The organism is Alloacidobacterium sp., from assembly GCF_035631355.1.
Classification (GTDB): domain Bacteria; phylum Acidobacteriota; class Terriglobia; order Terriglobales; family Acidobacteriaceae; genus Alloacidobacterium.
On record NZ_DASQIX010000048.1, the window covers coordinates 57672 to 114352 of the forward strand.

54 protein-coding genes (2 of these 54 cut by a window edge) are annotated in these 56681 nt (G+C 56.7%); 28 read left to right on the plus strand and 26 right to left on the minus strand.

Annotation, left to right across the window (positions count from 1 at the left end; translation table 11 throughout):
- The 4 genes from VEV40_RS08510 to VEV40_RS08525 all read right to left on the minus strand — a co-directional run.
- Positions 1-812 carry the 5' portion of a GH39 family glycosyl hydrolase gene (locus VEV40_RS08510; RefSeq protein ID WP_324831594.1) on the minus strand. The gene continues 664 nt to the left of window position 1, outside the view, so only the first 812 of its 1476 coding nucleotides appear in the window; it begins with the start codon at positions 810-812; its stop codon lies off the left edge, out of view.
- A 523-nt stretch (positions 813-1335) separates the two neighbouring features.
- The gene (gene pgsA / locus VEV40_RS08515) at positions 1336-1986 is read right to left on the minus strand and encodes a CDP-diacylglycerol--glycerol-3-phosphate 3-phosphatidyltransferase (protein WP_324831595.1); all 651 of its coding nucleotides are present in this window, start codon (positions 1984-1986) and stop codon (positions 1336-1338) included.
- Between the two features lie 92 nt (positions 1987-2078).
- Positions 2079-2831 (minus strand): hypothetical protein, encoded by a 753-nt coding sequence (locus VEV40_RS08520; RefSeq protein WP_324831596.1) that lies wholly within the window; start codon positions 2829-2831, stop codon positions 2079-2081.
- 125 nt (positions 2832-2956) lie between these two features.
- Positions 2957-4222, minus strand: coding sequence for a Glu/Leu/Phe/Val dehydrogenase (locus tag VEV40_RS08525; protein WP_324831597.1), 1266 nt, complete (start codon positions 4220-4222; stop codon positions 2957-2959).
- Positions 4223-4469: 247 nt separating this feature from the next.
- Between VEV40_RS08525 and trpE the strand changes: the two genes are divergently transcribed.
- The 5 genes from trpE to VEV40_RS08550 all read left to right on the plus strand — a co-directional run bounded on the left by trpE (position 4470) and on the right by VEV40_RS08550 (position 9612).
- Positions 4470-5963, plus strand: coding sequence for an anthranilate synthase component I (gene trpE, locus VEV40_RS08530; protein WP_324831599.1), 1494 nt, complete (start codon positions 4470-4472; stop codon positions 5961-5963).
- A 105-nt stretch (positions 5964-6068) separates the two neighbouring features.
- The gene (locus VEV40_RS08535; protein ID WP_324831600.1) at positions 6069-6425 is read left to right on the plus strand and encodes an energy transducer TonB; all 357 of its coding nucleotides are present in this window, start codon (positions 6069-6071) and stop codon (positions 6423-6425) included.
- Between the two features lie 35 nt (positions 6426-6460).
- The gene (locus tag VEV40_RS08540; protein WP_324831602.1) at positions 6461-8188 is read left to right on the plus strand and encodes a HAMP domain-containing methyl-accepting chemotaxis protein; all 1728 of its coding nucleotides are present in this window, start codon (positions 6461-6463) and stop codon (positions 8186-8188) included.
- Positions 8189-8332: 144 nt separating this feature from the next.
- Positions 8333-8971: a DUF4440 domain-containing protein gene (locus VEV40_RS08545; RefSeq protein WP_324831604.1), complete on the plus strand. Its 639-nt coding sequence runs from the start codon at positions 8333-8335 to the stop codon at positions 8969-8971.
- 35 nt (positions 8972-9006) lie between these two features.
- Entirely contained in the window at positions 9007-9612 is a 606-nt protein-coding gene (locus VEV40_RS08550) for an HD domain-containing protein (RefSeq protein ID WP_324831605.1), read from the plus strand.
- On the opposite strand, the gene secA is transcribed toward VEV40_RS08550, so the two are convergent.
- From secA to VEV40_RS08580, 6 genes are all read right to left on the minus strand, one after another.
- The gene (gene secA / locus VEV40_RS08555; protein ID WP_324831606.1) at positions 9609-12587 is read right to left on the minus strand and encodes a preprotein translocase subunit SecA; all 2979 of its coding nucleotides are present in this window, start codon (positions 12585-12587) and stop codon (positions 9609-9611) included. The two genes, VEV40_RS08550 and secA, sit on opposite strands and share 4 nt — an antisense overlap.
- Positions 12588-12963: 376 nt before the next feature.
- Complete coding sequence (locus tag VEV40_RS08560; protein WP_324831607.1) at positions 12964-13377, minus strand: PIN domain-containing protein; 414 nt, start codon at positions 13375-13377, stop codon at positions 12964-12966.
- The gene (locus tag VEV40_RS08565) at positions 13367-13597 is read right to left on the minus strand and encodes an AbrB/MazE/SpoVT family DNA-binding domain-containing protein (RefSeq protein WP_324831608.1); all 231 of its coding nucleotides are present in this window, start codon (positions 13595-13597) and stop codon (positions 13367-13369) included. Before VEV40_RS08565 ends, VEV40_RS08560 begins: the two co-directional genes overlap by 11 nt.
- Positions 13598-13662: 65 nt before the next feature.
- Complete coding sequence (locus tag VEV40_RS08570) at positions 13663-14592, minus strand: tyrosine recombinase XerC (protein WP_324831609.1); 930 nt, start codon at positions 14590-14592, stop codon at positions 13663-13665.
- Complete coding sequence (locus VEV40_RS08575; RefSeq protein ID WP_324831610.1) at positions 14589-15059, minus strand: DoxX family protein; 471 nt, start codon at positions 15057-15059, stop codon at positions 14589-14591. The genes VEV40_RS08570 and VEV40_RS08575 overlap by 4 nt, the downstream gene beginning before the upstream one ends.
- A complete protein-coding gene (locus tag VEV40_RS08580) occupies positions 15056-15976 on the minus strand; it encodes a tyrosine recombinase (RefSeq protein WP_324831612.1) in 921 nt (306 codons plus the stop codon). The genes VEV40_RS08575 and VEV40_RS08580 overlap by 4 nt, the downstream gene beginning before the upstream one ends.
- A 133-nt stretch (positions 15977-16109) precedes the next feature.
- Between VEV40_RS08580 and VEV40_RS08585 the strand changes: the two genes are divergently transcribed.
- The 3 genes from VEV40_RS08585 (at position 16110) to VEV40_RS08595 (ending at position 18234) form a co-directional block, all read left to right on the plus strand.
- Positions 16110-16847: an HAD family hydrolase gene (locus VEV40_RS08585; protein ID WP_324831613.1), complete on the plus strand. Its 738-nt coding sequence runs from the start codon at positions 16110-16112 to the stop codon at positions 16845-16847.
- Between the two features lie 116 nt (positions 16848-16963).
- The gene (locus VEV40_RS08590; RefSeq protein WP_324831614.1) at positions 16964-17785 is read left to right on the plus strand and encodes an ABC transporter substrate-binding protein; all 822 of its coding nucleotides are present in this window, start codon (positions 16964-16966) and stop codon (positions 17783-17785) included.
- Positions 17786-17787: 2 nt separating this feature from the next.
- Positions 17788-18234, plus strand: a complete 447-nt coding sequence (locus VEV40_RS08595; RefSeq protein WP_324831616.1) for a (deoxy)nucleoside triphosphate pyrophosphohydrolase — start codon at positions 17788-17790, stop codon at positions 18232-18234.
- On the opposite strand, the gene VEV40_RS08600 is transcribed toward VEV40_RS08595, so the two are convergent.
- From VEV40_RS08600 to VEV40_RS08610, 3 genes are all read right to left on the minus strand, one after another.
- The gene (locus VEV40_RS08600; protein ID WP_324831618.1) at positions 18231-18416 is read right to left on the minus strand and encodes a GGDEF domain-containing protein; all 186 of its coding nucleotides are present in this window, start codon (positions 18414-18416) and stop codon (positions 18231-18233) included. The two genes, VEV40_RS08595 and VEV40_RS08600, sit on opposite strands and share 4 nt — an antisense overlap.
- Positions 18413-18556: a hypothetical protein gene (locus VEV40_RS08605; RefSeq protein WP_324831619.1), complete on the minus strand. Its 144-nt coding sequence runs from the start codon at positions 18554-18556 to the stop codon at positions 18413-18415. Before VEV40_RS08605 ends, VEV40_RS08600 begins: the two co-directional genes overlap by 4 nt.
- 148 nt (positions 18557-18704) lie before the next feature.
- Positions 18705-19553 carry a hypothetical protein gene (locus VEV40_RS08610; RefSeq protein WP_324831621.1) on the minus strand — a complete coding sequence of 283 codons (849 nt, stop codon included), beginning with the start codon at positions 19551-19553 and terminating at the stop codon, positions 18705-18707.
- A gap of 162 nt (positions 19554-19715) precedes the next feature.
- On the opposite strand from VEV40_RS08610, the gene VEV40_RS08615 reads away from it, so the two are divergent.
- Positions 19716-21233 carry a sialate O-acetylesterase gene (locus VEV40_RS08615; protein WP_324831622.1) on the plus strand — a complete coding sequence of 506 codons (1518 nt, stop codon included), beginning with the start codon at positions 19716-19718 and terminating at the stop codon, positions 21231-21233.
- A gap of 91 nt (positions 21234-21324) precedes the next feature.
- Here VEV40_RS08615 and VEV40_RS08620 read toward each other — a convergent pair whose 3' ends face one another.
- Complete coding sequence (locus VEV40_RS08620; protein ID WP_324831624.1) at positions 21325-21630, minus strand: Rieske (2Fe-2S) protein; 306 nt, start codon at positions 21628-21630, stop codon at positions 21325-21327.
- Between the two features lie 42 nt (positions 21631-21672).
- Here VEV40_RS08620 and VEV40_RS08625 point away from each other — a divergent pair, with 42 nt between their 5' ends.
- The 3 genes from VEV40_RS08625 to VEV40_RS08635 all read left to right on the plus strand — a co-directional run bounded on the left by VEV40_RS08625 (position 21673) and on the right by VEV40_RS08635 (position 23366).
- Complete coding sequence (locus VEV40_RS08625) at positions 21673-21903, plus strand: hypothetical protein (protein ID WP_324831626.1); 231 nt, start codon at positions 21673-21675, stop codon at positions 21901-21903.
- 98 nt (positions 21904-22001) lie between these two features.
- Positions 22002-22907, plus strand: a complete 906-nt coding sequence (locus tag VEV40_RS08630) for an alpha/beta hydrolase (RefSeq protein WP_324831628.1) — start codon at positions 22002-22004, stop codon at positions 22905-22907.
- A 39-nt stretch (positions 22908-22946) separates the two neighbouring features.
- Positions 22947-23366, plus strand: coding sequence for a DoxX family protein (locus tag VEV40_RS08635; protein WP_324831629.1), 420 nt, complete (start codon positions 22947-22949; stop codon positions 23364-23366).
- Between the two features lie 13 nt (positions 23367-23379).
- Here the strand turns inward: VEV40_RS08635 and VEV40_RS08640 are convergent, their stop codons facing one another.
- Positions 23380-24639 (minus strand): DUF1501 domain-containing protein, encoded by a 1260-nt coding sequence (locus tag VEV40_RS08640; RefSeq protein WP_324831631.1) that lies wholly within the window; start codon positions 24637-24639, stop codon positions 23380-23382.
- Positions 24640-24781: 142 nt separating this feature from the next.
- Here VEV40_RS08640 and VEV40_RS08645 point away from each other — a divergent pair, with 142 nt between their 5' ends.
- Positions 24782-24994 (plus strand): DUF3185 domain-containing protein, encoded by a 213-nt coding sequence (locus VEV40_RS08645; protein ID WP_324831632.1) that lies wholly within the window; start codon positions 24782-24784, stop codon positions 24992-24994.
- A 228-nt stretch (positions 24995-25222) separates the two neighbouring features.
- Here the strand turns inward: VEV40_RS08645 and VEV40_RS08650 are convergent, their stop codons facing one another.
- Entirely contained in the window at positions 25223-25645 is a 423-nt protein-coding gene (locus VEV40_RS08650) for a hypothetical protein (protein WP_324831633.1), read from the minus strand.
- Between the two features lie 280 nt (positions 25646-25925).
- Between VEV40_RS08650 and VEV40_RS08655 the strand changes: the two genes are divergently transcribed.
- Positions 25926-27665, plus strand: coding sequence for a winged helix-turn-helix domain-containing protein (locus VEV40_RS08655; protein WP_324831634.1), 1740 nt, complete (start codon positions 25926-25928; stop codon positions 27663-27665).
- 21 nt (positions 27666-27686) lie between these two features.
- Here the strand turns inward: VEV40_RS08655 and VEV40_RS08660 are convergent, their stop codons facing one another.
- Positions 27687-29861, minus strand: coding sequence for a dehydrogenase E1 component subunit alpha/beta (locus VEV40_RS08660; protein ID WP_324831635.1), 2175 nt, complete (start codon positions 29859-29861; stop codon positions 27687-27689).
- A 438-nt stretch (positions 29862-30299) separates the two neighbouring features.
- On the opposite strand from VEV40_RS08660, the gene VEV40_RS08665 reads away from it, so the two are divergent.
- Positions 30300-32564, plus strand: coding sequence for a sodium-translocating pyrophosphatase (locus VEV40_RS08665; protein WP_324831636.1), 2265 nt, complete (start codon positions 30300-30302; stop codon positions 32562-32564).
- A gap of 90 nt (positions 32565-32654) precedes the next feature.
- Positions 32655-33842 (plus strand): PP2C family protein-serine/threonine phosphatase, encoded by a 1188-nt coding sequence (locus tag VEV40_RS08670; protein WP_324831638.1) that lies wholly within the window; start codon positions 32655-32657, stop codon positions 33840-33842.
- A 7-nt stretch (positions 33843-33849) separates the two neighbouring features.
- Here VEV40_RS08670 and VEV40_RS08675 read toward each other — a convergent pair whose 3' ends face one another.
- Together VEV40_RS08675 and VEV40_RS08680 are read right to left on the minus strand one after the other, a co-directional pair.
- Positions 33850-34410 carry an HdeD family acid-resistance protein gene (locus VEV40_RS08675; RefSeq protein WP_324831640.1) on the minus strand — a complete coding sequence of 187 codons (561 nt, stop codon included), beginning with the start codon at positions 34408-34410 and terminating at the stop codon, positions 33850-33852.
- A gap of 141 nt (positions 34411-34551) precedes the next feature.
- A complete protein-coding gene (locus VEV40_RS08680) occupies positions 34552-34947 on the minus strand; it encodes a hypothetical protein (protein WP_324831642.1) in 396 nt (131 codons plus the stop codon).
- Positions 34948-34971: 24 nt separating this feature from the next.
- On the opposite strand from VEV40_RS08680, the gene VEV40_RS08685 reads away from it, so the two are divergent.
- Complete coding sequence (locus tag VEV40_RS08685) at positions 34972-35970, plus strand: mechanosensitive ion channel family protein (protein WP_324831644.1); 999 nt, start codon at positions 34972-34974, stop codon at positions 35968-35970.
- 74 nt (positions 35971-36044) lie between these two features.
- Here the strand turns inward: VEV40_RS08685 and VEV40_RS08690 are convergent, their stop codons facing one another.
- Positions 36045-38156, minus strand: coding sequence for a thioredoxin domain-containing protein (locus VEV40_RS08690; protein ID WP_324831646.1), 2112 nt, complete (start codon positions 38154-38156; stop codon positions 36045-36047).
- Positions 38157-38236: 80 nt separating this feature from the next.
- The gene (locus VEV40_RS08695) at positions 38237-39256 is read right to left on the minus strand and encodes a M20/M25/M40 family metallo-hydrolase (protein WP_324831648.1); all 1020 of its coding nucleotides are present in this window, start codon (positions 39254-39256) and stop codon (positions 38237-38239) included.
- 60 nt (positions 39257-39316) lie between these two features.
- Here VEV40_RS08695 and VEV40_RS08700 point away from each other — a divergent pair, with 60 nt between their 5' ends.
- A complete protein-coding gene (locus tag VEV40_RS08700; protein ID WP_324831650.1) occupies positions 39317-39994 on the plus strand; it encodes an alpha/beta hydrolase in 678 nt (225 codons plus the stop codon).
- Positions 39991-41376 (plus strand): glycerate kinase type-2 family protein, encoded by a 1386-nt coding sequence (locus tag VEV40_RS08705; RefSeq protein ID WP_324831652.1) that lies wholly within the window; start codon positions 39991-39993, stop codon positions 41374-41376. Before VEV40_RS08700 ends, VEV40_RS08705 begins: the two co-directional genes overlap by 4 nt.
- Positions 41377-41533: 157 nt before the next feature.
- Here VEV40_RS08705 and VEV40_RS08710 read toward each other — a convergent pair whose 3' ends face one another.
- Positions 41534-42454: an alpha/beta hydrolase gene (locus VEV40_RS08710; RefSeq protein ID WP_324831654.1), complete on the minus strand. Its 921-nt coding sequence runs from the start codon at positions 42452-42454 to the stop codon at positions 41534-41536.
- A 447-nt stretch (positions 42455-42901) separates the two neighbouring features.
- Here VEV40_RS08710 and VEV40_RS08715 point away from each other — a divergent pair, with 447 nt between their 5' ends.
- From VEV40_RS08715 to VEV40_RS08730, 4 genes are all read left to right on the plus strand, one after another.
- Positions 42902-45676, plus strand: coding sequence for an ATP-binding protein (locus VEV40_RS08715; RefSeq protein ID WP_324831656.1), 2775 nt, complete (start codon positions 42902-42904; stop codon positions 45674-45676).
- A complete protein-coding gene (locus VEV40_RS08720) occupies positions 45669-47105 on the plus strand; it encodes a sigma-54 dependent transcriptional regulator (RefSeq protein ID WP_324831658.1) in 1437 nt (478 codons plus the stop codon). Before VEV40_RS08715 ends, VEV40_RS08720 begins: the two co-directional genes overlap by 8 nt.
- Positions 47106-47351: 246 nt before the next feature.
- The gene (locus VEV40_RS08725; RefSeq protein WP_324831659.1) at positions 47352-48134 is read left to right on the plus strand and encodes an ABC transporter permease; all 783 of its coding nucleotides are present in this window, start codon (positions 47352-47354) and stop codon (positions 48132-48134) included.
- Positions 48135-48141: 7 nt separating this feature from the next.
- Positions 48142-48975, plus strand: a complete 834-nt coding sequence (locus VEV40_RS08730) for an ABC transporter ATP-binding protein (protein ID WP_324831660.1) — start codon at positions 48142-48144, stop codon at positions 48973-48975.
- A 17-nt stretch (positions 48976-48992) separates the two neighbouring features.
- On the opposite strand, the gene VEV40_RS08735 is transcribed toward VEV40_RS08730, so the two are convergent.
- Positions 48993-49619, minus strand: a complete 627-nt coding sequence (locus VEV40_RS08735) for a TetR/AcrR family transcriptional regulator (RefSeq protein ID WP_324831661.1) — start codon at positions 49617-49619, stop codon at positions 48993-48995.
- A gap of 82 nt (positions 49620-49701) precedes the next feature.
- On the opposite strand from VEV40_RS08735, the gene VEV40_RS08740 reads away from it, so the two are divergent.
- The 3 genes from VEV40_RS08740 to VEV40_RS08750 all read left to right on the plus strand — a co-directional run bounded on the left by VEV40_RS08740 (position 49702) and on the right by VEV40_RS08750 (position 52367).
- Positions 49702-50394: a DUF2306 domain-containing protein gene (locus tag VEV40_RS08740; protein ID WP_324831663.1), complete on the plus strand. Its 693-nt coding sequence runs from the start codon at positions 49702-49704 to the stop codon at positions 50392-50394.
- Positions 50391-51107: a hypothetical protein gene (locus VEV40_RS08745; RefSeq protein ID WP_324831664.1), complete on the plus strand. Its 717-nt coding sequence runs from the start codon at positions 50391-50393 to the stop codon at positions 51105-51107. The genes VEV40_RS08740 and VEV40_RS08745 overlap by 4 nt, the downstream gene beginning before the upstream one ends.
- Before the next feature lie 81 nt (positions 51108-51188).
- A complete protein-coding gene (locus VEV40_RS08750) occupies positions 51189-52367 on the plus strand; it encodes an acyl-CoA dehydrogenase family protein (RefSeq protein ID WP_324831666.1) in 1179 nt (392 codons plus the stop codon).
- A gap of 84 nt (positions 52368-52451) precedes the next feature.
- Here VEV40_RS08750 and VEV40_RS08755 read toward each other — a convergent pair whose 3' ends face one another.
- Positions 52452-53315 carry a pirin family protein gene (locus VEV40_RS08755; protein ID WP_324831667.1) on the minus strand — a complete coding sequence of 288 codons (864 nt, stop codon included), beginning with the start codon at positions 53313-53315 and terminating at the stop codon, positions 52452-52454.
- Positions 53316-53328: 13 nt separating this feature from the next.
- Positions 53329-53832 (minus strand): MarR family winged helix-turn-helix transcriptional regulator, encoded by a 504-nt coding sequence (locus tag VEV40_RS08760; protein WP_324831668.1) that lies wholly within the window; start codon positions 53830-53832, stop codon positions 53329-53331.
- A 139-nt stretch (positions 53833-53971) separates the two neighbouring features.
- On the opposite strand from VEV40_RS08760, the gene opgC reads away from it, so the two are divergent.
- Positions 53972-55177, plus strand: a complete 1206-nt coding sequence (gene opgC, locus VEV40_RS08765) for an OpgC domain-containing protein (RefSeq protein ID WP_324831670.1) — start codon at positions 53972-53974, stop codon at positions 55175-55177.
- 27 nt (positions 55178-55204) lie between these two features.
- On the opposite strand, the gene mqnE is transcribed toward opgC, so the two are convergent.
- The gene (gene mqnE / locus VEV40_RS08770; RefSeq protein WP_324831672.1) at positions 55205-56356 is read right to left on the minus strand and encodes an aminofutalosine synthase MqnE; all 1152 of its coding nucleotides are present in this window, start codon (positions 56354-56356) and stop codon (positions 55205-55207) included.
- Positions 56357-56502: 146 nt separating this feature from the next.
- Here mqnE and VEV40_RS08775 point away from each other — a divergent pair, with 146 nt between their 5' ends.
- On the plus strand, positions 56503-56681 hold the 5' end (the start) of the coding sequence (locus VEV40_RS08775) for a VOC family protein (RefSeq protein ID WP_324831673.1). It continues 253 nt past the right edge of the window; the window shows 179 of its 432 coding nt (coding positions 1-179); its start codon is at positions 56503-56505; the stop codon falls past the right edge of the window.

Genomic DNA, 56681 nt, shown 5'->3' on the forward strand with positions numbered 1-56681 from the left:
ACATCGCGATAATAGTAAGACAGGCCACCGGTCGGGTCTTGTGTCTTTGAATAAAGCTGGTCCCACGTCATGTTCGGCAGATCAGGTGACCCGCTGATATAGAGATGAAAGCTTACAAAGTCAACATATGGCGCGGTACCGCTGTTACTCAGGAATGCAGGAAGCCACGTACTGTCGTGCGGCCCCGGTGACGCGAGAGTCGGGCCGCCGACCTTTACTGGAGCCGCCTGTTTCAAGGCGGGTGCGGCAGCCGCATATATCTTCAAATAATTGTTCAATGGATCTGAATCGCAGAACGAATTGCTGGCGTCGGGTTCGTTCCAGATCTCGAAACCCGCCTCTTTGCCGCCAGTCTGAGAGTGAATGTGAGCTGCCACGGAGGCCGCGCGTCGTGCCCATTCGTTGACGTCTGACGGCATCGCGCACGAACTTGTGCCGAGGTCTGACGGCGTGCCCTGGATCACGACCAGCGGCGACAGACCATTGAGGGTCGCGCGTTGTAATTGCGCGTCTAGTGCCGAATAGTCGACCGTCGTCGTCGATGTTGGGTACAGGCTATTGACCTGCACAAAGATACGGTTTCCAAGCATGTTGATCGAGGTAATCAGGCCGATTCCATTCGAGTCCGACAACGTAGTGCCAACTCCACCAGAACCGAATAACAACGGAGAGACAACGGCCCCGCCGGCGCGGTTCTTAAAGTCAACCTTCACAGGTGTCGGCCGTGGGTGTGCAATCAGCCAGCCAATGACAACTAACACCAGAACGACGAGAGTCACGAGCCCGAACAAGCGTGCGAATTTCGAAGTCAAGTTCATTTCCTACTCCCTCTCTGCCAACACGTAGGTTGTCGCGAAGCAGTTGTGATGACTAGCCGGACCACTTTAGTGAGTGGCTGACTAACTGTAATTTGTTGAAACTTCGATGTCGCAGAAATCGGGGACAGTAGGTTCCAAAACCCTTTAATGAGGCAGGCGAACGCGAGAGTCTTCTAGGGACTTGCGGGCAAATATATGCTGCAACAACCATATCTGCTGGCAAATGCAAGCCTCGCGTTCTTTATATCTGCGGATATAGATACCACAAATCTTGCCTTCTATACTCAAAAAAATCCATAACCTGGAATAACTATTAAGTAATGCTATTTATTTACTGTTTCAAGCCTGCGGCTATAACTGAGACCTTCATGGTCACTGTATAGGGGAAATAAGTAAATTTATGTTAGTTAGAGGAAATTGAGAACAAACCGCTCTGCGCATAATCGGGCCCCTCGGCAAGTGAGCGGATTTTCAATTTGATCGAGGGTGGTAACTGGATCCAGAAGCCAGCCAGAATTTAGACCGGAATGTTCTTCTTCTTCCGACTGAGAACAAAATCATTGTCCCGTTTCCGCCGGCTTACCGTAGCGCGATCGATCTTCCGCCAGAAGGCCCAGAAGTAATCCACGGCGGAGATGGTGGAAACCACGACCATGAAATAGACGGCCGTCACAGCGATGGAACGCACAGGCATGATGAACCAGCCAAGGTGCCAGGCATCCCAGCGATGCGCCAGAATCACTGCCACTACTGACACAATCTGGATTACGGTCTTCAATTTGCCGATATCGCTGGCCTCAATGGTGAACCCCTCGGTACTGGCAATGCTGCGCAGACCGGTTACCAGGAACTCGCGACCAATTACCAGCACCGCGATCCACGGCTTCACGATGTCAGGACAGTACTGGACCAAACAGATGAATGCAGCCGTGATCAGCAGCTTGTCGGCCAGCGGATCGAGCAGCATGCCAATCGTCGTGATCTGCCCACGACGTCGCGCCAGGTAGCCATCTACACCATCGGAAATTGAAACGAGAATAAAGAAAATCGAAGTGAACAGCTCCTGTTCGCCATGCGGGCCACGCAGAGGGAAGTACGGTGACAGCATCCAGATGAGCAATGGAACGCTGAAGATGCGGCACATCGTAATGGAGTTGGGAAGATTCACGGCGCCACGGGCTGGCGAGGCAGACCCTACTTAGTCATTATGCACCACTGCAAGCTGCACAAGCGAGGCTGGTGCTGATGATCAAACCGGGTTTATGGCTCCGGAGTCTCATCTACCACGCGGTAATGCTCTGGAACTGTAAAGAGCGATTCATCCGGTGGCGCACGATTCACATTCTTCACGGCGACAATCTGCTCGCCTGTGCGGGGATCGTCGTGCTGGATGATCAGATATACGTACAAGTCCGGTGAATACCAGTATTGGTCAACAATCTCGACCGGCTTTCCTGTGCCGCTGGCTATTGCCGGCACCGTCCAGACCTTCTTTGTGCCACGCAGCACAGTGTTTCCGATCGTCTGCTCGCCCAGATCCTGTTGAGATGTCAACACGGCGCCTGCATGCGGGCCAAGAATCGGGATCCTTGCCGTAATTGGTTGTGGCTGCGGCAACACGCTCTGCCGCGCCAGGTGGTCGAAGGGATTAAGGAATGTGCTGGTGCGGGTTGCCGGATCATAGATATGAGCTGACAACAGAATCGGCTCGCCCTTAAAAGCCGATGATACCAGCTGCCTGCGCTCGTTGTAGATGCGTCCGGCGGCATCGCGCGCGATGTGGTTTGTAGTAGTGCGGATGTTGAACGAACCGTCTTCGAGCTTCTGCTTGGAAACAAGCTCAACTGTAGCCGAGAACGGCGCGTTTGGGACTGGCGTGACAAATACTCCTGGAACGCGGACGGAAACGCCGCGGTAATCTGGTGGCATCTGGGCTGTCTGGCCATAGGTGCTGAGATTAATCAAAGCGCCGAGCCAAAACAAGAACACGATGTGCAAACCACTATGTCGCATAAGTTTCGCCCTCTTGCATTTGGGAGCATACCTCAGAACCAGGCTTGAGATTGTCATTTATTGCGTAGGAATAATCGGAAAATGAGGGCCGATCAAAATCCGTCCTCATCGAAACTCGAAAATGTCTACGCGTAAATCCCGCGCTGTTTAATCGTGAATGCAACACGATCGATCGCAAGCATGTATGCGGCGATGCGGTTGTGTACGCCATGCGCCTCAGCATAGCGAAGCACGTCATCAAAGCTCTCAGCCAGAATGTGCTCCAGTTGCTCGTTGACGAGCGCTTCTTTCCAGAAATAGCCCTGACGGTCCTGCACCCACTCGAAATACGAAGCAGTTACGCCGCCGGCATTGGCCAGAATATCCGGAACGACAAAGACCTTCTTGTCAGAAAGAATCTCATCCGCCACGGCGGTCGTTGGACCGTTGGCGCCTTCACAGATGATGCGGGCCTTAATGCGGTCTGCGTTGCGGCTCGTGATGACATTTTCAGTTGCCGCGGGAATCAGGATTTCGCACTCGGTCGTCAGCAGATCGAGTGAATCAGCGGCTTCTGCGCCCTTAAAACCAAGTACTGTGCCGTTGCGCTGGCGGTGTTCCAGCAGCGAACAAATGTCAATGCCGTTAGCATTGAACAGCCCACCATCATATTCGGCGATGCCGATGATTTTGTAACCTTTCTCCCTCAGCAGGTTAGCCGCATTTGAACCGACGTTGCCAAAGCCCTGAACGACCACACGGCAGCCTTCCACGGGCATTTGTAAATACCTCAGAGCCTCATCGCACATTACGCTGATGCCGCGTCCGGTTGCTTCGCGGCGGCCGCGCGATCCGCCGATATTCACAGGCTTGCCTGTCACTACACTGGTCACGGTCTGGCGCTGGTGCATGGAATAGGTGTCCATGATCCAGGCCATCGTCTGCTCGTTCGTGTTCATGTCCGGTGCCGGAACATCCTTCTCTGGACCAATGAATTCGATAATCTCTGCTGTATAGCGCCGCGTCATGCGCTCCAGCTCACCGTTCGACATCTTCTTCGGATTGCAAATCACCCCGCCCTTCGCGCCACCGAATGGGATATTGACCACGGCGCATTTCCAGGTCATCCAACTTGCCAGGGCGCGCACCTCGTCCAAGGTCACATCGGGCGAATATCGGATGCCCCCTTTGCCCGGTCCGCGCGCCTGTGAGTGCAGCACACGGAAGCCGGTAAACATCTCGATCCGGCCATCATCCATAGTTACGGGAAAATGAACGATTATTTCGCGCGAGGGGTGCCGCAGCACGCGCCAGAGTCCTTCATCCAGATTCAGCTTGCGCGCCGCAAAATCAAATCGAGCAGCTTGCGCTTCCCAGGGATTGATTTCCTGCTCGAGTGTAATGGTAGCCATACGAAATTCTTCTCTCCTTATGCAGATGCTCGCCTGCGATTCTCCGCCGCCAGTATTGCGACGCCATCAACACGTTCAGAAACCCGCGCGAAATCCGCCTCTGTTTGCCTGCAAATGCGCTCAAAGATTCGCATCCGGCCAAACTCACCGAGTATAGGCCCATCAAAAAAGCACCGCAAGATCCCGGGTAAGCGGAGTCAGGTATCTAACTGGATTCCAAAAGCCTGCGGTACGATAACCAAAGGCTATGCCGTCACACGAAGCAACACTCCCGAGCCGCGCAGAATTTCTGAAGCTCGCCCGCACGCATACGCTGGTGCCGCTCTACCGCGCGCTTACCGCCGATCTTGAGACCCCCGTCACCGCTTTTTTGCGCCTCGCCGCCGATGAATCTGAGGCTTTTCTCCTCGAATCGGTCGAGCAGGGCGAAAAGATCGGCCGCTACACCTTCATCGGCATTCGTCCTTTTCGCAAGATTGTTTCGCGCGGCAGAAACATTGAGATCACGGAAAACGGCAAGACCCGCCGCGTAGAAGGCGATGTTTTCGACCTCTGCAAAGGACTCCTCAGCAGCCACAAGCCTGCGCACATCCCCGGTCTGCCGCCTTTTACCGCTGGAGCAGTCGGCTTCTTTGCCTATGACGTCGTTCGTCAGATCGAGCGCCTGCCGGCGACCGCGAAAGACGATCTCGGTCTGCCCGACGCCTGCCTCATGTTCTTCCATGAAGTGCTGGCCTTCGACCATATCCGTAAAGAAATGCTGTTGATTGTGACCGCCGACGTCACGCAGCAGAAGCCAGAGCGCGCCTATACCAATACGCTCAAGCGACTCGACAAGTTAGAGAAGCGTCTCGGAGCTCCGCTGCCGAAGGTGAAGCAGAAGAGGGTCGGCGGTAAACTCAAGCTTGAGTCCCGGACGCGTAAGAAAGATTTTCTCAAAACGGTTGAGACTGCGAAGGAATACATCGCCGCCGGCGACGTTTTCCAGGTGGTGATTTCGCAGCGCTTCGACGTAGAACCTGGCGTTGATCCTTTCTCTGTCTACCGCGCGCTGCGCATCGTCAACCCATCCCCTTATCTTTACTTCCTGCGCCTCAGTTTGAAAAGGGAAGGCGACACGCATATCGCCGGGTCGTCTCCAGAATTGCTGGTTCGTGTCCATCGGGACCGCATTCAGTACCGCCCCATCGCCGGAACCCGCCCCCGTGGCGCAAGCGAAGAAGATGACCGCCGTATCGCTGATGAAATGCTGCACGATGAAAAGGAGCGTGCCGAACACGTCATGCTCGTCGATCTCGGACGCAATGATGTGGGCCGCGTCAGCGAATACGGCTCTGTTGAAGTGAAGGAATTGATGACCGTCGAGCGCTACTCACATGTCATGCACATCGTCAGCGGCATCGAAGCAAAGCTACGTCCGGAACTTCACGCCGTTGATGCCTTCCGCGCCTGCTTCCCTGCCGGAACCCTGAGTGGCGCGCCCAAAGTCCGCGCGATGGAAATCATCGAAGAACTGGAGCCTACGCGACGCGGCATTTATGGCGGCAGCGTACTCTATGCCGACTACTCCGGCAATCTTGACTCCTGCATCGCCATCCGCACACTGCTCCAGGAAGGGAAAAAAGGACATATCCAGGCCGGCGCCGGCATTGTGGCCGACTCCATTCCTGAGAACGAATTTGAGGAATCCATCAACAAAGCCCGCGCCGTAGTACGCGCCATTGAACGCGCCCGAGGCTAAGTCACTCAATAGAGCTACACGAGGTAGAAGATTCAAGCTCTTCCCTATTTTTGCCGATAAGCCTCTCAAACAGCGGTGTCACCGCATTCCACCTGAGAGGTCTTCATGAATATTGCAAAATTTCGCCAATCAGTCTTGGCCGCCGGTTTTCACCACACGGCCATGCTTCTTCTGGCTGCGGTTGCCTGCCTGCTGCTTGCCCTGCCCGCACACGCGGTTGAACGGCGCGTTGAGAAACGTGTTCCGCCGGTCTACCCGGAGATTGCCAGGCGCATGCGCATTTCCGGTGTGGTGCACATTGAAGCTACAGTCGCCCCGGACGGCAGCGTAACGGCAGCGAAAGCCACGACCGGCAACAAGATGCTCAGTCCTGCGGCGGAAGACGCAGTGAAACGCTGGAAGTTCGTACCGGCTGACAGCCAGTCCACGGTTGGCATCGACGTCAACTTTGAAGCGAACTAATATTGCCGGGAAAATCCCCTAAGGACGATACAGCCATGTCATTCACGCAGTCGCGCCTGACCAACAAGCTACGTCTCAGCACTGTAGTGCTGGTGTTGAGCATTCTGCTCGGCTCGTTTGCCGCATATCTCAAAATGCGCGAGGCGAGCCAGCTTTCCGAGAGCGTCGCCGCGGACCAGATCCCAGTGCTTTCGGCAGTGCGCGATTTGCGCGTTGCCCTGCTCGATTCGTCGAATGCGCTCAAGGCATACATGCTCTTCGGCGTAGACCCGACTATGGCCGCCCGCTACCACGACATGCTGGAGAAGAGCAGGGACGATTCCAACCTGGCCATTTCACAGATACAAAACAAACGTCAGGTGATTGACAACATGGCGGGCGCGGCGCAGGTGGAGGCCATGCTGAACGAGTACCACGCCTTTGAGCAGGGGCAACAGCGCGTCGAAGCCATGGCCATTGGGCAGGGCAGCGATGCGACCAGCAAGGCCTATGACCTCCTGCAGGGCGAGGTTGCCGACCATGAAGCCGCATGCCGTAAGGCCGAGGCGGCAGTGGTGGGAGCGGTCATGCAGGCTGCAAACTCCAGCCTGCTTGAGACCGTGCGCTCCATGCGCCTGCAGGCCATTTATCTCTGGCTGGCCATTGTCTTCGGCGGCGTGGTCGGTTCCGTCCTCGCTGAACTTTCCATTCGCCGCGTTGTGCGGTCTGTGGTCTTTGTGGCTGACCGCGCGCAGCACATCGCTGAAGGCGACCTGATGGGCGAGTCGCTGCACATTGACTCAAATGACGAAGTCGGCGGCCTGGCCACATCCATCAATCGCATGCAGGACAATTTACGCGAAATGATCCGCACGATGATGGAAATCGCCAACACGGTGAACGGCGATTCGGCGAAGCTGGCCAACTCCTCTGCTGAAAGCTTCCGGCGGACCAAAGAGCAGAGCCTGCAGACCCAGCAGGCTGCTTCGGCCATGCAGGAGATGTCGATCAGCATTGCCGAAGTTTCCCGCCACGCGCAGAATGCCGCGGAAAACGCCAAGGAAGCTTCAAAGACCGCGAAGCAGGGAGGCGCAACTGTCGAGCAGATGCTTATGAGCATGCAGACCATCGCCGACTCGGTCCGCAATACGGCGACAACAGTTCAGCGCCTGGGCAAAGAGTCCGAGCAGATTATCCGCATCGTCAATGTCATCGAAGAAATCGCCCAGAAAACCAACTTGCTGGCCCTGAATGCCGCCATTGAAGCAGCGCGCGCAGGCGAGCAGGGACGCGGCTTTGCCGTAGTCGCTGGTGAGGTCCGCCGCCTGGCCGAAAGCACACGCAATGCCACCAGCGAAATCGCGCAGATGATCGAAGGTATCCGCGCCCATACCCTGTCCGCAGTTGAAGCCATGGAGAGCGGAACCGCTACCGTCAATGAAGGCGTCGAAACCACGACCCGCGCTGGAGAGGCGCTGCAACGCATCATTCACATGGCTGACCAGGTTGATGGCATGATCGCGCAGATCGCAGCCGCCGCGATGCAGCAGTCTGAAGCTGCGCGTCAATCAAGCGCTAATGTAGACATCATCAACCGCCTGGGCGAAGAGAATGCCGCCGCTATCCCTGAGAGCAATGCCATCGTTAACTCCGTGCAGACCGGCGCGCGCCGCCTGCAGGAGCACATCGCGAACTTCCGCCTGGAGGAAACCCGCGCCAGTGTCCCCAAGAGCTACTCACCACAGGGGCTTTCCGTTCAGCCCGCGCATGCATACGGCGACTGAAGATTCCACACATTCCACTGAAAAGCAGGACAAACCTGTCCTGCTTTTCTTATTTTATTCAGCATGTATAGTCTGGCTCTCCTACTCACTGTCCTCGTTGTCCCTTCTTTCACCGGACAAGCTTCGCAACAAACCGTTGCGCAAATGCTGCGTGCCAAAGACCAGGCGCTACTTGACGCCATCGCACCCGGCAACGTGAAAGTTTGGGATGATGCCCTAGCACCAGATGCTGTCTACGTCGATGAAAACGGCGCCATACTGGATCGTGCTACATTCCTCAAGCAACTTACTTCTTTGCCCGCTGGAGCATCGGGAACAATTGCCATTGCTTCATATCAGGCTGTGCAGCACGGTGATGTCGCCACTGTTATCCACACCGACAATGAAACGGAGAACTACCACGGGCAGATGCTCAAGGCACGCTATCTGACCACGGAGACATGGCAAAAATACGGCAGCGACTGGAAGCTGCGGCAGGTACATGTTTATGCCATTCTGCAAGACCCGCCTGCCATCCTGCTCAACGCTAAAGAACTGGATGAGTATGTTGGAACCTACACTGCGGGCGATTTAAAACAAACTGTGCGCCGTGATGGCGACCACCTTGTGAGCACGCGCGTTGGCAGGCCGGATGTTGTATGGAGTGCTGAAGTGAGGGACGTGTTCTTTATTTCGGGACAGCCGCGCATTCGAAAAATCTTTCAGCGCGATGCAACTGGAAAAATCATCGGCTTCGTCGATCGCCGCGAGAGCTGGGATCTTGTGTGGAAGAAGGCCCGCTGACCTGATTACGGCTGTCTGCTACTCTGAATCCGGCTATGCCCGCTAATTTTCGCAGCGCGCTGCAGCAATTTATCCGCGAAGAAGCCAAACCTATAGAAAAATACGGCCACCAGCCGCGTCTCTATGCGCTGACAAAGAGCATTGGCAAAGGCATGCAGTATGACGACGATGTTGTTTTTGCCGCAGCCTGGTTGCACGATCCCGGCGTCTTTGGCGGTCATCGGCCGGAAGATCCGGCAGCGCTGACATGCTGGGATCACGTGCACTATGCCTGTGAGCGCGTTCCCGGCATTCTCTCAGAAACGCAGTTCCCTGCTGAGAAGATTCCAACAGTGCTCGCCGTAATCTGCGAGCATCAGCCGCACGATGAGCCAACCAGCATCGAGGCCACGATCCTGCGCGACGCCGACATTCTCGAACAACTGGGCGCAATTGGCATCCTGCGTACTGTCTGCAAAATTCGACGCGACACGCGCTATGCAACGTTTACAGATGCGGTGCAGGCGCTACGAAAAAGTCTCGACACGCTGCCGGGCAAAATTCGACTGGAAAGCACAAAGCGCCTGGCGGAGCCGAAAATCATTGCGCTCAGAAATTTTCTGGATGCAGTCGAATCGGAATCCGCAGGCGCTCTGTTTTAAGCCTCATTCGCTCCGTGGCACTTCTTGTACTTCTTGCCCGAGCCGCATGGGCAAGGATCGTTGCGACCCACCTTGTCGCCAGTCCTGCGCTGCGCCGGAGCTTCGGCACTGCCGCTGCCGGCCATGCGCGCGTGTTCAAGCTCGCGTTTCTTCTTGCGCTGAAACTCGCGCTCGATCTCGTCAATTGTCGTCGAAGGCTGACGGGTGGGAACCGATGGAAGTTCATGCCCAGCGGGAGGATGATGGCCATTACCATCGGCTGAAGCTACCGGAGGCGCCGCTGGAACCGCGGGCCGCGGACGTGATGGAACCTGTATTGGCTGCCCATCCGGGCCGACTATCTGCATCAGGAAGAGGAAGCGCACCGTATCTTCCTGGAAGCGCTCCATCATGCCCTCGAACATGTCGAAGGACTCCTTCTTATAGGCCACCAGCGGGTCCTGCTGACCGTAGCCGCGCAGTCCAATACCTTCCTTCAGGTGGTCCATATTGAGCAGATGGTCTTTCCACAACCCGTCAAGCACGCTGAGCATGATCATGCGTTCGTGAAGACGCATGGCCTTGTCGCTTACGATCTGCTCTTTGGCTTCGTAGCGGTCTTTCATCCGTTCAAAGAGTGTCTCGCCAAGTTCGTGCCGTGTCATCTCGGCAATGTTGATGCCTTCGGCATCCACATCCAGCCCAAACTGCGAGACGAGCTTTTCTTTCAGGGGCTTCAGTTCCCACTGGTCGGGATGCAGCTTCTCCGGCGTGTGCTCATCGAGCAGGTTGCTCAAAATGTTGGCGACGTAGTCCTCGATGATTAGTTCTTTCTGATCGAGCCCTTCCAGCAACTGGTGCCGTAGTCCGTAAACGGCCTCGCGCTGCTTGTTCATTACGTCGTCGTATTCAAGCAGGTGCTTTCGGGCCTCAAAATTCTGCGATTCAACGGCCTTCTGCGCAGCCTCAATGCGCTTGGAGATCATACGCGACTCAATCGGCACGCCTTCTTCCATGCCGAGTTTTTGCAGCAGCGTCCCCACCCACTCCTTGGCGAAGATACGCATCAGGTCATCTTCAAGCGACAGGTAGAAGCGCGATGCGCCGGGGTCGCCCTGGCGTCCCGCGCGTCCGCGAAGCTGGTTGTCGATGCGCCGCGACTCGTGCCGTTCCGTGCCGATGATGTGCAGGCCGCCGGCGGCAATCACCGCCTCATGCTCATCGGCCGACTTCGCCACATACGCGGCGTAAGTGTTGTCCCAGGTTTCCTGTGTGGTCTCGAATTCCTGCCCTTGATAGTAGAAGCGCAGCATTCCCGGCGCAGCCATCGGATTCAGCTTGCCTTCGGCGACGCTGATGGCGCGCGCCGCGCCCTTCTTCACCAGGTCCTGCTTGGCGACAAATTCCGAGTTACCGCCGAGGAGAATGTCTGTGCCGCGGCCCGCCATGTTGGTCGCAATCGTGACCATGCCCAGTCGGCCGGCCTGCGCCACAATTTCAGCTTCGCGCTCGTGGAACTTCGCGTTCAAGACGACGTGCTTCACGCCCTTGCGCTGCAGGATTTGCGACAGCAGCTCCGACTTCTCAATCGATGTGGTGCCAACCAGCGCAGGCTGCCCTTGCTCGTGCAGTTTGGCAATCTCATCCGCCACGGCAAAATATTTTTCCTTGGCCGTGCGGAAGACCACGTCGGGATTTTCTTTGCGCAGCAGCGGTTTGTTCGTGGGAATGACGACAATGTCGAGTTTGTAGATGTTGTCGAATTCCGCTGCTTCTGTCTCCGCCGTGCCGGTCATGCCGGCGAGCTTAGTGTAGAGCCGGAAATAATTCTGGAAGGTAATCGTCGCGAGCGTCTGGTCCTCGCGGCGGATATTCACGCCTTCCTTTGCTTCCACGGCCTGATGCAGGCCGTCGGACCAGCGGCGCCCCGGCATCAGGCGGCCGGTGAACTCATCGACGATGATGACCTCGCCGTCCTTCACCACATATTGCACGTCGCGCTTGTAAAGCGAATGCGCCTTGATGGCGACTTCGACATGGTGCTTCAGGTCCCAGTTTTCCGGGTCGGCGATGTTGCCGATGCCGAGCAGCTTCTCGATCTTTTCCCAGCCCTCATCGGTCACACTAATGGTCTTATGCTTTTCATCGACCGTATAGTCGCCAGTAAGGATTTTTGCCTTGTCCGGGCCTTGTTCAATCTCCTCGCCCTGCTCCAGCCCGGGAATAATGCGGTTCACGCGGGCATACTTGTCAGTCGTTTGGTCAGTCGGGCCGGAAATAATGAGCGGGGTGCGCGCTTCATCGATCAGGATCGAGTCCACTTCGTCAACGATGGAGAAGTAGTGGCCGCGCTGCACGCAATCGGCCAGCTCAAATTTCATGTTGTCGCGAAGGTAGTCGAAGCCGAACTCGTTGTTCGTTCCGTAGGTGATGTCGGCGCCGTAGGCTTCGCGGCGCTGGTTGTCGTCCAGATCATGTACGATTACGCCGACTTTCAGGCCGAGGAATTCGTAAATCTTGCCCATCCATTCGGCGTCGCGCTTGGCCAGATAATCGTTGACAGTAACGACGTGAACGCCGTGTCCGGCAAGCGCGTTCAGATAGCATGGCAACGTGGCAACCAGAGTCTTGCCTTCGCCGGTCTTCATTTCGGAAATCTTGCCTTGGTGCAGGACCATGCCGCCGATCAGCTGCACGTCAAAGTGGCGCATGTTTAGAATGCGACGTCCCGCCTCGCGAACGACCGCGAATGCCTCAGGCAGGACCTCATCAAGTGCCTGCTTTTCGGCAGCCTTGCGTTCCTCGGCGTCATCAATGCCTTCAAGCGCCGCGGCAACACGCGCTTTAAACTCCTGCGTCTTGGCGCGAAGCTCGTCGTCCGACAGCCGCTGCACATCCGGCTCCATATCGCTAATCGTCTGGACGACAGGCAGCAGTCGCTTCACCGCCCGCTCATTACTGGTGCCAAAAACCTTGGTAAATGCACTACCGATCAAAGCACATTCCTCGATGCAACCAATCCGGTTGGTTGTCAACTATTATTTTAACTGGAGGATTGCTTAAGCGATTACCCTTTTGTTTCAGGTCTGCCGCCTTGGAGGATTCTCGGAGATTTTTGAGATCTCGTGAGTTTTGACTTTAGTTTTAGTTCGAACTCTCCAGAGCGTTTTAAGCCCCTGTTTGACTTGACCGCCGCAAAATATCTGCGTGCCAGAGTCGATGTAACACAAGCCCTCATTGCATGGTAACCAGTATACTGTCTTGTAACTTTTTCTTTGCAATGAGGGCAAATATAGCTTACAAATTTTGGCTTCATTAAGATCTTTCACAACTCTCGGACAGCGATGCTAGCGTGGGTTTTTGCACGATGTCTCAATATACAGGATGAGTAAATGGATTCCTGATGGTCAGCCCGCCGATCTTCTGGCCATCCTGCATATCCTCGGAGTAGAGCGTATCGCACTTTGCTTCGACAGCAGCAGCAAGGATCAATGCGTCATAAATCTGATATCCGTACTTCGCTGCAATCGCAAGCGCAGCCTGATGTGTCCGAATAGTCAGCGGTGTTGGCTTCCCACATAAGGAGCGAATAGCGTCAAGCCCTTCCGTGATCTGTTTCCACTGCATTTTCAGTTTTCGCCGCGCTACCGCCACAAATTCATTCAGAACCTGAACGCTGATGAAACCGCCACGAATCAAAAGCTTCTCTGCAATTTCAGCGCGCCGATCCCCTTCAGAAATCGCATAGATCAGGACTGTGGTATCGAAAAACGGCCTATCGCTCATGCGCAGCCGCCCGTTCGAAAACAAAGCCGGCGGGTAATGGACGACGAAGCTTCCGCAGGCGTCCGGCAGCTTCCTCCCTGTTGCTGTCCCTGCTTATCGCGAATTTACGCCGGCCGGCAATACGCACCTCAATCTGGTCGCCTTCCTTCAGCTTCAATGTTTCGACCACCGCGGCAGGCAAACGTATTGCCAGGCTGTTTCCCCACTTCGATACCTGCATGCCTACTACTCCTTGATATACAATATATTTGTATATCAAAGGATTGCCAATTATCTAATGCGAGTTCACTTCGCCCGCGGATGCGTCCGGTCATAAACCTCAGCAACCTGCCCGAGCGTCAGCTGCGTGTATCGTTGCGTAGTTGATAGCCGCTCGTGGCCGAGCAGTTCCTGAATCGCGCGCAGGTCCGCGCCTTCTTCCAGCATGTGAGTACCAAAGGCATGGCGCAGCGTGTGCGGATGCACCTCAGCAGGCAGTCCGTTTGCAATCGCCAGCGCCTTTACAATACGGCCCACGCTGCGCGTAGTCAGGCGTCCGTCCCCGCGCAGCTTCACATTCAGCAGCAGCGCATCTGACTGTCTCCCGACTACATGCAGTCGCACTTCGCGCTGCGGCAGATACGCGCGCAGAGCCTGCGCCGCCGCATCGCCGAGCGGAACATAACGTTCCTTCCGCCCCTTGCCGCGCACCAGAATCGCTTCGTTCGCCCAGTGAATGTCCTTGAGATCAATTCCTACAAGTTCCGCATTGCGAATGCCGCATCCGTACAGCAACTCAAAGATGAGACGGTCTCGCTCCGGCCATGCAGCGACGTCTTCCGATACGGCTTCGACGGCGCGGTTCATCTGCTCGATCGTCGGTACGCGCGGCAGATGCTTGGGCAGCTTCGGAGTAGCGACCAGCGCAGCCGGACTCTGCTCCACAAATCCCGCGCGCGCCAGCCACTTGAACCACGAGCGGATCGCCGCCAGCGACCGCGCCGCTGATGCCTTCGACAGTCCCTTCTGATAAAGCGTGCCCAGATAGGCGCGAATGTGCTGGTGTTCGATTCGCCTAATTTCGACTCCCGCACCGAACACCGCTGCCAGGTACGCCGTAAAATCGCGCAGTTCGCGCTCGTACGCGCGCAGAGTATGTGGAGATGACCCGCGCTCATTCCGCAATGTGGATAGAAAGCGGTCAACAAGCTGAGCGATCTCAGGCCTCGTGGTCACTCTCGCCTCTTACGGAACAGCACATCAAGCGTCCATTTGTCAATTGCAGTGCATGCCAGCAAGAAGGCCGCCGCCGAATAGACAAACACTCCATAGTTCAGTGGCACATGTACTCCCAGCACAAAGGTCATCGACAGGGCAAAGATCAAAGTCAGCAACCCCGCGACAAGGCCGGCAGCCCGCGTGCAAATGCCGATGGTCAACGCAATTCCCACGACCGTTTCAGCGAGAGTCGCAGCCCAACCGAGTACCGGAACCAATGACGCCGGGCTCCACGGATTGAGCTTCGCGGTATATGAGAGGAAATTATGAAAATTGCCCCACGCAACTGAGGGCGTTCCTGCAGGTCCCCAGACTCCAAGGCGGTCCGCAACTGCGGAAAGAAACCCGGCGCCGAGTGACAACCGCAGGAAGAACGACGCCAAGTCCGTCCACATAGCCTTGGACGAGGTTCCTGCGCTCATCATCCCTCCTGCTCTGTGCGTCTGGCTCTCGGATGGTGCATCCGGTGCACCGCCTTCAGCCTTCCCAGCGCAAGATGCGTATAAATCTGCGTCGTCGCAATGTCGGCGTGTCCAAGGAAAGTCTGCACGGTTCGTAGATCGGCGCCGCGTTCCACCATATGCGTGGCGCAACTGTGCCGCAGCTTATGCGGACTGGCATGACTGTCGCTCGATTTCACCAGCCGCCACACCCACTCGCGCGAAAGTGCTTTGCCGCGCGTGGAAAGGAAAAGCTGGTTCGCGCGACCGCTGTGGGCCAGCGCTGGACGCCCGCGTTCGAGATAATCATGAATCGCCTTCAAGCATAGCGCACCGAGAGGCACGATGCGTTCCTTGTCTCCCTTGCCGCGGACAAGCGCACGTCCGGCATCAAGCGAGAGATCGGCCACGCATAGCCCTGTCAACTCTGAAACGCGCAGCCCGCCCGCATACAGCAATTCGAGGATCGCGCAATCTCGTAGCGCAATAGCGTCAACTTCAGGATGATCGGCGGCCGTCGCGGCGCGCTCCAGCATCGAATTCACTTCGGCTGGCGCGAGCGATTTAGGCAGCACCTTCCATGCATCCGGCGATTCCAGGTTCATCGTCGGTTCATGCCGGATACGCTTATCCAATAACAGCCATTTGTAGAAGCCGCGCAGACAGGAGAGTTTGCGTGCCATCGACCGCGACTCAACGCTGTGAGTCCGCAGATGTTCAAGGAACCCGGCCACCTCCTGCTGCCGCGCCGTCAACAGCAGCGCGTTCCCGCTTTTCAGATATTCAGCAAATTGCAGCAGATCACGCTCATAAGCCTCGCAGGTCAGCGGGCGCAGTCCTTTTTCTACGCGCAGATACGTCAGGTATTCGCCGATCAGCTCCGTGTTGCGGCCTGTGCTCATATTTTAATTATCTGCATCGAAGAACAGCCTGGAAGCCGCAAGATGCACCCTGAACCAAGTTCACCAACGCTTCACATTCCCACCGTGCAAAATGCGAGATCATCACTGACAATAGAGTTTGAAGGAGCGATTCTTGACCACGCTGCACACGGCGCCTGCCGACCAATACACCCGCGAAGAATTCCATGATGCCGTTATGGCGGCAAAACCGAGGACCGCTGTCTTCGATTGTGACGGCACTCTCTGGACGGGAGACGCGGGATACGGCTTTATGGTTTGGTCGATTGAGTCCGGGCTGGTCTCGCGCAACACCGCCGATTGGGTGGACACGCAATACCGCGCCTACCGGGCCGGCAAAGTCTCTGAGGCTGAAATGTGCGGCGAGATGGTGCAGATGTATGCCGAGCTGGGCGAGGACGAGATGCGCCACGCCGCAGCGACTTACTTCCGCACGCACATTGAAGCCAATATCTTTCCCGAGTTGCGCAAGCTCATCGCTGACCTGCAGGCCATCGGGACCGGGCTGTGGGCAGTCAGCTCCACCAACAACTGGGTGATTGAGGAAGGCGTGGCCCGCTTTGGCATTCCCGCATCGCGCGTGCTGGCGGCAGAAGTCCGCATCGTCAATGGGCATGTAACCAGCGACCTGATCGATGTTCCCACAGACGAGGCCAAAGCCACTGCGCTTGTTCGCGCGGACGTGCCGCACCCGGATTGCGTCTTCGGCAATTCCATCCACGACGAGGCAATGCTGAAGATTGCGAAGCACGCCTTCCCGGTAAACCCAAGTCCAGCTTTGCAACAAAGCGCTGCTGAAAATGGCTGGATAGTCTTCTATCCGGCATCGGTGATGAAGGACAGCAAGAACTAAATGTTCAGAAGATGCTGTCATCCTGAACGCAGTGAAGGATCTGTATTTGCAGCAGCACGAAAAGGGTGCCCACCCCTATCGCGTAGTTTGCGATAGGGTGGGAGAGTACGAATCACATGCGCATCGTCTCCTTACAGCCCAGCGTGTCTGTCATCCTCGATTGCCTCGGCCAAATCGACACCCTCGTTGCATGCACGCGCTATTGCCTCGACGTTGTCCCCGAGTTGCGCCGACGCAATCTTCCGCTTGTTCACGACGCATGGACAACAACCACCGATGAACTGACCGTCCTCAGACCTGATCTCGTCATCGCATCGGTTCCCTACCGACATGAATCGCTGGCAGCCATCCTCAAAGCCAGCTTCCCTGTCCTCGCGCTTGCTCCACATTCCATCGCCGACATCTATAGCGACATCCGCCTCATCGGCTCAATTGTTCATGCACCTGAAAGAGCCGCAGCTGTCATCAACTCCATGCAGGCGGCCATCGCCGAAACCAGTAGCCGTACGTTAGCGGCAAGCAAGCGTCCGCGTGTCTACTGCGAGGAATGGGGTAAGCCGCTCATCCACTCGCAACACTGGGTCAAGGAGCTTGTCGAGGCCGCTGGCGGCGAGTTTGTCGGCCTGCCCGGCGCGGTGACGAAAGCTGAAATCATCATCGCAACGGATCCCGACGTGGTGGTCATGGCATGGTGCGGAGCGGGTATGCGCGTTCCGCTCGAGCGAACTGTGGAAAAGCGCGGCTGGCAGCAACTTCGCGCCGTCAGCGAGCGCCGTGTCTTCTGCATCACGGAAGAATTGCTGAACACGCCCGCGCCTACGCTCATCGGCGGCATGCGCGCCCTGGCTTCTGTCATTCACCCGGAAATTTTCGGCCCCATGCAAAGTCCGCAACTGCGCTGCATCGATTTTGAGTCTGAACCGTCTAAACTGGTGTGAGCGTGGAGGATACCGAGACTCAAAAACCCGGCGCACCGGAAGTGAAGTCCGCTTCTGTCCGGTTTGTTGTCGCCGCGCTTATTCTGCGCGGAGATGAGGTGCTGATTTGCCAGCGCCGCCCTGATCAGGCCATGGCCCTTAAATGGGAGTTCCCGGGCGGGAAAATGGAGCCGGGTGAAGGCCCGGAAGAGGCGCTGATCCGCGAACTCGAAGAAGAACTGGGAATCCGCGCAATGATCGGCACGTTGGTAGCCCATGTGCGCCACGCCTATCGTAACGGCGGCTCGGTTGATCTGCAATTTTTTGCCGTTCATCGCTTCGAGGGCGAAATCACAAAGCACATTTTCAATGATCTGCGCTGGTGCAACCTGCGTGACCTTCCCGGCTACGACTTCCTCGCCGCCGATCGCGGCCTCGTCCGCGACCTCGCCGCGGGAAAATTGCTCTAATCACCGCCCCGCTTCTTCGCCCCTGCTTCCTGGCCTAATTCCGCGTCCAGCATATCGAATTCACTTCTGTTTCGCCCCGCTGCTTTTGCGCGGTAAAGAGCACTGTCCGCGGCCAGCAGCAAATCATATGCGCCAGTATTCTGCTGCGGGATCAGCGTAGCGCAACCAACGCTCAAGGTCACAATTCCATATGGACTTCCTGTATGACGCCCAGCAGCCGCGCCACGGACGGCATCCAGTTCAACGGCCCCTGCTGTGTTGTTTTTTCGATACTCGCGTCCACCCGAAAAGCTGTCCCCTCAGCGCGCAGATACTTGCCCACGCACTACAACCATTTTCTGATGATTACTTATTGAAGAACAGAATAAGCCCGTGGTTGTCCACAAGGAAGCGCGGGACGCGCGCTGCCGAACGCTCAAAAGTCACCACTGCTCGATCTTAGAAAAGGATGAACGGGCTAAATCAGCCACCTATTGGCTTGCCCGTACGCCAAAATCGTAAATTCCCACCATCGGAGGTCCACCCAACACATACTGTCCCGGCGGCAAGGGCGTCTTCGGCGTAACCACGACTACCGTTTCAGACACGCGCTTGATATCCACTTGCTGAACACGCTTAGGCGGGAGCCAGCTGTCCCGCGAGCTGACCGCTTGTTCAATTTCGCGGTGGTCCTTCTTAATATCGACTGTACCGATCATAATCTGGCTCGGATTAAAGTTAGCGCTAATGCTGACGCAGAATGACGGGTTCGGACCTGTCGTCAACGGCGCCGCCGGATCTTTATAACGGTAGATCATGGTTTCACCCGCCCTCGGATTCAAAGGATTTTTGCCCATGTCTTTGAAGCCCTGCGAAAGCGAAACACTTTTTTCTTTTGGCATCTGGACGGCCAGCATCATTGTTTTCCAAGCCGTGCCGTCAAAGTAGGACACTCCATAGGTTGACGGGCACGGTACCGCCGGTCCACCATTACTGCTGCTCGCAGCAGGCGTGGCAGTTGCGCCTGCACTTGAAGACCCTCCAGCGCTGTGGCTGCGGGCATAAAAAGCCTTCCAGTCCGCAAATGATTTTTTCAGCTTCTCCTCATCTGTGCCGGGCAGCGGAATCATCTGCAGGTCGCCGTTCATCGACAGGATCGTTCCCACAACTTTCCCGGCGCTATCAAAAACCTGCGCCGACTGGCCCGTGGATAGAAATTTGTAAGTGTAGTCATCCCACTTGATCGTCTGGTTCGCCAGTGAGTTCTGGCCGCACACGCCCATCGCAGTCAAAGCCAGGACACAACAGACGAATACCCTGAACATTCGCAGCAATGGCATCGGCAGCCCTCCCCTAAAAGGCTGGCCAATTATACGTCGCACCTGTTGAGCAGATTGAAAATTATTGCAGGAGACTGGGCCTGCGTTAACGCCGCCGCGAATGATGTATCGTTATCACGCGTCCGAAAATCACATTCCCAATAAGGCGGTACACATTCAGGAATGCCTGTTTCCAGACATCTGACTCTCAGCATTGCGCTCCTTCTCGCCGGCCTTATCCCAGCTTCTATTAAGGCCGAAGTCCGTCTTCCCAACGTCCTCAGCAGTCACGCCGTGCTGCAGCGCGACCAGCCCATTCACATCTGGGGCTGGGCCGACCCCGGCGAGGCGGTCACAATCCATTTTCACGACCAGAACCACACCGCCAGCGCTGACGACCTCGGCAAATGGAGCGTGTGGCTCAAACCGGAGGAAGCCGGCGGCCCGTACACTCTCACCGCGCAAGGTAAATCCGGACCCGGCCTCACGCACTCTGATCTCCTCGTGGGCGACGTGTGGGTCGCTTCTGGTCAGTCGAACATGGAGATGCCGCTCAACGGCTTTCCCGGCAGTGCTGTCCTCAAGAACGCGGAGCAGGAAATCGCCAACGCCAACCTGCCGACCGTCCGGCTGTTGCGCATCGAGCACACACCCTCCTACTTCCCGAAAAACGACGTAACAGCGACGTGGACCGAGTGCAATCCGCAAACCGCCGCCGAGTTCTCCGCCGTGGCCTATTTCTTTGGCCGCGACATCAACACGCGCGAGCATGTGCCTATCGGACTCATCGACTCCACCTGGGGTGGCACGCCTGTCGAGGCTTGGATGAGCATGGACGGCATCGGCTCCGACGCTGGCCTGATGCCCATGTTTGCTTCATGGGCGCATTTCTCTGATGACCTGGCTGACACCGACCTCATCGTCGCGAGAGAGAAGCGCGAAGACGCAGCCGCTGAGGCTGCGCACCAGCCTAAGCCTGACCATCCGTGGCATCCGGACGCCCGTTCCTGGGAGCCAGCAAACCTTTACAACGGCATGATTGCGCCGCTGGTTCCCTACACGATTAAAGGCGTGATCTGGTACCAGGGCGAAACTAACAGCGCCCTCGATCGTGCCCCCTACTACACGCGCTTCTTCTCGGCCATGATTCAGGACTGGCGCACAAAGTGGGGTGAAGGCAACTTCCCATTTCTCTATGTGCAGATTTCGAACTTCTACTCGCCACAGGAAGACTGGGGCCAGCTTCGCGACAAGCAGCGGCGGACTCTTGCCGTCGCCAATACCGCCATGGCCGTGACGCTCGACATCGGCTCCAGAGACAACGTACATCCACCTGATAAGCAGACCGTCGGTGCTCGCCTCGCTCTCGCCGCCCGCGCTTTGGTTTATGGAGAACCGCAGCTTGAGTACTCCGGCCCGCTCTTCCGCACAGCAACCGTTGAAGGTTCATCCATGCGCGTCTGGTTCGATCATGCGAAGGATGGACTCGCCGCGCACGGCCCACAACTTGAGGGCTTTGAAATCGCGGGAGCCGACGGGAAATTCGTCCCTGCTACTGCCAAGATCGACGGCTCAACCGTCGTCGTCCAGGCCGCGAGCATAAGCCAACCGCAAGCCGTGCGTTACGCCTGGCAAGGCTGGACCGACGCCAACCTTTTCAACAAGGATGGCCTGCCAGCATCGACCTTCACGTCAGAATAGGTTTCGAAAAGCGCATGACTCCGGGTGCCCCATCCTATCGCGCAGTTTGCGATAGGGTGGGAACGCAAGAATGCTACTCGTGACAAACCCGTCATAGCTTCGCCAGCACATCCTCGCCTTCAATCCTGACCTCATACACCGGCACTTTCGACGCCAGCGGATGCGCTTCACCCGTCTTCAGATCGAAGGCCCACGCATGCCACGGACAAATAATCTTGCCGTCTTCGATCATTCCCTGCCCCAGCGGTCCGCCGCGATGCGGGCACACATTGTCCATCACGGAAATCGATCCGCCATCGTTGGCGACGCAGAAAATTCGTTCGCCTACTGTAATTTCGCGGGCCTCACCCGCAGGCGGCAAATCAGCCCTGCCGCAAATTCGCACAAACTCTGACATTCGTCTTTCCCTGAAAACAGATTGTCATCCTGAGCAGAGTCAATGATCCGCTTTGCCCCATCGCAACGGACATCCGCGCTGCGTGCTACGCTCATCTTCAGAATGCCCGATCAGCCCCCATCGAATCCACCTGAAGGCAGCGAAGTGCGCCTATGGTGCCCCAACTGCGCGCGAGAGGTCAGCGATCCGCTCGTGTGTGGTGACTGCTCCGCAGTCATTTGCCGCGTCTGCGGAACGCCGCTCGAATCTGCCGACGAGCTCGCTTTCGGATAAACTTCTTGCCACTCTGAGCAAGAGAAGGATCTACGGGTGCCCCATCCTATCGCGCAGTTTGCGATAGGGTGGGAGAGTAAAGAATTCAAATATCGCTCATGTCAAAGCACCTGAGAGCCCACTCTGAAGCCCACCACGCAGGATGGAACGACCCGCTGCGCCCGCAGAAACCGCTCATCAGCGGAAAATGGCTGCTTTCCGCAATCGCCATCACGTTGGGAATGTCGGCCACCTGCGCTTACGCTACGCTCTGTCTGCTCTTCTATCAGGGAAGCTGGCAGTTTCTCTTCCATCCGTCGCATACGGTCAGCGTCAGCCCAAACATCCCATATCAGAACATTCAATTCGACGATACAGAGACAGGCAAGCCGCAGCTCACCGGCTGGTGGATTCCTGTTGACTCCACCACCCGTTACTCAGGCAACACCATCCTCTACCTGCACGACGGACGCGGCTCGCTCTCCGACTCGATCACGCAACTTGACACGCTGCATACGCTCGGCATCAACGTCTTCGTCTTCGACTATCGTGGCTTCGGCAGAAGCGCCGATCCTCACCCCTCCGAAATCAGCATGAATCAGGACGCTGACGCCGCCCTCGCCTATCTGACCGGCACGCGCCATCTGCCTACGCATTCTTTGATCCTTGATGGAATAGGTCTTGGGGCAACCATCGCCGTCAATACCGCGGCCCGTCATTCTGATATTCCTGCACTTGTTCTGGAAAACATCAGCCCTGACGCGCTTACTATTTTCGCCGCAGACAAGCGTACAAAAATTCTCCCCGTGCGCCTCCTCACCAGCGACCGCTTCGATCCGACAGAAACTCTAAAGACTCTGCAAACTCCGAAGCTCTTCATCGAACGGGCCAATGATCCGCAAACACACTATCTGTTCAGCGTTGCCGCCATGCCGAAGCAGTTCTTCCAGATTGCGCCAAAAGACCAGACTCTGTATCTCGAAACTTTGCAGCGCTTTCTGGACGAACTGCCTCCGCACCCGTAAACTGCAAACACTTTTCTTCACATACAGGAGCAAGCCCCGATGTTCACATGGCTCGACCGTTTCCGCCCGCTTGCGGTGCTCATCGCCCGCATCGTTCTCGGCGTCATCATGATTGTCCACGGATGGCACAAGATATTCCCGCGCGGCTCGCTCTACAACTTCACCCAGATGGTGGGACACCTCGGACTGCCTTCCTGGCTGGGCTACGTTGCCGCGTTCACTGAGTTCTTTGGCGGAGCGCTGCTGATTCTCGGCCTGCTTGTTCCCATCGCGGCCATTGGAGTTGTTATCGACATGGCCGTCGCAGTGCTCAAAGTGCACCTGCATCACGGGCTCACTGGCCCTATGGGATTCGAGTTTCCGCTTGCTCTTTTAGTGCTGGCTCTGCTGATTCTGGTTAGCGGATCAGGTCATCTGGCGGTTGATTCGCGGCTGGGAACCGGCGTGAGGCGGCATTAAGCGATCTTTAAAGTTAAACTTTCATGATATTCAAGAAGTGATTGCTCTGTAAGTTGGCTCCGGGAAACACCAAGTCGAGATTTCTAGCGCCAACCGTCTTGTAGGCAGCCTCGCCAAGCACCTGCCGGAAGTCCGTCGTAATGGCCAAATCTCGGCCTTCGTAAAGTTGGTTCTGGTGCATTCCCGGCCATTTGCCATACACCCGGCCACCCTGGACGACTCCGCCAACAATGAACATCACATTGGCGTGGCCATGGTCGGTGCCGCCGGTTCCGTTCTGATGGACAGTCCGGCCAAACTCTGACATGGTGACCAGAACGATATCGTTGGCCTGGTCGTCCATGTCCGTCCAGAAAGCGGCTATGCCTTCACTGAAATCCCGTAACCGGTTGGCCAGTTGCCCATTGACGTTGCCTTGGTTCTGGTGGGTGTCCCATCCGCCGATATCGGTGAAGGCGGCCTCAACGCCGAGGTTTGCCTTTAATAACTGCGCCACCTGCCGCAGGCTGTTTCCAAAAGGCCCATTGGGATAGATTGCGCCCGGCGCAGGCGTGTACTTCGCCGGATCGGATGCCTGCAGCATCTTCACAGCCTCAAATGTTTCCGAGCCTGTGCCGTGCAGGACAGCACTCACGCTGTCGGCATACATCGCCTCGAAACTGGCGGCAACTGGAGCAGCAGCCGGATTCTGTCCGCCCACGCTGAAATCGCGGACATTGTTCACGGCAACGGCGGGAATTTTGCCTTCCAGCGTCCGCGGGACCTGCGTGCCCAGCGCGACCGCGCGGAAGGCGGAATGTTTCCGCGCGGCGCAACACGCGTCTTCGGCTTGCAAGGCCCGATTCAGCCAGCCGTCGCTTGTCGCTTTGACTCCGGGAGTGCCGCTCTCCATGTAATCCTGCGCATCGAAGTGCGACCGCGTGGGGTCAGGCGATCCGCAAGCATGGACGATGGCAAGATGGCGCTGGTCCCACAGCGGCTTGAGCGGCTGCATCGCCGGATGCAGCCCGAAGAACCCGTCCAGATCGATGACCTGATTCTGCTGGATCGCAATGGTGGGCCGCATCTGGTAATAGGCGCTCTCGCGGTGCGGAACGACGATGTTCAGCCCATCCGCCGCGCCGCGCTGGAAGATCACGACCAACTTCTTGCCCTGCGCCTGCGCCGTTGTGGCCTGGGCCAGCACTGTCCGCGTAAGAAAGCTGGGGATCGCGGAAGTGCCGACGACGGCCATTGCTCCGCCCTTCATGAATGCTCGTCGCGTAATTGGCATTGGTACTCCGCCCGGTCAGCCGACCACTTCTGCAAACGGCATCCTAACGCGAAAGTTGCGGCTGTATGCGACTCTGCCCGTCAGTACAACGAAAATCCTGCAAGCTGCCTCAGACTAACGAAGACTAATCCGAGGGTTCTGCATGAAAGTGACCGGCATTGTTTTGATCGTACTGGGCATTATTGCCTTGATTTACGGGGGCATCACCTATACCACCCACAAGAAAGTCCTCGACATAGGACCAATCCAGGCGGAAAAGAAAGAAACCCATAACATTCCGCTGCCGCCTGTTCTCGGTGTGATTGCCATTGTCGGCGGAGGCGCGCTCTTAGTGTTCGGCAGCAAAAGCCGCTAACCCGTGGTTCCGTTTTGGCTTTCTAACCCCACCCCCATTTTTTGCAAGTTCCTCCAGTGAAGGAATTTAGGAGGCATCGCAATTTTCAAAGAGCATGTCACAAATGAGAAAGCCCGGCTTGTGCCGGGCTTTCTTTTCTTGCTTTCAGTATATGGGCCGTGTCAAGAGGAGCCCCCTACTTCAGCCAATGGAACAGGGAGGCCAGCCAGGCCCCGGCCATGGAGATGGTTACTTCACTCCCGCGCGGAGAACCGCAACCGTTTCACCGTGCGGAAGCTGCGCCTGCTGGGTGCGAGTCTGTTCTTCCAGTTTGGACTCCGGGATTTCCCCGTTCAAGTCCGCAGCACTGCAAAGTACGTCGTGCAGGAAGTACTTGTCACCATACTTCTTGAAGACAAGCTCGGCGCCGCTGGGTGATGTGTCATAAGCGGCATAGGTCACGGCCATTGTATGGAACCGCATGTCCCGGCTTTGAATGAAAATGACATTCTGGGCTGCATGGCTGACCCAGTAAGTCCCGGCAGGGAACGCCCTGCTCTGAACGGTGAAGTCAAACGGGACCTTGAACTCAAGGGATTGAGCATTTGCGTTAGCGCCGCCCACCGAGATCAAAGCCGCCGCAAAGAATGCAAGTGCAAGTATGCGTTTCATGGTGGTTTTCTCCTTCTGCGAGGCGCCTTTTCCGGCTGCCTCATGAGGCATGAAACCGCTCTTTGCGCCTGGTTTCAAAGGAACTGCCCGTGAATCCTCCGTGAACTGCTAACCACCAATGACGCAGGCAAATACAAGGCTCTGTGAACTGTTCCGAAGCGGTAGACTCGGCTTCGAATCGGGTCCTCGGGAAGGAAATGGACTTTGGTGGAACAGCCACCATTTCTCTGGGAGTAAACCAGACCACGGGTTCGGGCCTCGGTAAGGCGGAGGGCTGGATGTGCCAACACCTGCCAACGCTGTCTATCAATTCGGCCAGTTTGAGGTAAATGCGGCCTCGGGCGAACTGTTCAAGAACGGAAGGCGCGTCAAGCTGCAGGAGCAGCCATTCCGGCTCCTTGTTGTGCTGCTCGAAAAAGCCGGAGACATCGTTACCCGCGAAGAACTGCGCAGCCGCATCTGGCCCGAAGACACTTTCGTCGATTTCGAAGGCAGCCTGCGCGTCGCCGTGCGCAAGCTGAGAGATGCGCTGGACGATGACCCCGAAAGTCCGCGCTACGTCGAAACGATTCCCAAGCGAGGTTATCGCTTTCTCGGGCCGGCCACCCGTCCGGGAGAGCTTCGCAGCGGATTTCATTCTCTTGCCGTGCTGCCCTTCACCAACGGGACAGGCCCCCCGGAAGCGGAATATCTGAGCGAAGGAATCAGCGAGAGCATCATCAATCTGCTTTCGCAATTTCCCGATCTTCGGGTGGTCCCACGGACTTCTGCTTTTCGCTACAAAGGCCTTGAGACCGAGCTGAAGAAAGTCGGGCGCGATCTGAATGTCGATGTTGTTCTCACCGGTACAGTAACGCAGCGTGGCGACAGGCTGATCGTTCAGACGGAACTGGTGGATGTAGCGAATGACACCCAGCTCTGGGGCGGGCAGTTCAATCGCACGCTCGAAGACATCTTCGAATTGCAGGAAGAACTCGCGCGCCGCATCTCTGAAAGCCTTCGGCCGCGCTTAAGCCCGGACGAAGACAAATTCCTCAACAAACGACCAACGGAGAACCGAGAAGCGTACCACCTCTACCTGAAGGCGATGTACTACGCCAACAAATGGTCGCCCGAAGGAATCCAGAAGGGAATCGCGTATTCGAAACAAGCCATTGAAATCGACCCGCTCTTTGCCAGAGCCTATGCCGGCCTGGCCTACATTTACATCCTTCTCGGCATTTTTGGCGGACTGCCGCCTTCCCAGGCATTTCCCATGGCAAAGGCAGCCGCGCTCAAGGCGCTCGAAATTGACGACAGCATGGCAACCGCTCATGCCTGTCTGGCATACCTGCTGCTCGCATACGACTGGGACTGGGCCGGCGCAGAAAAAGAGTCCCGCCGAGCCATCGAATTAGCCCCGAATATTCCCGGAGGCCACTACACGCGGAGCCAGTGGTGCCTGGTCAATCGACGTCCCGAGGAGGCTATCGCCGAAGCACGAATAACGCTGGAGCTCGATCCGCTCTCGTTGCCCAACCACCAGCTTCTTGCCGGAACATATCACATGCTCGGAGAATACGACGCGGCAATCGAGCAAGCCCATAAGGCACTGGAGCTTGACTCATCCTTCACTCCCGCGCAGTTGCTTCTGGCCCTCTCTTATGCCTATAGCGGAAGATCTGAGGAGGCTTTTGCCCAAGCGGAGAGAGCCGGCGCCTTTTCAGAAGGCAACGCTCAGACGAATATTCTTCCGATGGGAATAGGAGGAATCATTTATGCCCTCGCCGGTAAACACGCCGAAGCGCGGGCAGTCGTGGCGAGGCTGTCACAGTCTCAGCCACCTTATCAATACATCTCCGCTCACGGCTGCGCCGCGATTCACGCACTCCTGGGCGAAAAAGACCAGGCGTTCCAATGGATCGAAAGAGCCCTTCCCGGCCGCGGCCTCTTTCAACTGAACATCAGACCGGAATTCAAGAACCTGCACACAGATCCACGGTTCAGCGACCTGCTGCGTCGCATGGGTCTTCCTGAGTGAGCATCCGGGCTCTGATTTTTCTCAATATTTCATTAGCTTCGCAATCGCCTGGTAGATGTGCTCAGGCTGGGGCAGGATTACGTCCTCGAGCACCGGCTGGTAGGCGACGAAGGTGTCCATTGCCGCCACGCGCTTGACCGGGGCGTCGAGGTCTTCAAATAATTCGTCGGCGATGCGGGCGGCAATTTCAGCTCCGTAGCCCCAGCTCAGCATGTCCTCATAGGCGACGATCACGCGGCTTGTCTTCTTTATCGAAGTGGCAATCGCTTCCCAGTCGTAGGGATTGAGGGTGCGCAGATCGAGGATTTCCGTCTCGATGCCGTGTTCGCGGTGCGCTTTTTGAGCAGCCTGCAGGGCGCGCGGAACGACAGCGCCATAAGTCACGATGGTCAGGTCTTTGCCTTCGCGCACAGTCTTCGCCTTGCCGAAGGGGATCATGTATTCAGGTCCCGGATAGGCGGCCCGGCCAAAGGTCTCGCGGTACAACCGCTTGTGCTCAAGAAAGAGGACCGGGTCGTCGCAACGGATTGCCGTCCGTAGCAGGCCGTTGGCGTCGAGCGCGTTCGACGGGAAGACCACGCGCACGCCCGGCGTATGCGTAAAGATGCTTTCGCCCGACTGCGAGTGATAAATTGCGCCGCCGGTAAGATAGCCGCCGATGGCCACACGAATCACGGCGGGCGCGGAATATGTTCCGTTGGAGCGCCAGCGCATCGAGCTTAGCTCGTTGCGCATCTGGTGCATGGCCGGCCAGAAGTAATCGAAAAACTGGATTTCCACGACCGGTTTCAGACCGCGCACGGCCTGGCCGACGGCGCGACCAACAATGTTTGCTTCGGCCAATGGCGAATTGAAGGCGCGGTCGGCGCCGAACTCGCTCTGCAGGCCGGCAGTCAGCTTGAAGACGCCGCCTTTGCCCTTGACTGCGCCTTCGCGCAGATAGCCTTCGCGGCTGCAATCCGCCACGTCCTCTCCAAAGACGACAATACGTGGGTCGCGCCGCATCTCGTCCTTCAGGCAGGCGTTGATGAGGTCGGCCATGGTGCGTTCCTGCGTGTCCGGAGTCTGCGCGGGTTTTGTCTGCAAATCGGCGCGTGTCGGGTCGTAATTTTCGGAATAAACGTGCAGAGGAATGCTCGACGCATCGGGAAATGGCGCGCGCAAGGCCCGCTCTGCGGCAACGCGGACTTCTTCGTCTACCTGCTTTTCAAGACTGTTGATGGCATCGGCGTCCAGAATGCCTTCGCGCAGGAGAAACATCTGCATCTTCTGCAGCGGGTCGCGGAGCGAGTCGGCTTCCATCTCGCTCTTGGGGCGGTAGGCGCGGTCGTCGTCAGAAAACGAATGCGAATATGGCCGGGTTACATGGCCATGCACAAACGATGGCCCTAGGCCTACTCGGCAATGGGCCACGGCTTCTTCAAATGCCCGGTAACTCTCGACCGGATCGGTGCCGTCGACTTCGGCAAAGTAGAAATTCGGGAAACCAGCGACCAGTTTCGAGATGTTGCCGCCGGGCGTGTTGACTTCTACTGGCGTTGAGATGGCGTACTCGTTGTCCTCAACCACGAAGAGCACCGGCAGCTTCAGGTTTGACGCCGTGTTCAGCGCTTCCCAGAATTCGCCCTGGCTGGTTGAGCCTTCGCCCAGAGAGGTGTAGACGACCTCGTCGCCGTGGAAGACTATGTTTTTGTAGGCGCGATAGTCACCATCATGCTTTTTGGCCGCTTCCGGATGGTGAGAAAAATAGCGCCCGGCCTCGGCGCAGCCCACCGCGTGCAGAATCTGCGAAGCAGTGGCAGAAGATTGCGAGACGATATTTAGTTTGGGATTGCTCCAGTGTGACGGCATCTGCCGCCCGCCGCTCGCCGGATCGGCAGCCGCACCCACGGCTTGCAGGAACATTTCTTCGACGGTGACGCCGAGCGCGAGGCAGAGCGCGCGATCGCGGTAATAGGGAAAGAACCAGTCGTAGCCCGGTTTGAGCACCATGCCCGCTGCCGTCAGCAGAGCTTCATGTCCGGCGCCGGAGATCTGGAAGAAAATTTTCTGCTGCCGCTTCAGCAAGATTTCGCGGTCGTCGGTGCGCCGCGAAAGATACATGAGGCGGTAAATCTCAATCAATCGCTCAGAATCAAGGCCAGGAACCGTATTTGCCTTGCTCTCTTCTGCGCCGCGAACGGCTGTTTTGGCCATGCAGAAAAACCTCTTGTCGCCGCTCCAGAAATCTGTCACACAACTGGAGCGACAGGTGATTGTACAGGTTCCCAGGACATCTGTCTGTCCAGAACACTAACTGCTTTACGATGCCTGGCGCTGGGCCTCTGGTGGGCCATTCTGTATTCTTATTGTATGAAAGTGAAACGCGCCGGGCCATGCCTGAAACGCACCGGAAACAGGCTTATGCCGCGCGAATCATTTTTGCGGTTGCTGGCGAATTGACCATCGTTTCTGCAACGTGCTCTAATTCAGCGTTTCCATTCACAATGCCTGCGCAAAAGGATTGGAACAGGCTTCTGGGGCCTTTTTCACGATTCCAGATTGTGTTCTGGTCAGTACGTTTCTGGTTCCGAAGCCGCGCAGGGCAACGGAAGCGCAAATTTTGGGTGATTGCTTCTCTCTGGAGGACTTTGAATGTCGTTTGTCTCCTCGCTGGCTGCATTTTTCTGGCAGTCCAATGAACCACTAAACCTTAATTCTGGCAGTCTTTATCTCTGGATCGCGCTTGCGGTCGGCGTTCTCGGCCTGATTGCCGCGCTGGTTTTTGCCCGCTCGGTTCTCGCCTGCGATACCGGAAGCCCGGAGATGCAGCGCATCTCTGACGCTATCCGGCAGGGAGCGGAAGCCTTTATGCGCAGGCAGTACGGCACGATTGCGCTGATAGCCGTAGCACTCGCCATCATTCTTTATCTTGGCTATCACCTCTCGCCGTTCACTGCTCCGTTTGCGAATAAGGTCGTGATCAGCTTCCTGATTGGCGCTACATGTTCAGCGCTCTCGGGACAGACGGGCATGTGGGTATCGATCCGCTCGAATATCCGCACCGCCTCGGCGGCGCGCACCAGCCTGGGCAAGGCGCTGCAAATCGCGCTGCGCGGCGGCGCGGTCACGGGACTCATCGTGGTCGCCCTCTCGCTGCTGGGAGTTGGCGTGCTCTTCCTTCTCTTTGGAGGATTGCAGCACCCCGACCAGGCGCCATTCCAGTTGGTCGGCTTTGGTTTTGGAGCATCATTGGTGGCGCTCTTTGCCCAGCTTGGCGGCGGCATCTACACCAAGGCTGCTGACGTAGGTGCTGATCTGGTTGGCAAAGTGGAAGCGGGAATTCCGGAAGACGATCCGCGTAACCCTGCGGTGATTGCGGATCTCGTGGGTGACAATGTGGGCGACTGTGCAGGCCGCGGCGCGGACATCTTTGAGTCCACCGCTGCTGAAAACGTAGGAGCGATGATCCTTGGCGCGGCGCTTTATCCCGTTTTCGGCATCAAGGGCATTCTCTTCCCGCTGATCGTGCAGGCCATTAACCTCATTGCCAGCATCGTCGGCGTGAGCATTGTGCGCGCTAAAGAAAATGAAGAGCCGATGCACGCATTGAACCGCGGCTACTACGTCACCACGCTTCTGGCGCTGGCGGGTTTTGCTGTCGCGGTCCATTACATGCTTCAGGACCGCTGGTGGCTGTTCGGCTGCGGCATCTGCGGGATTATTACTTCATTCCTGTTCGTCCGCATCACTGAGTACTACACGGAGACGCGCTTCCGTCCGGTGCGGTCTATTGCATTGGCGTCAACCACAGGCCCAGCGACGAACATCATCAGCGGCCTAGCTGTTGGCATGGAGACGCCGGCGATTCCGGTCATCGTGATCGGCGCAGCGCTGCTCTTCAGCTACTACTTCGGCGTGCGCGGGCTGGCGGACGTGACAACCATCTCCGATTACTCGAAGGGCATTTACGGAACAGCCATCGCCACGATGGGAATGCTCTCATCGGCAGCCTACATTCTGGCTATGGACACCTTCGGCCCGATCACGGACAATGCCGGCGGCATCATTGAAATGAGCAATCAGCCGCACGACATCCGCGAAAAAACGGACAAGCTCGACGCCGCCGGAAATACGACCAAGGCGCTCACTAAGGGATACGCCATCGGCTCGGCTTCGCTCGCTGCCTTCCTGCTTTTCTCGGCTTATCTTGAATCCATCCACGACATCGTGAGCCAGCGGCTCGCTGCGGCTGGTGATGCTCTGTCATCTTCGTGGAGCTTCTCTAACGTTAACCTCGCATCGGTGCCGGTCTTTGTTGGCGCGCTGCTGGGGGCGATGCTGGTCTACCTTTTCTCATCGCTTGCTATTAAAGCTGTAGGACGCGCGGCACAGTTCGTGATCCAGGACGTGCATCAGCAGTTCCAGGAAAATCCCGGAATCATGGAAGGCACGTCGCAGCCCGATTACGGACGCTGCGTGGGCATCGTCACTGGAGCGGCGCTCAAGGAAATGGTGCTGCCGGGCGCGCTGGTCGTCGCCATGCCGCTGGCTGTAGGGGTCATTTTCCGTTACTTCAGTCCAGCGTTCAATTTGAAGGAACTGGCGGACACGCCGATGCTGCACGGAGTTCCCATGAATCTGAGCGGGGCCGAGGCGGTCGCGGCGTTGCTGATGGTCGGCACGATCTCCGGCATCCTGATGGCCATGCTGATGAACAACGGTGGCGGCGCATGGGACAACGCCAAGAAGTTCATCGAAACCGGTCAATATGGCGGCAAGCGTTCGGAAGCTCATAAAGCCGCAGTCGTAGGCGACACGGTTGGCGATCCCTTCAAGGACACCGCCGGGCCGTCTCTGCACGTGCTCATCAAGCTGCTGGCAACGGTCACTCTGGTGCTGGCGCCGTTGTTTGTCTAATTGAAATATGCTTACCAGCAAGGCCGCCTCGATGGCGGCCTTCTTCTTTTGGGCGGCACTTGAGGGGAATCTCTGCTATTGTGCGTGCTGATGAGCTTCTTCGCCCGCAAGACATCAGAAAAAGATAAGCATCGGCTCTGGGACCAGTATTACAAATCTGTTCCTATCAGCAGATTGTGGCCTCTTTATGCTGCTGTCTTCTGTTTATTTGCAATCACGGGCATCTTCGGCGACATTTTCAACCTCGGCCACACGCCATATGTCATCACGATCTTGAATGCCATCTTCAGTGGATCCGTTGCCCTGATGTACATCCACGTGGGGATGCGATTAACCCCTCGCTACTTTATTCATGCGACGCTTCTTCAAATCCCGATCTGGCTCGGATTCACCGCCATTGTCACGTTTCTTGGATCGCATTTTCATTTGCAGCCAGTGCCCGCGGCATCCGGCGTCCGATTCGCCGGAGTGGTCATGTTGCTGCTGGTTATCGTGTCTTATTCCCTGCTCATCCGCTTTGTTCGCGGAGAAGGACAGGAGTCCTCTCGCATCCGCAATGAACTGGAGCTCGCTCACGGTATCCAGAAAACGCTCGTTCCTCCGGTGGCTTTGCGGGATGCGCAGTTTGAGTTGTATGGACGCTCCGACCCGAGCGACAAGGTCGGGGGCGATCTGGTTGATGCTCTTCGGCTGGAGGATGGCAGCACTGTAGCCTATATCGCGGACATTGCCGGACACGGATTGCAGGCCGGCATCCTGATGGGAATGCTGAAGACGGCGGCGAGAACCGCATTGCTCGATGCGCGCCTGGTGGAACCGCAAGACGTTTTGCCTTCGCTCATGGACCGGCTGAACCGCGTTTTGCCTGATGTGAAGGAACCGCAGATGTATGCCACGTTTGCCGGGTTCCGGCTGAACCCCGACGGCAGCGTCTTCTATGCGCTCGCGGCGCATCCGCCCATTCTGCACTATCGCTCGCGGGCGGGCACGGAACATATTTCAGCCGAACAGTTTCCGCTTGGGTTGATGCCGGTTGAGGGCTTTTCCGCAGGGGCGTCGATCATGTTAGCGGGTGACCTTCTCATCGCCGTCACGGATGGAATTCTTGAAGCCAGCAATGAGTCGGAAGATGAATTCGGCCTGGACCGCTTGCAGGAAGTGATCGCGCGTCATTCCGGAGACAGTCTTCCCGTTTTGGCGGATGCGATTCTCGGCGCGGCGCGTGCTTTCGGAAAACAGATAGACGACCAGACGCTACTACTGGTCCGTCGGCTGTAAAGAGTGGCTATGCTGCTGCTACGTTCAGAAAACGGCGCACGGCAAGCAGCGCCATCAAGCGCGTGATTCCGCTGATAAACAGATTGATTCCGACGATTGTGGCAACGGCCCACGCCGCGCTCGACGGCCAGTGATCGAGAATGAGAAATGCCAACAATACGGTGATAAGGCCGTCAAAGAGCAGCCATCCTGAGCCGGCGTTCCTGCGCAACGGAAAGAAGCTGATGATCGAAAAAATGCCTTCGATCAGGAAGATGATTCCGAGGACAAAAGTAAAAGAAACAAGCCCGAGAATCGGGTGACTGATCAGCCATATTCCGCCAATGATGTAGACGATGCCCACCAGGGTCCGCCACAGATACCCGCCGAAACCTCTGGATACCGGTGCAGTTGTGAGGTGGACGATCCCGGCGATGATGATGAGGACGGAGAGCACGATGGCCGTGCTGATTCCGGCAATCATCGGCAAAGAGAGTGAAAGGATTCCGCAAAGGATAAGGATGATTGCCCAGACAATGGCCAACCCGGTTCCGCGTTTCAGTGCGGTGCTGATAGCATCTGCCGCCATGCGACCTCCTTCGAGAGAATGATCACACCATACGGATTTTTCAGCGCTTCAAAAACAGCTTTTCTTTAGGCCCGGCGTGAAGATCTAACGCCATATTTCCGCAACATCATACGCTCATTTAGAAAAGAACCCGCTCTGCGGTTAGTTTCCTTTCATTTTGTCCTTGACTGATCTGGCCAGTTTTTCGATTTCTTCTGTCTTCTTGATCGTGGCCATAGACATTGGGTCCTTGTTCTTCGCCAGTTCATCCTTGAGCTGTTGGGTCAGCTTTAACAGTTTGGCCGTGTCATTCACAATGTCCTGCTGGCGCTCATCGTTGCGTTTCTGGGCCTGTCGAAGCATTGCCCGGCGCGCCATCGCGTCCTGATCATTGTCATCACTGGAGGCCGGCGACTGCCCGGGAACGCCGGGAGTCCGAGGAGTCGTAGGAGGCGGCGGCGTCTGCGGGAATTGCGCCCTCGCGGTCACGCAACAGCCGGAAAGAAGGGCAATGACCGCAATTTTTAGAGGCACCGAACTGGCATCTAAACAGCGCATCAGGTCATTATAAGAATGTTTCCTATGTTCGTGACATATACGCACTCCTTTCTGACGCTCTTCTCACAGGAAAGCCGCCTAGCGCGGCTCGACGCTCAATTTCTTAACGACCTTGTGGACTTTACCTATAAGGTGCTTCCCAAGATCGTCATTATCGGCTTCGTCGCGTGGCTGCTCACGCGCGTCCTCAAGATCATTACTCACCGGATTGTCCGCATCACGGAGCATCATGCGGCCGGAGCTGCACGGGTTGCGCAAGTGCGCACGCTGGCATCGGTCATCCGCGCCACAGGCATTGGCTTGATCATGTTTGTGGCCGCTTTGGAAATCCTGCCGATGCTTGGCTTTAAGCTGGAGCCATTGCTTGCCAGCGCCGGCGTGGCTGGCGTTGCTATCGGCCTGGCGGCACAGACTATCGTGAAGGACTGCCTGAATGGCGTGCTCATCCTCGTTGAAGACCAATACAATGTTGGCGACAAAGTGAGGCTGGCGGGATTGACCGGAATTGTCGAATCGCTCTCCTTGCGCAAGACCACGGTGCGCGACGGCGATGGCACCCTCTATATCATTCCCAATTCGCAGATCACGACGGTTGCCAACCTGACGCGTGACTATTCGGTGGCGACAATCAATGTGTCGGTTGATTTTTCAGCCGATCCGGATAAAGTGCTGGCGCTGCTGAAAGAAGTCGCCATGGGCGTGCGGAATGATCCTGCATACAGCGATGTGTTCATCAGCGACCCTGTTCTGCTTGGCGTAGACACCATTAAAGGGTCGCAGGTTATCTATCCCGTACAACTGAAGACAAAGGCCGACAAGCAGTGGGCAGCCATGCGCGAGACGCAACGACGCATTCGCATCGCGCTCGCGGAAAATAAATTGCTGCCGGGAGATCCGCTGCGAGTCTACGGCTCAAATGTTCATCCTGTTGGATTACGCAACAATGAAGCGGTGGTGGCTGCTGCTGATCCTACTACGGCCAAGCCGAATGAAGTGAATCCCTTCACCGGTGAAGGGATGTAGAGGCTGTCTTGAGAATTAATGCCATCTCTTTTTTGGAAAAAGCAAAGCGATTATTGATGAAATGACCTACCACACTAGATACCGCTTAATTCCTTCAACAATTCTTCGCCGTCGCTGGTTGGCGGCTGGCAGGCATTTCCTCGGCAGACAACGCCGAAGCTTGCCTGTTTCTGAAGCTGCGGCAATGCAGGCAATGTCTCGGCTAACACGGGAGGCAGATTTTCGCGTGTCACTTGGTCCTGCCGCAGCGTGATGACGCTTTTGTTCACGGCATAGCGCGCTATTGCCATCGCCGTTAGCTGACGCGCATGGTCATCCTCGCCAATGATGACCACCTGCACGGCAGGCAGCAGCAGCCGCTCCAACGCAAGACCGTACGTTCCGGCGTATAAGCCAAAATGCTCGACAACGCCGCCGAAGTGCTCCAGCGTGTCCTCTGCTTTTTCGCGGAAGTCCTTGCGTTCGCTCAGTGCTTCCAGCCGCAGCAGAGCAGCTGCGGCTGCTGGATTGCCCGCCGGCGTTGGCGTGTCCTGCAAAGGCTTTCGATGTGCCGATAGCGCGCCGAGCACTTCGCCCTTCGGCGTTTCCGTATCGAAGAAGCCGCCGCCAGTAGCATCGTAGAAGCGCTCGACCATTACATCACCGATTTCAATTGCCGCGTTGTAGTAGCGCAACTCGCCTGTAGCCTGCCAGGCATCCACACAGGCATGTATCAGGAAGGCGCAATCATCGAGTACGGCGGCCACGCGCTGGCGCGCCTGTTTCTGATCGGAGTAGGCGATAACATGCGCCAGCCCTGTTTCTTTTTTCCAGCCATCCTGCAGGATTCGATCCAGCGTCTTCAAGGCGAAGCTGCGCGGCGCTTCGAGTTGCAGAACTCGTGCTGCTTCCAGATAAGCCGACACACCCAACGCGTTCCAACTGGTGTAGACCGTTTTATCGACGAAGGGTGTTGTTCGCTCCAGTCGCGCCGCATACAGCTTTTTCCGGGCCGATTCCAGATCCTCGCGAACATCTTCGACGCTGCGTGACAGCTTTTGCGCGACAGCTTCAGTTGTGTATTTCACATGCAGCACATTCTTTTTCGGATTGTGGTGCATGTCGCCCATCTCGCCGATGTCGAAATACAACCCGGTGACCGCCAGCTCATTTTCCGTCAAGACAGCAGCCGCTTCTTCCTGTGTCCAGGTGAAATAATCGCCATCGTCATCAAGGGAAACATCGGCATCCTGTGAGGCGTAAAAGCCGCCACGCTCGCGGTCAGTGAGCCACTCGTCCATCCAGCGCATCATGTCTTTAGCAACGTGGGCGAACTCCGGATCGACGAAGGTCTGGAAAGCATGCACATAGTTCTTCAGCAGTTCCGCGTTGTCATAGAGCATCTTTTCAAAATGCGGCACTACCCAGCGCTCGTCCACCGAATAACGGTGGAACCCGCCGCCGAGATGATCGTAGATGCCACCCGCGGCCATTTTCTTGAGCGTTACCGTCGCTGCTTGTTTCGCAGCTTCGTTGCCGGTGCGTGCGGCTACGTCGATCAGCAGGTCGATGGCCGCTGGATGCGGAAACTTTGGCTGCGCGCCGAATCCCCCGTGCCGCGGGTCGAACTGGTTCAGTGCGCTCGCTACCAGCTTGTCCGCCAGCTCAAGACTCAGTGAACTGCTGCGCCCGGAAAAGCTCTCGCCATGCTCAATGGCCGCAAGAACTCCTTCAGCAGTTTCCAAGGCGTCACCGCGCTTCGTTTGCCACACGTTGGCCAGCGTTCGCAACACACGCTCAAATCCTGGACGGCCGTAACGGTCGTCGCGAGGAAAATACGTTCCGCCGAAAAACGGCTTGCCGTCGGGAGTCAGAACAGCAGTCAGCGGCCATCCTCCTTGCCCGCTGATGGCCTGCACCGCAGCCTGATACCGGTTGTCCACGTCGGGGCGCTCATCGCGATCGACTTTCACCGCGATGAAATGTTCGTTGATAACCTGAGCGAGTGAAGCGTCTTCATACGATTCGCGGTCCATCACATGGCACCAGTGGCACCACACCGCCCCGATATCGAGCAGAACGGGCTTGTCTTCCTGCGCCGCGAGCGCAAAGGCCTCCGACGACCACTCATGCCATTTCACTGGCTGGTGCATGGCTGAACGCAGATATGAGGATGCGGCGTGTTCGAGCGAGTTGTATTGACTCATCTCTTGCAGTCTATCGTTGAATCCTGGCTATGAGGCGGGAGGGTGACAAGCCTACACCGCTTTGCGCCGTCGCCGCATGCTCATCGTTCGGCCGACAGACGCTGCGCCACCTTCACATACAAATCGACCGCTTCCAGAAGCTCGCGCTTCGCCAGCTTCTCGTACGGCGTGTGTGCTACATGAATCGACCCTGGCCCAAGCAGTACGGGCTCGCCCCAATTGGAAAGCGCGGGAATATCGGTCGTGAATGCAGCCACCATCGTTGGCAGTCCATCCATCTGCCTCATGCGCATAAACGGGAGATCGAGCGTGAACTGCACATCAGCTAGATCGCCTACCGCGTCCAGAATTGCTTTGCGCACAGGTTCTGACGGGCCAACCAACCGCACCAGGATGTGCGCTTCGGCGTGATCGGCGATGACATTCGTAGCGCGCCCGCCTTCAAGCAGGCCGACGTTCATTGTGCCCGGCCCCACGCCCTCTGTTATTGGCAGCTCAATCGCCAGCACTCGATGCAGCGCTTCGACCAGCTTGTGGGTCGCGCTCTCGCCCAGTTCAGGATAGGCAGAATGCGCCATCTTCCCCTTAGCCTGGATGAGCACGCGCAGCGCGCCCTTCGATGCAATCGCCAGACGGTTGTCTGTAGGCTCGCCATTGATGAGGAAGCGGTTCTGCTTCGGCTTTGTATTTGCGATTTTCGCGCCGCCGGAATCGCGCTCTTCGCCTACAACAAACAGCAGGCCAACCCTTGCGCCTGCGTCGCGGAGCCGTTCGGCTGCGGCGATCTGCGCGGCGATAATTCCTTTCGCATCGCACGCGCCGCGCCCATAGATGTTCTTCTCGTCTTCACTGCTGGGAATGAACGGCGGAACGGTGTCCATGTGCGTCGCAAGCACCACATCGGGGGTTTCACCTGCTGTTCCGGCATAGACGTTGAAGCGCTCGCTCTTATTTTCGACCTGATTGACCGGAGTGGTTTCCACGGCAAAATTGCGCGCGGCGAGAAATTCGGCAAGAAACGCACCTACGGCCCCTTCGTTGTAGGTAATCGATTCTATATCGATCAGGCGGCGCGTCAGTTGTATCGGATCCAGCGTCATCGTGTCTCAGAATACCCCAGCACAGTGCGAACTCTTGGCTACAATACTTAAGAAACAAACATGACCACTATCTTTTCCGGTTCCGCTGTGCTGCGCACAATTGATGATCTGCGCGGTCCCGCAGGCAAACTTGAAGCCATCCTGAATGCGGGCGCGCGTGATGCTCCGTATACGGCGCTGGTTTGCCATCCGCATCCACTTGGCGGCGGGACAATGCACAACAAGGTCGTCTACCATACCATGAAAACTCTCCAGTCATTCGGACTACCTGTGCTGCGCTTCAACTTTCGCGGTACTGGATTGAGCGAAGGCGAGCACGATGGCCATGACGAAATCGCCGACGTTAGGGCAGCGGTCGACTGGCTTGAACATGAATTCCGCCTCCCGATTCTCTTTGCGGGATTCTCATTTGGCGCGGCCATGGGGCTGCGAGCCTGTTGCGGAGACGAGGGCGTCAAAGGACTCATCGGCCTCGGCCTTCCCGTTCACGCCGAGGGCCGCGACTATGAATACCGCTTTCTCTCTTCGTGCCCGCAACCAAAACTCTTCATCAGCGGCGCGCGCGACCAGTATGGCCCCAAAGCTAAAGTAGAGGCGGTATTTGGCGCTGCAAAACAGCCAGCAGAACTGGTGTGGATTGATGACGCTGACCACTTCTTCGCAGGTAAACTGGAGCAGGTGCAGCTTGCCATCCGCAACTGGGTGCAGGCCAACTTTCTCCCCGCCAGCGCCTCATGACTCCCGAAGCCGGCACACAGCTCGAAGAACTCTACTCGGCCGCGCAGGACATATTTCTGCACGCACTGGAGGACTGCGAAGTCGGCAAGGCTTTCGACCGCCATCTTCATTTTGACGGCATGACGCTCGTGCGGCATCCATCCGCGGCCGTGAAACCAATCTCTGTTCCACTCGACCGCTACAAGAAGGTCTTTATCATCTCCTTCGGCAAAGCTGGGTTGACCATGCTCGACGCGCTGCTGGACCGTTTGCCGAGGAAGCTCCATGTGCGAGGCGTATGTTGCGCACCGCAGATGCCGAAGAAACGCAGTTGGAGCATCCGCTACTTCACAGGCGGCCATCCTCTTCCTAACGAGGATTCATTTGCGGCCGCCGAGGCCGTGCTCAAGCTGCTGAAACGCGCAAATAAGGATACCTTCATCTTTTTCCTAATCAGCGGCGGTGGTTCAGCCATGCTCGCGCTGCCCCGCGATCGGAGCATTTCGCTCGACGATACCATTGCGTTCCACGAGACGCTGATTGCCTCCGGCGCGACCATTACGGAAATCAACACGGTCCGCAAGTATTTCTCCGCCGTCAAAGGCGGGCGGCTCGCGCTTGCTGCTCCAGAAGCGGAAAAGCTCTCGCTCCTGATTGCTGACGTGCCGCTGAAGGACCTCGGATCTGTTGCATCATCGCCGACTCTGCCCGATCAATCCACGCTTGAGCAATGCCGCGAAATACTGGCGCGCTTTCGGTTGCTGGAAAAGTTTCCATCGAGAGTGCGCACCTACTTCGAATCGCTGTCTCCGGAAGTTGAAGCGGAAACGCACGGAGCAACCGCTGACGAGGCCTTCCGTCACACGCAATTTGACACGCTGCTTTCAAACCACGATTTCGTGAACTCAGCCCGCGACCGCGCACAGGAACTCGGCTTTCGCGTCGTTATCGACAACACCTGCGACGACTGGGACTATGCCGACGCATCGCGCTATCTGCTAAAGCGCTTTCACGAGCTGCGCGCCCAGCACCCCCGCCTGTGTCTGCTGTCGAGCGGTGAAGTCACTGTACAACTTGGTCCTCAGCCTGGCTGCGGCGGGCGCAACCAGCAATTCGCGCTCGCGTCGGCTTTCGATCTCGCGAAGTATGAGGGCCAGCCGCTCGCCGTACTCAGCGCCGGTTCTGACGGCATTGACGGCAACAGTCCGGCGGCAGGCGCCATTGCCGATACCACAACTATTGCCCGCGCCCGCGAATATCACTTCGATCCCGAGGCAAATCTCGCACGCTTTGACACCTGTCCTCTTTTCTCAGCACTTGGCGATACCATCATCACCGGACCAACAGGGAACAATCTCCGAGATCTGCGCATCCTGCTCGCCGCCCGCGAAAACGGACAGTAAACTCTTAGCTAAAACGCAGCCATAGGTTATGCTGTAGGCAGCATTCTGCTTTGAAAAGGAGAACTACTTTGGCGATTTTCTCTATCGTTTCCTTCGCAACGATTTTTGTGGTGGCAATTCTATGGGCCACCAGCCGCAAGGCAGACGACGACTCACACTAAGATTGGCCGTTCGACCGGACGAGCCGTGGTCCGCGTTCGGCTTCACTTCTATCCAGATGGCGGAGAAATCCGTTTATAGCGTCGGCAAATGCCAAGGGAGCTTCATCATGGGGTAAGTGCCCCATGCCCGGAATGACTACCAGTTCTGCGTGATGTAGCATCCTCTCCAGCTTATGGCCTGACTCCAGGCTAACGGCACGGTCGTGGGTCCCCCATACCAAGAGCACCGGCAGGTCATGCAGCTTTTCCAGAGCCGTCCCCAGTTCGCGCATGTCGTCAAACCAGCCGTCGATGATATTCATCACATGCTCCGTGGTCCCCGGCATACGCAGTGAGCTCATATAGCGTTCCAGCGCTTCGCGACGGACCAGCTTACTGTTGCCATACATCCGGCCAAGCGCCAGTTCCTGCAATTTCTCGGGTAGATTCGGAACCTGACGCGCAAACCAGCGCCCAAGAGGGGTACGGTAAAAATGCACCAATGGATCGCCTACGAAAGAAAACGGATTCGCGGGAGCATGCAATATTAGGCTGCGCACCTGCTCCGGATGACGCGCCGCCAACATCATTGCCATCGAGCCGCCGTGGGACGTGCCGACAATGTCGGCCCGCCTTATGCCAGCCTTAGCAAGAAATCTGGACATACGATCTGCCTGGGCGATGAGGCTTGCGTCCAAACCAGGAACGCGTTCGGACTTGCCGATGCAGAGCGTATCCACTGCATACACAGAGGACTCTTCTGCGAGGCGTGGAAGACAGGGGCGCCAGGCGTCGGCAGTTCCCAATAGCCCATGAAACAGCGCCAAAGCAGGACCGCGGCCCGTCGTAAGGCAATGCATTTTGTGCCCGTCGACGGGAACGGACATCTCTTCGATTTTCTGCCCGTCCGCGGGCTGCATCCAAGTTGCCAGTGCCATGGCTGCCCTCAAGCCGACTGCATCCGCCGGTCGGCAAATTCACCAAATCTTAACTCAATCTTTAAGACAATCAAACAGTCAAGAAAGATGCACAGCAGCTCCTCCGCGGTAACCATCAATGCCCGGAGAGTGATAGACACTATTTATCGAATCGACCACTTTCTATATTTCATCGAACAAGCCTTTCTATGATTTTTCATAGAAGGATACGGATTTCTTCATCCAGGCAGTCATAACTCTCGTCACACGAATAGCTTCGAGTATCACGAAAATCGGTATCCAACATAAAATCAAGGGTATACTGGATTAACCGGCGATAGTAAATCGTTTCGGGACGATGGCATTCGATTTGCATGGAATCGATTGCATTCACGTTTTTTCTCTTCATTGCACATGGAAAGGTCGCTGCAAACCCGGATTACGGTCCTCCTCCTGGCGCTTTTCACTGTGGCTGCTACGGTCTTTGCGGCGTTCAATTTCATTCAGGAAAATAATTATCAACTGCCGACCGATGGGGCCTGGTGGGTAGAAGCCCCTGGTGGTCTTTTGGCGCAGCGGGTGCTCGCGAATGGCCCGGCGCAACGTGCTGGCCTCAAGACAGGCGATCTGCTGGTCCAGGCGAACGACCGGCCTGTGCCCCGGTGGTCAGCGCTTGTCCGCGAAATGGTGCGTACCGGCGCCTATGGCACCATGCGCTACACAGTCATCCGCTCCGGCGTCCGGCTGCCTGAAGTTCCACTGATTCTCGATCCTCTCGATCGCGGCAATAATCAGGGTTTTCGCCTGATTGCCCTGGTTTATCTCGGAATCGGCCTCTACGTTCTCTTTCGACGCTGGACCGCGCCACATGCGACCCATTTCTACATCTTCTGCCTGGCGTCGTTTACGCTTTATGCCTTCAAGTACACAGGCAAGCTCAATTCGCTCGATGAGATTATCTTCTGGGGCAACATCGTCGCCGGAGCGCTGCAGCCTGCGCTCTTTCTGCATTTCGCCCTGGCGTTTTCCGAAAGCCGGCGCATCCGCCGCTGGCTCGTGGGCCTTACATACCTGCCAGCCTGCTTTGTTATCGGTTTGCAGATCATCGCCATCCAGATGTGGGCTGCCACCGCGTCGCTGCAGCATCGCCTCGATCAGCTGACAATTGGCTACCAGGCGCTCTTCTACGTGCTGGCTGCGGTCCTGTTCTTTGTCAACTACCAGCGAGAAGACCAGCCTCTACGGCGACAGCAGCTCAAGTGGCTTACGCGCGGTACTGTGCTCGCCATTGCGCCGTTCACGCTACTCTATGCCATTCCCTATCTGGCCGACGCGCAGATTCCTGACTTGCTGACCAAGATCGCGGTGCTAGCGCTCGTCTTTCTGCCGCTGACTTTCAGTTGGGCCATCATCCGCTACCGGCTGATGGACACCGATCTCATCTTCAAGCGCGGCGTTTCCTATACGCTGGCGACAGCAGCGCTCGCCGCGCTTTATTTTGGGCTGGTCGCGCTTGCCGGAGAGATCGTCCGCAATCGGTTGCCGAGTTTCCGGCTCTGGGGACTGGTAGCTGCCATCATCATCACGGCGCAGCTCTTTGAACCGCTCCGGCGTGGCATACAGGAGCGCGTCGACCGCATTTTTGACCGCAAGCGCTATGACTACCGCGAGACGCTTATCGAGTTTGGTCGCGGTCTTAGTTCACAAACCGATCTCAAAACGCTGCTCGACTCGATCGTCGAGCGTTTGCCGCACACCCTGCTGGTTTCACGCGTCGCCGTACTGCTTGCTGAGAAAACAGGCGAATATCGTCTGGCGGCCGGGCACGGCTTGCAAGCATCGGTCATGGATGGCAACCAGCCGCTTGATCTCAGCTTCCTTGATTTCGACCAGCCCGATGCCGGCTCGCATATTTTCCTGGAGAACCCTCAGCAGGCCTTGCATCTTTCTGACAGCGAGAAGCGTACTGCCGCCGCGCTCGACCTGAACTACTATCTGCCTTGTCGATTGCAGGACCGCACCATCGCCGTTATCGGACTGGGCCGTACCAGCGAAGGCGACTTCCTTTCAAGCGAAGACATGGAGCTGCTCGAATCGCTGGCTGGATACATCGGCATTGCCATCCAGAATGCGCGCCTCTACCAGAGCCTTGAGCAGAAGATTTCAGAATATGAACGCCTGAAGGAATTCAACGAGAACATTGTCGAATCGATCAATGTCGGCATCCTGGCTGTCGATCTCGATGAGCGCATCGAAAGCTGGAATGCCCAGATGGAAGTCCTCTGTGCGCTGCCGCGCCGCGAAGCGCTGGGCAAGAGCCTGTCAGACGTCTTCCCTGCGGCTTTCATGCAGGAATTCCATCGCGTCAAGAGCGACCCGGGTGTACATAATCTCTACAAGTTCCGTCTGGAGATGCGCGAAGGCGAGGCACGTACTGCAAATATCGCCATCGCACCGCTGATCGCACGCAATTTCGAGACGGTTGGCCGCATCATCCTGCTCGACGACATAACTGAGCGGACCGAACTCGAAGCACAACTCAGCCAGGCGGAGAAGCTGTCTTCCATCGGGCTGCTGGCCGCCGGAGTCGCGCACGAAGTCAACACGCCGCTGGCTGTGATTTCATCCTACACGCAGATGCTGGCGAAACAATTGCGTGGCGACGAACGCCTATCACCACTGCTGGAAAAAGTGACGTCGGAAACCTTCAGGGCATCCAAGATTGTCAATAATCTGCTGAATTTCTCACGTACCAGCAGCACGGAATTCCGCGAGACCGATCTGAATGTGATCATCCGCGAAACCCTTGCTTTGCTCGATCACCAGTTCAAGACGGCCAAGGTAAAAACAGAGCTTACGCTCGAAGCCGATCTCCCTCCCATCCTCGGCAATACGGACAAGTTACAGCAGGTCTTCCTCAACTTGTTCCTCAATGCGAAAGATGCAATGACGGACGGCGGGACGCTGCGCATCGCAACAGAAGCCAACGGGCAGATTGCGGTCGCCGTTTCGGACAGCGGCTCCGGCATCGCGCCCGAGCATCTGCGGCGCATCTATGATCCTTTCTTTACTACCAAGAGCGCGCCCCGACAAGGACAGCGCCGCGGCACCGGCCTGGGTCTTGCCGTTACCTACGGCATCATCCAGGAGCACGCCGGGAAAATCCACGTTGAAAGCCAGGTAGGAACCGGCACGACATTTCTTCTTGAATTCCCCATGCTAAGGAAACCCGCGCATGTCTGAAGGCACTCTTGCAGTCACGCCCTCTACATCTTCACCGCAGTCAGAGCGCGGGCATCGCATCCTCATTATTGATGACGAGATATCCATCCGCGAATCACTGGAGACGCTGCTCACGATTGAGGGCTACAACATCGACACGGCGCCTGAAGGCGAATCAGGCCTCGACCTGATTGATCGCTCGTCTTACGATCTCGTACTGCTTGACTTTGCATTGCCCGGCAAGAACGGACTTGAAATTCTGCAACTCATCCGCGAGCGCAATCCCGACCTGCCGGTCATTATGATCACCGCTTATGGGACGGTGGACCATGTGGTCGAAGCTATCCGTTCCGGCGCGCAAAATTTCGTCCAGAAGCCGTGGGACAATGAAAAGCTGCTCGCCGACATACGTTCAGCCATCGCACGCTTTCATGCGGAAGAAGAAAACGTCCAGCTTAAGCGCGCACTCAAGCAGCGCTACAACTTTGAGAACATTGTCGGCAAGAGCGAAGCGATGCTCGGCATCTTCGACCTCGTCGCACAGGTCGCGCCAAGCCGCTCAACTGTGCTCATTCAGGGTGAAAGCGGCACAGGCAAGGAGCTTATTGCCAAAGCGCTGCATGCCAACTCGCCGCGCCGCGATAAGCCGTTCGTTCCTGTTAATACAGGAGCCATGCCGTCGGAACTGCTCGAATCAACGTTGTTCGGACATGTGAAAGGCGCATTCACTTCGGCCATCGCCACCAAAAAAGGCCTATTCGAAATCGCAAATGGCGGCACGCTCTTCCTTGACGAAATCGCCACCATGGGATTCGATACTCAGGCCAAAATTCTGCGGGTGCTGCAAGACCGTCGCTTTATGCAGCTTGGAGGCGTACAGGAAATCCAGGTGGACGTGCGCATTATTGCCGCCACCAACATTGACCTGCGCCAAGCCGTACGTGAAAGCAAGTTCCGCGAAGACCTCTACTACCGGCTCAATGTCATCACCATTGACTTGCCGCCGCTGCGTAGTCGGCGTGAAGACATTCCGCTTCTCTCCGCGCACTTCCTTAAACGCTTCTCAGAAGAAAACAGCCTGCCGATTCGCTCGCTCTCATCCGACGCCATCCGCGCGCTTGTCGATTACGATTGGCCGGGCAATGTGCGCGAGCTCGAAAATATCATCGAGCGCGGCGTAGTACTTTCCTCCGGCCAGACCATCAATTCTGATCTTCTGCCTGGACACCTTACCGGCCGCAGCTACTCGTCCAGTCTGCTCGAACACAATCCCAACGCCTCGCTCTTCGACATCATTGAAGACATCGAGCGCCGGATCATCATCGACAAGCTGGAACGCTGCAACTGGAACCAGACAGAAGCCGCCGAACAGTTCCGCATTCCACTATCGACCCTCAACCAGAAGATCAAGCGCTACAGAATTGAGATCAAGAAGCGAGTAAAAGAGTAAGACAGGGCACAGCGCTCAGGGCACAGGATTTTTTTTTGCTTGCAGATGGGCGCTCAGTTTGTCGGCTGGAATGGAATCTCTTTCGCTGCCGTGGATTTCTAAGATGTCAATTTCGGAATGTGCATCTTAACGAGCAATACCAGACCGCGATGCCTGTGCCCTGAACGCTGTGCCTTGTGGTCTGTGTTACCCTCAGCCTGTGAGTCACAAATCGGCTTCGCGCATCTAAGCGAATAAACTGGACACATGGCCGCTTTAGCTACGCTTGATCGAGCAGCAAAAAAGGGTGTCGGCGCGGTGCAGCAATATGCGCTGCTCTCGGGCCGCGCGCTCGGCAACCTATTTAAGCGCCCATTTTATGGCGCGGACATCTTCACGCAAGCTGACATCATTGGCGTTGGCTCGATTCCTATCGTCATTCTTACAGGCTTCTTCACCGGAGGCGTGCTCGCCCTGCAATCGGCTTCAACCCTGGCACAATTTGGCGCGGCAGCCGTTACCGGCCAGCTTGTCGCGCTTTCCATGATTAAGGAACTGGGCCCCGTGCTGACGAGCCTCATGGTCTCCGGGCGCAACGCTTCCGGCATGGCCAGCGAGCTTGGCTCGATGATGGTGACGGAGCAGATCGACGCCATGCGCGCGCTCGGCACCGACCCATTGAAGAAACTGGTAATGCCGCGTATTGTCGCCACCACCATCATGCTTTTCTTCCTCACTATCATTTCCGACGCCATCGGAATTCTCGGCGGCGCGGCGGTCTCAGTCTTCCTTCTTGGGCAGGACGGCTCGCAGTACTTCCACAATGCCTACCAGTCTCTGCGCTATGCCGACCTGATGCAGGGCATGGTCAAGCCGCTTTTCTTCGGCCTCATCATCGCCACTATCGGCTGTTATTACGGGATGACGACGCGCGGCGGCACTCAGGGTGTGGGCCGGTCCACAACGCAGGCCGTCGTCGTTTCCTCTGTGCTCATCATCGCCTCCGACTTCGTCATCAGCCGCTTTATGATCGGTATTTTCGGCAGGTGACGCGCGCATGAGCCAGGCCGCCGTTGCTCTTGAACCCAGGCAGCCATTGCCGGATGAACCCGTCGTTGTCTTTGAAAGTGTTTCCATTGGCTTCGAGGGCAAGCAGGTTCTCGACAACATTTCCTTTACAGTCAAGCCAGGTGAGACGCGCATCCTGCTTGGCCCTGCTGGCGTGGGCAAGAGCGTGCTGCTTAAACTGGCCGACGGCCTGCTGCGCCCGGATTCAGGGCGCATTTTTATTTTTGGCGAAGAGGTCAGCGCCATGCCTGAGGAAGAGCTCTTCAAGCTGCGCGGGCGCGTCGGCATCGTCTTTCAGGAAGGCGCACTCTTTGACTCGCTAACCGTCCGCGACAACGTCGGCTATCGTCTTATGGAAGAACATTTGCCGGATGACGAGGTCGACAGTCGCGTTATTGAAGCCCTGCGTTTCGTCGAGCTTGAGCACACTCTGACCAAATTTCCGTCGGAGCTTTCGGGCGGGATGCGCCGCCGCGTCGCCATCGCCCGCGCCATTATCACCAAACCGGACCTGCTCCTCTATGATTCTCCTACCGGCGGGCTCGATCCCATCACGTCCACCACCATCATTGAGTTAGTCATCAAGCAACGCGACGTCTATCACACCAGTTCCCTGCTGGTGACACATCGTTTGCAGGACGCCTTTGTGCTCGCCTCGCATCGCTTCAACCGCGAGAACAACAAAATGGAGCCACTGCCTGAGGGCCACTCCGATCCGCAAACCAGCTTCCTCGTTCTGAACAACGGCAGGCTTGCTTTTGATGGATCGACCCATGATCTTGTGCATTCTGACGATCCGTTTCTGAAAGAGTATCTGACGTAAGCGGAGCGAAGTCTCAGTTATCGACTGGGGAGCGCTTTATTGACGATCTCCGGCAGCAAACGCGCGGCCTCCTCGGTGCTGCCACAACCTTCAGCCAAAGCGTCAAAGAACTCAAACGAAGTGAGTGAGTAAAGAACAGCAATTCGCTGTTCCCTGCCTGCGGCGTGTCCACCATTCCGCTGGTCTAACATCTCGACGACGCGCGTTGCCGCTAATTTGCGGCGCTGGTTCCGTGTTTCGACCACTGCGCCAAGCTCCGGATCGATGGCTGCGATTCCGTGAGCGCGCCGGATCAGCAGCCTGTCCTTTGCCCAGAAGCCGCTGAAAATCTCAACAAAGCCTGCCAGCATGGATGCGGCATCGGCAGCCTGCATTACGTTACGCATCCGCTCCATGCCGCCTTCAATCGCGATCTGATCGAAGAGCGCCTCCAGCAAACCGATCTTCGTGGAAAAAAGATTGTAGATTGTCTGCCGGGTAACGCCGCTATCGGCTGCCAGGCCGTCCAGCGTGAGACTCGAAAAACCTTTAGCCTCCAACTGCTTTCGCAAGGCCATAAGAACCTTCGTCCGCTTTTGATCGGACTGCTCCAGGCGCTTGCCCAGAGAATAGGGCCGCTTGCACGGAACTGCTTTCTTCGTCACCACGTCAAGATCATAGTCGTTTAAATTTTGCTTTACAATATGTAAAATTAAATGATACGATGATTTTCATATTGGAGGAAAGATGTCCGCCGTTCCCGATTCAGAGAAAAATCCTGACATCTTTGTTCGTAAAGATGCCTTTCCGCGCCTGCTGCGCGTTGGCTTTTGGATCTGCATTGTAATCGCGGTTGCAGTTGTCGTGCGCCGCGTGATCGCGCTGGCTCATCCGCCGCAGTCTGTGCCGCCACAGATGGCCGGCCTCGATGAATGGTTCGCCTCCCATGCCGCGCTCACGCTGGCGCATATTCTGCCGGCGCTCGCTTTCGTCGTGCTGCTGGCGCTCACCTACTTCCGCCGCTTCGCCCGCTCTCAATGGGTCGAGGAGATTCTCTACCCTCTTGGAGCCGTCGTCGGCATTACCGCATATGCGATGAGCACGTACGCCGTCGGCGGATGGACCGAGCGCTCGGCTGTTTTCTTCTTCAACAGTCTTTTTCTTTACTCGCTCTTCCGCGCCTGGCAATACCGACGGACTAACAATTCCTCGCCCAAACAGCGATGGCTGACGAGGGCCGTCGCAATTCTTCTCGGCATCGCGACTACGCGCCCGGTGATGGGTATATTCTTCGCTACCAGCACGCTTACGCATCTGAAGCCGCAACAATTCTTCGGCATTGCTTTCTGGATTGGGTTTTCCATCAACACCGTCGCCATCGAGCTTTGGCTGTGTTCAAGGAATGTTGCATTCCAACCAGAAAGGACAGCATTGCAATGACTACCCTACATGCCATATCCACTCCATCCGGGATTCAGCGCTTCGCAGGTCCGCATCTTGCGCTGCTGGCGATCCTCTACACGCTGCTGTTCAATGCAGGTCTGTATCCGGTGACCGCAATGGCGGGCAAGCCTTATTGGCCTGGCCCGTGGGAACTGCCCAGTGTCATCGTCCCCTATTTCCAGACGCATCACACACAGGTGCTTGCCTGTGTCTTTCTGCAGTTTGGAGCGACCATCTGCCTCGGCCTATTTACAGTTGCAGCGGTAAGCCAACTGCGGTTCCTCGGCGTGCGCTCCGCGGGACCGTGGATCGCGCTGTTCGGTGGCCTGCTTACTGTCTTCGATGGAGTAGCATCTGTTTTCATTACTTGGACGATGATTCATCCAGCAGTCGTGCAGACCCCGTCGATTCTGCTGGGCCTGTACTATCTCTCCTATGCTTTCGGCGGTCCGGGATTCTCCATTCCGATGGGATTGCTGATGGCAGGCATTTCTGTCTCGGCTGCATTTCGCAAACTTCTGCCAAAGTGGATCGTTATTCTCGGGTTGGCGCTGGCTGTCGCGGGAGAACTCAGTTGGTTCCATCTCATCATTCCCGGCCTGCTCTTCCTCGTGCCTCTGACACGGTTTCCCGGCTTCATCTGGTTGATTGCGGTAAGCTTTGCGCTGCCGCGAATCAGAACCAATGTGCTGGAGGCGGATGCTGTTTGAGCGGCATCTGTCTTTGCTCTGTGTCTCTTTGCTCTGTTAGTCTGAGTAGTTTCAGCCTGAGAACGGAGTAAATCATTCACAATGGCATTTAAGTTCAAGGGGGTCGACTTTATCGGCTTCGACGCGCTTCTTAACGAAGACGAGCGCCTCTCGCGCGACACCGCCCGCCAGTTTATCGAAGACAACCTCATTCCGATCATCGAGGAGTGCAACCGTGAAGGCCGCTTTCCGCGCGAGCTGATACCCCAGATGGGCGAGCTAGGCTTCTTTGGCGCGAATCTGCATGGCTATGGCTGTGCCGGGATGTCGAATGTGGAATACGGCCTGGTGATGCAGGAGTTTGAGCGCGGCGATTCGGGCGTGCGCAGCTTCGTAAGCGTGCAGTCCGCGCTGGTGATGTATCCCATCTTTACCTTCGGCTCAGACGAGCAGAAGGACTACTGGCTTCCGCTGATGTCGAAAGGCGAGAAGCTCGGCTGCTTCGGGCTGACTGAGCCTGACTTCGGATCGAATCCCGGCGGGATGCGCACGCGCGCCCGCAAAGTCGGCGATGAATACGTTCTCAATGGCGAAAAGATGTGGATCACTTCCGGCACGATTGCCGATGTGGCTGTCATCTGGGCAAAAGTGGAAGATGAAGGCGACCGCGTGCGCGGATTCTTGGTCGAGACCGACCGTCCCGGCTTTACCGCATACGATGTGCATGGCAAATGGTCCTTACGCGCCTCGGTTACTTCAGGGCTTTCGCTGCAGGATGTTCATGTTCCGGCCAAGAACCTGATGCCCGGCACTGGCGGGCTGAAATCGCCGCTTATGTGTCTTAACCAGGCGCGTTACGGCATTAGCTGGGGAGCGATCGGCGCGGCCATGTCCTGCTATGACACGGCACTGCAATACTCGCTACTGCGGAAGCAGTTCCGCGACCAGCCCATCGCCAGCCACCAGCTTGTGCAGGAAAAGCTCACCTGGATGATCACAGAAATCACCAAGGCCCAACTGCTGTCACTGCAAGTCGGACGACTGAAAGACGCTGACAAAGTCAGCTTCGAGCACATCTCGATGGCCAAGCGCAATAACGTGTGGATGGCGCTCGAATGCGCGCGCCTATCGCGCGACATCCTTGGCGGCAACGGCATCACCGATGATTATCCGATCATGCGCCACATGATGAACCTCGAATCGGTAAAGACCTATGAAGGGACGCATGACATTCACACTCTGATTATTGGTCAGAGTGTGACGGGAATTCCGGCGTATTAGGTTTATGCAGAAAAACAGATCCTTCGTTTCGCTCAGGATGACAACACTCCATCAGCGCACGAAGGATCCGCAAAATAGATGGCATTACGCCAAATGACCCATCTTGCCGTCGTTGTAATCACGCACGGCCTGCATGATCTCGTCGCGCGTGTTCATCACGAACGGGCCATAGCTGAAGACAGGCTCGTTGATTGGTTCGCCGCTCAACACCAGAAGTGTTGAGTCTTCTTTTGCTTCGAGCGCGACAAGCTCGCCTTCGGGGCTCAGTGTAGCGATACGCGCTTCCCCTTTGATCGAGTCCACGCCGTTCAACACGATATCGCCCTTCAGCACGAAGACGCCTGTGTAGTGCCCTTCGGGAATCCGCAATTCCACCTTGCTGCCCACAGCCAGGCGCACGTCGAAGAGATTTATCGGAGTAAACGTGATGGCCGGTCCGCGCGCGCCATGCAGTTCTCCGGCAATCACGCGGGCATAGGAATCATTGCCGAGGTCGACCGATGGAATCTGCTCTTTTGTGATGCCCTGATAGCGCGGCTTCGACATCTTCACCGTTTTCGGCAGGTTTACCCAGAGCTGAATCATCTCGAAGGTGCCGCCATTTTTGGCGAACTCCTTCTCGTGCATTTCTTCATGCACCACACCGGATGCTGCTGTCATCCACTGGACATCGCCGGGGAAGATCACACCTGCGTTGCCGGCGGAATCGCGATGCTCGACCGCGCCCTGATAGGCAATGGTCACAGTCTCGAATCCGCGATGCGGATGCTCGCCAACGCCATGCGACTTCTTCGATGGTTCAAAGTAGGACGGCCCCGCATAGTCCAGCATCAGAAACGGATTGATTTCATCCTTCAACCCATTCGACGGAAACATGTTGCGCACGGGAAAACCGTCGCCCACCCAATGGTTTGACCCAGGTCCATACACTCCAAGTACTTTTTTCATTTCAGACATTTCCTTACTCCTTCCTGCTCCTCTTTCCAACACTCTTGTTCGGCGGCTGCACCGCATTCCGGTCAGCGCTCAATCCCAAATGCCGCAGCAAATCGATCAGCACTTCGCGGTCTTTTCTGCTGACGCCGCCAGCAGCCAGTTCCATTGCTCTTTTGTGGTCTTCAAATGCTTTACGAATCAATGCCGTGCCAGCCTGCGTAAGCCGGATGATACGTTTCCTCCGGTCCACGTCATCCTCTTTTCGTTCGACCATGCCGCGTCGTTCCAGACGGTCGAGCGCTGCCGTCATCGACCCGCTGGTGAGCAGCACCTTCGCGCCTAACTCGTTTACCGTCAATGGACCTTTATGCAGCAGCGCTTCCAGCACGCCGAAGTCGCTCAGGCACATGCCCAGACCAGCAATGTGTCTGTGAGCATGGGCCTCCACTGAGCGGAAAGCCTTCCAAAGCACCAGCCAGAGGTGTATACCGCTGGTATCTGTTCTCGAGTTTGCAGCGGCGATTTTCATTTATCTTGATATCAAGATGTTTGATCACGGAAAAAGATTCAACATGGCCCGAGGCCGTTCATTCTCCTGACGCAACCCGTTCTTTTATTGGGTGTTCTAATTAAGAAAGTTCTACGCGCTGGAGTCCGTCGAACCGCTCATGTACCTTCCCAAGCCACAGAGACGCCCCGAACTCGATGCCCTGCGCGGGCTGTTCCTCGTCTGGATGACGCTGACTCATCTGCCTACGCGCTTCAGCGATTTTGTAAACCAGACTATCGGCTTTGTGTCCTCGGCTGAGGGTTTTGTCTTTCTTTCCGCGTTGCTGGTCGGCCGCATCTATTTGCGGCAGGCGCTGGAAGACGGATCAGCCCTGCGCGCCAGGCTGTGGCAACGCTCGCTACGCATTTATGCCTATCACCTGCTGATGCTGGCGCTTGCCTTCACCGTCGTCGCTGCTTATGCCGTCACGACCCATCGCGCAGCCATTTACAATCTGCTCGACTTCTATATTGCGCATCCATTCGTCGCGATTGCCGGTTCCATCCTGTTGCTTTACTGCCCACCGCTGTTGGACATCTTGCCAATGTATGTCATTTTCCTCTTCTTTACGCCGCTTGTGCTTTCATCGGCCGGAAGGCGCGGCTGGGGAAGGATATTGACCTTAAGCGGCACCATATGGCTCTTAGCGCAATTCGGCTTGCGCGACTTCGTGCATGGAATCGTCGTCTACGTCACGCACTTGCCCATCCCATTACAGGAAACGGGCTCATTTAATCTCTTTGCCTGGCAGGCGGTATGGATCGCAGGCTTGTGGCTTGGCGCAAAATCCGCCGAAGGTGACGTTCCCCTCAAACGTATTCCGGGATATGTGGTTGCCGCATCCGCGGCTATCTGCCTCTTTTTTATTGGCATACGTTATGAATGGCTAGGCCCACACCTTACCCAACAAGCCCTGGGCATGAAACTCGATAAGTGGCAGATTGGACCGCTGCGTGTTGTGAATCTCGTCACTTTTACGATTGTCTTCTATTGGATGCGCAAGTACGTGCTACGAATTGTCGCCGTGGAGCCGTTCCTTACACTAGGCAAGGCATCATTGCACGTCTTTTGCGCGCATGTGTTTTTTGTCTTTGTCGGATTGGCCTTGCTGTACAGTGATGTTCCGCAACTGCACGGTTGGGTCGCGATCACGCTGCTGGCCGTTACATTTGCTGCGCTGGTGCTGGTCGCGGTGCGCGAGGTCCGTAAGCAGCGGGAAGCCCGCGCAAAACGTGAACGCCGGAAACAGGTTATGTCTGCCGAGTTACCAGTTTCGGTTCCATCACCTACGGAAACAGAGCCGGTTTGCGCGGCAACTAAATAAAAGTGGAAGGCTTTGTTAGCACCTGCGCTAAACGGCGACGGTAAAGGTATCTTCCGTTCGCGTGACGGTGCGATACATGGTATCGCGCTCGAACGGCTCGCGGCCGGCTTCGCGGATCAGGCGTTCCAAATCGCGGCGGCGCATGCCTTGCGGCGTTGTCGCTCCGGCGTCGTGATAAATTTTCTCCTCGATCACGGTTCCATCGATATCGTCCGCGCCGAAACGCAGCGCAATTTGCGCGATCTTTGGCGTCATCATCTGCCAGTAAGCCTTAATGTGCGGGAAGTTGTCGAGCAGCAGGCGGCCCACAGCAATCTGCTTGATGTCAGTGAGACCGGTTGTGCGCGGCAGGTGGTCGAGCGGGGTGTTGTCCGGATGGAAGGCCAGGGGGATGAATGTCTGAAAGCCATGAGTCTCGTCCTGGACAGCGCGCAAACGCAGCAGATGATCCACACGGTCTTCCTCGTTTTCAATGTGGCCGTAGAGCATCGTCGCATTAGATTTCAAGCCAAGCTGATGCGCAGTGCGAGCCGTCTCCAGCCATTCGTCGCCATCGATCTTGTGGTCACAAATGATGTGCCGCACGCGGTCGGCGAAAATCTCCGCGCCACCGCCAGGCAGCGAATCAACGCCCGCGTCGCGCAGCCGCTCCAGCGTTTCGCGGATGGAAAGCTTCGCGCGTCGCGCAAAGAATGCAACCTCGACCATAGTGAAAGCCTTGATGTGGACCTGCGGGAAGCGTTCCTTCAAGCCGCTTACAAGATCAAGAAAATATTCAAGCGGCAAGTCAGGGTGCAGTCCTCCGACAATGTGGAATTCGGTCACCGCTTCGCTGTATCCGGAAGCCGCTGTCTGCCATGCCTGTTCGAGCGCCATTGTGTAAGCGCCGTCGGCGTCCTTCTTACGGCCAAAGGCGCAGAGGCGGCAGGCAGCCACGCAGACATTCGTGGGATTGATGTGCCGGTTAACGTTGAAGTAAGTAATCTTGCCGTGTAGCTTTTCCCGAACGTAATTCGCCAGCCAACCGACGGCCAGTATGTCGGGCGAACGATAGAGAGTCAGACCATCGTCAAAGTCAAGCCGTTCGCCTGCCAGCACCTTCTTCGCTATCGGTTGAAGCCTTGCATCGTCAGTCGCAAAAGGCCGCCGCTCCGCCACGAATGCCGTCTCTATGCTCATCACTACTTATGATAATGCAACAGCTTCACAAGATGATGCCGTGATTCAGACCTTTCGGCATGCCCAACCCCTTATGACAGCCGCGAATTAAAAACGTTTCGTCACAATCAAGAAACACCTTGCACAGACCGCCGTAAGATGCGCATATGAAACAAAACCGTTCCGTGCCCACAGATACGGTGCTCCCGCACATCCATTATCACGACGTTGCTGAAGCCATTGCGTGGCTGAAAAGGGTTTTCGGGTTTACCGAGCACTATCGCTATGGCGATCCCGTCAGCGGCGCGCAAATGTATGCGGGCAAAGCCTGCATCATGGTCAGAAA

What these genes read in the sequence shown, in the direction of transcription:
- VEV40_RS08520 (WP_324831596.1), bottom strand. Translation starts at nt 2,831, where the DNA reads ATGCGACATAGTGGTTTGCACATCGTGTTCTTGTTTTGGCTCGGCGCT.
- VEV40_RS08525 (WP_324831597.1), bottom strand. Translation starts at nt 4,222, where the DNA reads ATGGCTACCATTACACTCGAGCAGGAAATCAATCCCTGGGAAGCGCAA.
- trpE (WP_324831599.1), top strand. Translation starts at nt 4,470, where the DNA reads ATGCCGTCACACGAAGCAACACTCCCGAGCCGCGCAGAATTTCTGAAG.
- VEV40_RS08535 (WP_324831600.1), top strand. Translation starts at nt 6,069, where the DNA reads ATGAATATTGCAAAATTTCGCCAATCAGTCTTGGCCGCCGGTTTTCAC.
- VEV40_RS08540 (WP_324831602.1), top strand. Translation starts at nt 6,461, where the DNA reads ATGTCATTCACGCAGTCGCGCCTGACCAACAAGCTACGTCTCAGCACT.
- VEV40_RS08545 (WP_324831604.1), top strand. Translation starts at nt 8,333, where the DNA reads ATGCTGCGTGCCAAAGACCAGGCGCTACTTGACGCCATCGCACCCGGC.
- VEV40_RS08550 (WP_324831605.1), top strand. Translation starts at nt 9,007, where the DNA reads ATGCCCGCTAATTTTCGCAGCGCGCTGCAGCAATTTATCCGCGAAGAA.
- VEV40_RS08560 (WP_324831607.1), bottom strand. Translation starts at nt 13,377, where the DNA reads ATGAGCGATAGGCCGTTTTTCGATACCACAGTCCTGATCTATGCGATT.
- VEV40_RS08565 (WP_324831608.1), bottom strand. Translation starts at nt 13,597, where the DNA reads ATGCAGGTATCGAAGTGGGGAAACAGCCTGGCAATACGTTTGCCTGCC.
- VEV40_RS08575 (WP_324831610.1), bottom strand. Translation starts at nt 15,059, where the DNA reads ATGATGAGCGCAGGAACCTCGTCCAAGGCTATGTGGACGGACTTGGCG.
- VEV40_RS08580 (WP_324831612.1), bottom strand. Translation starts at nt 15,976, where the DNA reads ATGAGCACAGGCCGCAACACGGAGCTGATCGGCGAATACCTGACGTAT.
- VEV40_RS08590 (WP_324831614.1), top strand. Translation starts at nt 16,964, where the DNA reads ATGCGCATCGTCTCCTTACAGCCCAGCGTGTCTGTCATCCTCGATTGC.
- VEV40_RS08610 (WP_324831621.1), bottom strand. Translation starts at nt 19,553, where the DNA reads ATGCCATTGCTGCGAATGTTCAGGGTATTCGTCTGTTGTGTCCTGGCT.
- VEV40_RS08615 (WP_324831622.1), top strand. Translation starts at nt 19,716, where the DNA reads ATGCCTGTTTCCAGACATCTGACTCTCAGCATTGCGCTCCTTCTCGCC.
- VEV40_RS08620 (WP_324831624.1), bottom strand. Translation starts at nt 21,630, where the DNA reads ATGTCAGAGTTTGTGCGAATTTGCGGCAGGGCTGATTTGCCGCCTGCG.
- VEV40_RS08625 (WP_324831626.1), top strand. Translation starts at nt 21,673, where the DNA reads ATGATCCGCTTTGCCCCATCGCAACGGACATCCGCGCTGCGTGCTACG.
- VEV40_RS08630 (WP_324831628.1), top strand. Translation starts at nt 22,002, where the DNA reads ATGTCAAAGCACCTGAGAGCCCACTCTGAAGCCCACCACGCAGGATGG.
- VEV40_RS08635 (WP_324831629.1), top strand. Translation starts at nt 22,947, where the DNA reads ATGTTCACATGGCTCGACCGTTTCCGCCCGCTTGCGGTGCTCATCGCC.
- VEV40_RS08640 (WP_324831631.1), bottom strand. Translation starts at nt 24,639, where the DNA reads ATGCCAATTACGCGACGAGCATTCATGAAGGGCGGAGCAATGGCCGTC.
- VEV40_RS08645 (WP_324831632.1), top strand. Translation starts at nt 24,782, where the DNA reads ATGAAAGTGACCGGCATTGTTTTGATCGTACTGGGCATTATTGCCTTG.
- VEV40_RS08650 (WP_324831633.1), bottom strand. Translation starts at nt 25,645, where the DNA reads ATGAAACGCATACTTGCACTTGCATTCTTTGCGGCGGCTTTGATCTCG.
- VEV40_RS08660 (WP_324831635.1), bottom strand. Translation starts at nt 29,861, where the DNA reads ATGGCCAAAACAGCCGTTCGCGGCGCAGAAGAGAGCAAGGCAAATACG.
- VEV40_RS08665 (WP_324831636.1), top strand. Translation starts at nt 30,300, where the DNA reads ATGTCGTTTGTCTCCTCGCTGGCTGCATTTTTCTGGCAGTCCAATGAA.
- VEV40_RS08670 (WP_324831638.1), top strand. Translation starts at nt 32,655, where the DNA reads ATGAGCTTCTTCGCCCGCAAGACATCAGAAAAAGATAAGCATCGGCTC.
- VEV40_RS08675 (WP_324831640.1), bottom strand. Translation starts at nt 34,410, where the DNA reads ATGGCGGCAGATGCTATCAGCACCGCACTGAAACGCGGAACCGGGTTG.
- VEV40_RS08680 (WP_324831642.1), bottom strand. Translation starts at nt 34,947, where the DNA reads ATGCGCTGTTTAGATGCCAGTTCGGTGCCTCTAAAAATTGCGGTCATT.
- VEV40_RS08685 (WP_324831644.1), top strand. Translation starts at nt 34,972, where the DNA reads ATGTTCGTGACATATACGCACTCCTTTCTGACGCTCTTCTCACAGGAA.
- VEV40_RS08690 (WP_324831646.1), bottom strand. Translation starts at nt 38,156, where the DNA reads ATGAGTCAATACAACTCGCTCGAACACGCCGCATCCTCATATCTGCGT.
- VEV40_RS08695 (WP_324831648.1), bottom strand. Translation starts at nt 39,256, where the DNA reads ATGACGCTGGATCCGATACAACTGACGCGCCGCCTGATCGATATAGAA.
- VEV40_RS08700 (WP_324831650.1), top strand. Translation starts at nt 39,317, where the DNA reads ATGACCACTATCTTTTCCGGTTCCGCTGTGCTGCGCACAATTGATGAT.
- VEV40_RS08705 (WP_324831652.1), top strand. Translation starts at nt 39,991, where the DNA reads ATGACTCCCGAAGCCGGCACACAGCTCGAAGAACTCTACTCGGCCGCG.
- VEV40_RS08710 (WP_324831654.1), bottom strand. Translation starts at nt 42,454, where the DNA reads ATGGCACTGGCAACTTGGATGCAGCCCGCGGACGGGCAGAAAATCGAA.
- VEV40_RS08720 (WP_324831658.1), top strand. Translation starts at nt 45,669, where the DNA reads ATGTCTGAAGGCACTCTTGCAGTCACGCCCTCTACATCTTCACCGCAG.
- VEV40_RS08725 (WP_324831659.1), top strand. Translation starts at nt 47,352, where the DNA reads ATGGCCGCTTTAGCTACGCTTGATCGAGCAGCAAAAAAGGGTGTCGGC.
- VEV40_RS08730 (WP_324831660.1), top strand. Translation starts at nt 48,142, where the DNA reads ATGAGCCAGGCCGCCGTTGCTCTTGAACCCAGGCAGCCATTGCCGGAT.
- VEV40_RS08740 (WP_324831663.1), top strand. Translation starts at nt 49,702, where the DNA reads ATGTCCGCCGTTCCCGATTCAGAGAAAAATCCTGACATCTTTGTTCGT.
- VEV40_RS08745 (WP_324831664.1), top strand. Translation starts at nt 50,391, where the DNA reads ATGACTACCCTACATGCCATATCCACTCCATCCGGGATTCAGCGCTTC.
- VEV40_RS08750 (WP_324831666.1), top strand. Translation starts at nt 51,189, where the DNA reads ATGGCATTTAAGTTCAAGGGGGTCGACTTTATCGGCTTCGACGCGCTT.
- VEV40_RS08755 (WP_324831667.1), bottom strand. Translation starts at nt 53,315, where the DNA reads ATGAAAAAAGTACTTGGAGTGTATGGACCTGGGTCAAACCATTGGGTG.
- VEV40_RS08760 (WP_324831668.1), bottom strand. Translation starts at nt 53,832, where the DNA reads ATGAAAATCGCCGCTGCAAACTCGAGAACAGATACCAGCGGTATACAC.
- opgC (WP_324831670.1), top strand. Translation starts at nt 53,972, where the DNA reads ATGTACCTTCCCAAGCCACAGAGACGCCCCGAACTCGATGCCCTGCGC.
- mqnE (WP_324831672.1), bottom strand. Translation starts at nt 56,356, where the DNA reads ATGAGCATAGAGACGGCATTCGTGGCGGAGCGGCGGCCTTTTGCGACT.